Raw genomic sequence first — 57671 nt, forward strand, 5'->3', positions numbered from 1 at the left:
TTCGCTGATTCAGGATTCGACCGGCAAGCCCGAGCGCGTGCTCGAGCAGGGCTACAGCATCCGCGAAGCCGAGCCGGAAGAAGCCGCGCCGCTGCCGGGGCTGGAGATGCCTAAGCGCGTGGCGTGAGGGGGCGTTAGAAAGTGGAAACTAAGTCTCGCTACAGAAGTCGGGAGCTTATTTCTTCTACCAGCTTGGTGATCTTTTCTTGGCTTTGAGGGCTAAGCTTTTTCAGTTTTAGTGTTCCATCAGAAACCTTGATCCAGAACTGATAGGCTAGCATGGTTTTGGATTTTTGTGCGTCCTTTACGTATTGCGAGTTCTCACATTTGTAAGAAAGCGTAGTGTCATTGAGGACGATACTTTTGAAGTCCGATATATCAAGGATATCTTCAATTCCCTTTCCGCCTATCTTCAGTAGTTTGGATTGTGCAAGAGATTCGTCATCTGCGAACATGTGCCGCTTGATGCTATTATACACTGCACGTCCCGTTGGATCGTCATCAACCGCGACAATAAAATCGAGCCCCCATCCCACAAACATGTTTGCAAGGCTCTCGACGTTGTTCGCTCCTGTCGCAGCAATGAAATGAGCTTCTTTTTCCTCAGAAAGAAGTTTCCAAAACGCCTTCAGGTAGTAGAAGCCGCTCATCTCCTCTAATATGACGTTGTTGTGTTTCTTTATAACGGTTTGCTGTGAAAAGTCGGCACCCATGGCAGTTAGTACTGGCGACAAGGTATCTCTAGAGGCGCCGCCTATTCGGTGTGCGTGAATGATTACTGTTGGCGTATCATCTAAGTCCCCCTCGCGCTGAACTGCGAGTACGCGATACAGTTTGTCATATTCGATCATGTGGGCGCTGTGGGTCGAATACATAATTTGCTTCTTGTCACTCAATCTATTGATTAGTTTTAGGACATCGTCCTGCGCCTTCGCGTGCAAATTAGCGCCTGGTTCGTCCAGCAAAAAAAGCGTTCCGCTGGAATATTCGTCAGAGGATTTAAGCTGTAGATAGAATGAAACAAACCACCGAACACCCGAACTGCGTTGTTTGGGGTAAAGGTGGTTCTGTCCATCAGAAATCCAGAAAACCAGATATGGTTTGCCCGATTTTCCAGAAGCATCTTGTCCGTAAAAGCGTAGATCGCATTTTAAAAGGAGTCTGTCCTTCTTTCCGATGGTCTGACTCCAGAATGTGGTGAAATCTGATGTAACTTTCTGATTGCCGCGATGAAGGATACTTTCGCGGGCTCGTGCATCGCCGTCTATAAGTTCTTGCAGGTTGATGCCGGCTATTTCCAAGTAATTCTCGGCGGCGGTCTCTCCTTCGCCTGAGAGTGTGTAAGAACCGTCCTTGACGACGACATCAATACTGTTCGGAAGCAATCCGGTCTTTTCGTCAAACAGAACAGTTAGAGGGGCTTCAGTATACACGGCATTAGCCACTAACTCAGCTGTTAGCTGAATGATCTTACCTGAATCGTCACCTTCCTCGTCGGAGGTTTTCTCTTCTTCCTCCTCTTCTGGTTTTTCTTTTCTCGGTACTGGTTTACTGGCGGGCCAATTTTTGTTGAGCATTTCCGCCAGCAAGGGATCTTCAATTGAGTCTATATCTTCATAACGCTGATCTTTGTTTGTTGTACTGCGGACCCAGGATTTTGAGAATTCGAGTCGCCCCTTCGTCTTAGTGAGATACTTTTCGAGAGCGTCCAATTGTTCTTTCGGGGAATTTGAGAAAGAGTTCTCTAGTTCATTGAAGCTCGTAATCAATCGGATGATCACGCGGGGCAATGGCTCTCCCGCCCGAACGTCGTCGTCCTCAAGGTTGATGCCGTTGAAGCTCTTTTCGAGCGCAGCCAAAATGGAAGTCTTTCCGCTTTCGTTCTGACCTATGAGGACGGTTGTTCCGTCAGCTGAAAAAGAACACCACCCGCTGTCTTTGATGGAACGGAAATTCAGTATTCGAAAATCTGTAAGCTTCATCTAACGTACCATTTTCCTATGAATAGGATCATTATCCACCCTTTGAGTTCCCAATCCAAGTTCCCCTAGTTTTTTGTTGACTCTTTTCTGTACTGGGCTTATATTCCTATTCATCCCGCCTCACTTGAGGGGCGTGTCCTAGGACGCTTCGATGCGCGGGGCGGGATGCGGCGCCTGCGTGCGCGAGAAGGGACGTCCTTCTCCGCTCCCGGGAGGCCTCGGGTCACCGTCCGGGCTCACTATGGGGCTCTGCCGTTCGCGGCTGGACGTCGGTGAGGACGAAGGCGGCGAAAGCCGGCCGGATCAGGGGTCGATACTTCCCCCATCCTCACCCGGAAGTACGGTCCCGAGGACAGAAATCGCCGCGGCGGAGCGCTGAAAGGCGTTTCGCGGCCAGCCTCTCGTGGCGACACGAAGCCGGCCGCGCACTTAACTACCAAGGCGCGTCTTTCGGCGCTCCTCCTCCCTCTCTTCACTGAGAGGCGGCACACGGTTTGAAGACATCGCTGATTGGGCATCCGCGTTTTTCACGCGGGAAAGCGATCACGCACGGCAAAAATCAGGAAAGGAGACAGGCGTGGGCAAGACAACAAAAGAGGCGGCACAACAGACGACGAAAAACACCGATGACACGCAAGACGAACTCATCGAAATCTCCGACGAGACGCGGGATTATCTTCTGTCCGACGCCGGCATCGCACGCATCATGCGCGGGTTGTCGGACGGTTACGAGAACTGGCGCGATTGTCCGGTGAAGCGTTGTCGCCGTGCGCGCCGTTGCCTGGGACCAGACATGGTGTGTCAGCTCAAAGAGCCGCGGCTCAATGCGCCACGTGAGGAAATCGCGGACGTCAACGATCGCATGCGACAGATCGCCCTGCGGCGGCTGGAACGGCTCGGTGTCTGGTGACGGGCTGCATGACCATGGGCGCGCTGTGGCGCGCCTCAACGGATGTCGAGAATTTCAAGTTCGTGCTCGCCGGCGCGCACGGTGTCGCCGACGCTCTTGCCGAACAGCGCGCGCGCCAAGGGCGCCACATGGGACAGCGTGCCCTTGGCGGGATCGGCTTCGTCCTCGCCGACGATGCGGAATATCTGCTCGCGGCCGTCGTCGCGCTTAAGCTTCACCGTGTGGCCAAAGCGAATCTGCGAAGTGTCCTCATTGGGCGCGACCACATGCGCGGTCCCGCGCCGCGCGTCCCAGTAGCGCATATCGCGCGAGGCGCTGGCGATGGCGTCGCGGTCGTGCGCCGCCTGTGCCGCCGCAAGCGCTTCCTGCGCGCGCGCCAACTCGGCCTCGATCATCGCGAGCCCTTGCGCCGTCACGTCGTTCGGGTGCTCCGGGATCACGCGGGCCGGCAGGTCGATGACGCTGTCGGCATCCTGGTCCTTGACGAAAGCTCTGCTCATGGGACCTCATATATGGCCAGTGGTTGCGATTTTAAGCCGCGCCACCTTGACGCAACTTGCGGACGGCCTGCTCGTTCCTATGTAGGGGAGCTTGCGCGAAACAATTTCCTGCGCAAAGGGACAATGGAGCCGACGCCACCATGACGAGCGCCAAAATGACCGACGACATCTTCGACCGCACGGCGAGCCGTCGCAGCGGTACCAAGCGGCCGCCGATCATCGATCAGGACGGCAACGAGGTGCATCCCGGCGGCTTCGGCGGGCGCGGGCCGTTCGACGCTGGCGCCCGCACGTCCGGCTTCGAGTTTCAGGGCGCGGATTTCCAGAGCGCGCTCGGCGGGATCTCGTTCGGCCCCAATTCTTTCTTTGGTGTCATGACGCGCGAGCAGCGCTTCGCGCGGATCGATGCGCTGTCGAAGCTGCTCGACGTCGCCTTCGTCGTGCCGGGCACCAAGATTCGCTACGGCATCGACGGCCTGATCGGCCTCGTGCCGATCTTCGGCGATATTCTAACCACGGCGATCTCGCTGTGGATCGTGCGCGAGGCGAGGGCGCTCGGCGCGCCGAAGTATCTGGTGGCGCGGATGCTGGGCAATGTCGCGGTGGACGGCGTGGTAGGGCTGGTGCCGTTCGCCGGCGACGCCTTCGACGTCATGTTCCGCGCCAATGTGCGCAACATGCGGATGCTCAAGCGCTGGATGGACAAGCAGCCAAGGAGTGCTTGAGACGTGAGAACCGGCGCGATGAAAAGATCAGCCGGTTCGCGATCAGCCCGTCGCAGTCTGCTTTTCTTCCTCGGGCGCAGCCACAGGCTCCGGCCGGTTGCGTTCGAGCGGAAACGCTTCGCTTTCATACAGCGTGCGGATGCCGCTCTGGTCGAAGCGGGCCTCGTCCACCTGGAGGTACGCGCCGTTCAGACTGTCGGCGGGAAGTTGCTCGATGGCGAACTGCACGGCCTCGGCTGCGGTCGGGAACCGGCGGTACGCAAAGCCGGCGCGCTTTTTCTTGCGGATCGCCGCAGGAAAGAGTTCGGCTTCGGTGTTGTAATTGAACGCAGCCATGATCTCGGCCTTCTTGATTTGGGATTCGATGGAAACAACGCCGGAGTGCGGCCTCCCGGGGAGCGCCGCTCGGCACGTGTCATTCATTCCAGAACAGACTCTAATATAGGCCTTTTTTCGCCAATTGCGACCTGTCATACGCCCTATGATGAATGGCATGACGCAATCGCATGCGGACCGAATAAGTGCTTGAATTTCAATGCACTAGCGGGTGCTCAAAGTTGCGCCGCAGGGTCCGCCGGTTCGCGCGGCGACCGATTGGTTTTGCGGGGGCGGATTTTACCGGATTTTGTCCGGCAAACGCACGACCACGAATACCCTCAGAACTGCGCGCCGGACGCGCTACTGGATCGCTTCGGTCATGATTTCGTCGGCGATCGACACGACCTTGAGCGGCGAGAGATAAGACTCGATGTGGGTGGCGGGATCGGCGGCGATCTCGATCTTGCGCACCGGGGCCTGCTCCATCACGCCGCTGACGCCGCGGCGGACGCCGTACTGCCAGACCTGGAGCGCGCCGGCGCTGCGCAGCGCCTTTTCCACGGCATCGGGGGTCTTGCCCGGCATTTGCGCCAGTTCGGCCTTGGTGAGGCCGATCACGATTTCGTTTTGCGGCGAGACGACTTTGAACAGGGTCACTCTGCCGACGGCGAAGGCGGGGTGCGACACCACGGCCTCGACAAGAAGGCCTGCAAGGCCGAGAGCCAGCACGGTCTGGCGCGATCTGGTGGACATCACGAATTCCTTGGCGGGAAAGTTGTCTGGAAGCGTTTTTTGTTGGCCGTTTCGTGTCGTTCGTATGCGAACGAGAAGCGACAGATAGGGTCCGCGTGGCCTTTGACAAGCCGCACGGATCTAAATTTTCTGGAAAGAAAGACGAGTTTACTCGGGCAGAAGTTTCAATGCCGCGGAATTGATGCAGTAACGCAATCCCGTCGGCCCCGGACCGTCCGGGAAGACGTGGCCGAGGTGGCCCTGGCATTTCGAGCACAGCACTTCGGTGCGCACCATGCCGTGGGTCACGTCGCGCTCCTCGGCGATGCTGCCCTCTGTGGCGGGCGCAGAGAATGCCGGCCAGCCGCAGCCGGAATCGAACTTGTCATCCGACGTAAACAGCGATTGACCGCACCCGGCGCAGACATAGGTGCCCGGATCGAACGAATGATCGTACTCGCCGCTGAATGGCCGCTCCGTCGCCTTCTCGCGCAGCACGGCGTACTGCATCGGCGTCAATTCCTTGCGCCACTCGCTGTCGGACTTCTCGATGGCGCCGGAGCCGGTCTTCGTTTTGATGTCGGTCACTCGCTAGCTCTTTCGCTGGTTCTCACATCAAAGCGGCGAACCTGTTTCCGGTCCGCCGCCTTGAGTCTGGGTCGTCAACGCCGTGTGACAGGCGTTCAGTTGCTCGCTTTGGCCGCGCGCACCAGCGCGGGCTTCTCGCGATAGTTCTCGGCGAAGATCTTCTTCAGGCTCTCGATCTTCGGCAAATCGTTGAACACAATATAGGGCTGGTTGGGGTGCCGCGTCAGGTAGTCCTGATGATAATCTTCCGCCGCATAGAAGCCCTGCAACGGTTCGAGCGTGGTGGCGATCGACTTCTTGTAGACCTTCGCGCCGTTGAGCTGCGCGATGTAGTCCTGAACCAGCTTGCGCTCGGCCGGGTCCGACGTGAAGATCGTGGAACGATACTGCGTGCCGGTGTCCGGGCCCTGGCGGTTGAGCTGGGTCGGATCGTGCACCACCGAGAAGTAGATCTGCAGCAGCCTGCCGAGCGTCACCTGCTTCGGATCGTAGGTGATCTGCACGGCTTCGGCGTGGCCGGTGGTGCCGCGCCCGATCGCTTCGTAGTTCGCTGTCGAGGCCTTGCCGCCCGCATAACCCGACACCGCGTTGGTGACGCCCTTGGTGTGCTGGTAGACGCCCTGCACGCCCCAGAAACAGCCGCCCGCGAGTACGAAAGTCTTCAGGCCCTCGGCGGGCGCGATGTCGGCGGCCGGCGGCGGAATGATGAAGGCTTCCTCGGAGGCGCGGGAGGGCGCGGTGAACCAGCCGAGCGCCAGCACGCCGGCGGCGGTCAGGGCAAGAGCGATGCGGCGGAACTGGGTGCGATCCATGATGGTCCTCTTCGTCGGCAGGGCGTTTCCGCCAGTGCCCTAGATACGCGGATAAGACCCCGCCGTTACGGCAAAATTCCACACAAAAATGTGAACCTGACGCCTGATTTTCCGCGCCCGCCCGGCGATGGAACGCGCGCCATCGGGGCGCGTTGGCTCTGACGTTACGCAATGCATTGCCAGGCCAGACATTTCCATCGGGGTCTTTCCAATGGCCGACATCGACATTCGCAAAGGCATGCCGTCGGCGCAGATATCGAAAGACGAATTCGCCAGACGCTACCGCGCGCGCTTTGCCGATCCGGCGTTCGCACCGCTGGAGCGGGAAATCTCGGCGATCATCGACGCGGCATGGGATGGCTATGACCATTCGCGTAAAGCACCGGGCACGCGGAAAGCCGGTCCGGGCTTTTCCGATCCCGATTACGATCTCTCGCTCGACTGGCTCGCGGCGCGTGACGAAATCCATGCCGCGCAGCGCCGCCACGACGATCCGAACGAGACCCCGCGCATTCTCCTCATCAACGGCTCCTCGCGCAGCGAGCATACCTGTCCCGGCGAGATGTCGAAGACCTGGCGTCTGGTGAAATTCGCGCAACCGGAATTCGAGGAGCGGGGGCTCGCGGTCGATATCCTCGACCTGTCGCGGCTGACGTCCGAATTCGGCCGCGCGATTCATCCGTGCAAGGCCTGCGTCTCGACCGCAATGCCGCTGTGTCATTGGCCATGCAGTTGCTACCCGAACTATGCGCTGGGCCAGACCGGCGACTGGATGAACGAGATCTATCCGCTGTGGGTCGCGGCGCACGGCATCATGATCGTGACGCCGGTGAACTGGTATCACGCGCCGGCCGGCCTGAAGGCGATGATCGACCGGCTGGTCTGCGCCGACGGCGGCAATCCCGATCCGACCACGACGCACGGCAAGAAGCCGGCGGAAGCCAAGGCGCTCGAGTTGAAGGGCTGGCATTATCCACGGCATCTCGACGGCCGTCACTTCGCGGTGGTGGTGCATGGCGACACCGTCGGCGCCGAAACGCTGCGGCGCACGCTGTGCGACTGGCTGACCGACATGTCGCTGGTGTCCGCGAGCCGCACCGCCGAGCACGACGGCTACATCGGCTACTTCGAGCCTTACGCGACATCGCATCAGGCGCTCGACAAGAACGAGGACTTTCAGGAGGAAACCCGCAATGCCGCCCGCGCGCTGGCGAACGCCGTGAAGCTCGCCCGCGCCGGAGAATATCAGCGGCCGGACGACGATCTGGAAGACCCCAATCCGAAGTGAGGCGAGGAGAACCGTTCAGGCCTCCGCGCGTTATCCCGCGCATGCGCCGGGTGACAACCGGCCGCAACGGGGATGATGGACGCAGCTGATTTTGCCGGTTTCTGGCTGCGGCACCAACGCATCGGTACGCGTTTTGTCTAACCCGTTCCCGGCGTGTGCGCTTCCTCTCCGATTCGATTTTCAAACAGCCACGTTCAATAGCCGCGCAGGAAGGCTTCCCCTCGCACACTTCTCCGGGTCGTCCCCGCGAAGGCGGGGACCCATACTCCCTGAGTTGTCGATTTGAGGGAGATGTCGGAGCAGTGTTCTCGCCACCATTATGATGTTCGGTGGTTATGGGTCCCCGCCTGCGCGGGGACGACATTGAGTGTGATGCGACAGCGTGGGTCACTTCGACTTCATTCAAATTTCAAACAGCCACACACATCCGTTCCCGCGCGCCGAATTGCGCGGGTTGGGCTTTGGCTCACCCCTCGAAAGCGCGCGCGAGGCCTGCCTCGTTCGCGCCCTCATAAAATGAGGGGAGATGGAGCGCCGCCAGGCGCAACATCGTTGTCGTCGCTCGATCGTTCGCCGCTTGCGACGGCGGCAAACAAAAGAGCGCATCGCCTTGCGGCGCTCCATCGACGCTGCGTGCGGACGCCTCCGAAGAGGCCGCGAACCGCAGCGCGCGGATTCTCGCCACAGCGAACGCTGCGGCAACCATCCGCTGCGGCGTCTCAGGCGTAGGGACCGTACTTCCGGGTGAGGATGGGGGAGCAACTCGACCCCTGATCCGGACGGCTTTCGCCGCCTTCGTCCTCACCGCGTCCAGCCGCGAACGGCAGAGCCACGTAGTTGGCCCGGACGGTGACCCTCAGCCTCCCGGACGTGTGGGTGCGAACCACGCGCGCGGGCGCCGCGCTTCATTCCACTTCAAGAACGCCTCTAGAAGCGCCCCTCATGAATGGAGCAATAGGAATATAGGCCTATGATGGGGATATGTCAATCAGCTAACTTCAGTTGTGATTTTACTTTTGATTCGAGGCCCGCCATTGGAAACTGAACGACCGAACCTGCCTGTTCGAAGATAGCGTGACGGAAAACAGCTTTTAGTTCTGGACTAGGATTTTCCCTAACCGCTTTAACTGCGAAAAAAAGATCGGTTGTTCTAACAAGGCGCGCACCGTTTCGCTGTGCCGCCGTAGCGACCTTAGCAGTAAAAAAATCCCCTCTTTCTTCTAACGGCTTCAGCCTGAAAGCGTTTCCAAAGAGCACGCCTAAAGCGTGTTCCGATACTTCATCTCTTTCAAAATCCTCGCTGATGTTTCGCTCCAATTGCGACATCTTATCTATGTTAATCGCTTTGCCATCCTTGCCTTCAATCTCGCCAAGGAACCGGTTTCCGTCCGCTGTGAAAATGACGTCGAATTCGCTTTCGCCATCGCTCAAGGCGCTGACTTCAAATCCCAATTCGGTCAATGCGGCGCGAACTATTGCTTCCAGCGATTTTCCTTGGTCATAAAGAAGGGATTTTAGTTCTTTGTACTGATCTAATTCATCCAGTTGTTTGTCATGTTCTGTTTGTAGGTTTGCGATCTCGTTTGAGATTTCGCTTATCCGTTTTTCGAGTGCGTCCTCTGCAGGCAATCGGAAAACATCGGAAGTAACCCAATCAGGTTCAGAGGTTTTCTCGCTTGTATTTCTGCATTCGTTATCAATTTGAACTAACGCAGCTTCAAATTTCGCCGCGAACGAGCGAGCTACTTTTGTCCAGTCTTCCTCTCCGTCGGTATCGCTTTCTGCTTCGCCTTCATCGTCGAATCCGTCCGGATAAATAAAATCGGGTATGAAGATGAAGTTACCCTTCGTTTGAACTGAAGCCGCGATGGTCGTGTTGTTGTCTGAGGTTGTCAGTAATGGTGTCGTTTTTCCTGCCTCAAACGTAACGACGTACTGAGAGTGCGCCTCCATAGATTGCCAATAGCTTTCAATAGGTTTGATTTGCTTCTCGCGCCGAAACTTAGAGCCAGTAGCATTCCGTATGTTTGTGAGCTGATAGAATAGTCTTTTTGACCTGTCGCGATGTAAAAGTCTTCCCGCTCTACAAGTATGACAATGATTGTCTTACCAGCGTTAAAGGCGGCCGTAATTTGGTTTTTCCAGTGCTGAGCAAGCTCTCTTATCGCAAACGAGTCAGAGTCATTGTAGGAAGGTTTGCCGTGATACTGATCATAAGTGTAAAATTGGCCACTCAGCACAGGATGGACGACGATAATGTCGCCATCTAAGAGGCTGCGTCGCGAGTTTAGCTGCACGTATTCAGCATTCGGCCACGGCATATCTAGGCCAACCATCATAATTGTGCGCTTGCTCATAAAATTCCCCTGAATATAAATCTGGCAATTTTTTATCCTATCCAATCACGAGCTTTCTGACCGCCATTTTATTGCAACTAGCTGAGGCACCTAGGCGTCAGTACGCGTTTCGTCTAACGCGTCTCCGGCAGGCGCTGACAAAATGTGATGCAAATGCACGTCATGGCCGGGCTTGTCCCGGCCATCCACGTCTCTTTTAAGATTGCGAAGCGAAGTCGTGGATCACCGGGTCAAGCCCGGTGATGACAATCGAGGGTGGTGTGCGCTCAGCGGCCTGCCCGACAAGGGTAGCGGAGAACCATCAACGTCATTGCGAGCGTAGCGAAGCAATCCACTCTTGAGAAAAGCTGGATTGCTTCGTCGCTACGCTCCTCGCAATGACGGAGTGGTATCCCTCAAATATACTTCTTCATTTCCATGAGTAGGTCGCTGCGCAGGTCCTCGCGGTCCATCGCATAGGCAATGTTCGCGGCCAAAAATCCGGACTTCGAGCCGCAGTCGTAGCTCTTGCCCTTGAACTTGAAGCCGTAGAACGGCTGTGACTTGGCAAGGCCGAGCATCGCGTCGGTGAGCTGGATCTCGCCGCCCGCGCCCTTCGGCTGGGTCTCCAGCACCTTGAAGATTTCCGGCTGCAAAATGTAACGCCCGGTGATCGAGAGGTTCGAGGGCGCTGATTCCTTCTTCGGCTTCTCGACCATGCCGTCGAGTTCGAACAGGTCGCCCTTGGCCGGGCCTACGCCGACCACGCCGTACATGTGGACCTGATCCATCGGCACTTCTTCCACCGCGATGATGTTGGCCTTGTCCGCGCCTGCCGCGTTGGCGGCGTCGATCATCTGCTTCAGCCCGCTGGGTTTGTTTTTCACCAGCACGTCCGGCAGCAGAACCGCGAACGGCTCGTTGCCAATGATGTCGCGCGCACACCACACCGCATGGCCGAGGCCGAGCGGCGCCTGCTGCCGCGTGAACGAGGTCGCGCCGGCGTCCGGCTGGTCGCGCTCGAGGATGTCCATTTCCTTCAGTTTGTTGCGCTCGCGCAGCGTGTCCTCAAGCTCATAGGGCCGGTCGAAATGGTCTTCGATCACGCCCTTGTTGCGGCCGGTGACGAACACGAGATGCTCGATGCCGGCTTCCAGCGCCTCGTCCACCACATGCTGGATCAGCGGGCGGTCGACTACGGTGAGCATTTCCTTCGGCATGGCCTTGGTGGCCGGGAGAAAGCGGGTGCCAAGACCGGCGACGGGAAACACAGCTTTACGGATTTTCATGAGGCTCTTTGCAGGCTGAGGGAGAGTTGAGGGGTGTTAGCAGGTTTTATCGGGCTGAAAAACGGCGGGGCGGGCCCAGAATAGACATGAGTTCCGTAAAGGTTATCGGATGAACGGAAGCTGAGCGGGCTGGGGAAATTTTGTGGCGGGGTGTTGCTTCATCCCTCCCCCTTGTGGGGAGGGTGGCGCGTTGCGAGCGCTAGCGAGCAACAAGCCGGGTGGGGGTGATTTCGCAGACCCCCACCCCGGTCTCGCTGTCGCTCGACCGACCCTCCCCACAAGGGGGAGGGAGAAGAGGGCTTCGCGCGAAACGATAAGCCGCGTCATCTCGCCGCCGAAAAATGCTGCGTTGTTAATCGGGTGGAAACCCTGTCCGGGCCTCCTGTATCCGGGATAGTCTTGAGCGGGTGTGGAGTACAATGACACGGATCGAACGTGAAGAAAGCGCGTGGCTGATGGTCGCGGGCGCGGCGCTGACCATGTCGGTGGTCGCGGTGGTCTCGCTGATGGCCGGTCCGGCCCATGGTCAGACCGCGTCCGGCCGCGGCGGCCTGGTCCAGCGCGGCGATGTCACCGGCTCGATTCAGCAGCAGCTGCAGGCTCCGCGTCAGGTTCGGCCCGCGCCGCGCCGCATGGCGCAGGCGGCGCCGCCGAAGGAATGGAGCGGCGAGGACGGCGCGTCCGGTCACCCCTTGATGACAGCGGACGCGATCCGCCGTTCGGCTGCGAATTTCGACCGCTGCGTCGCCGGGTTCTGGCCGGAGGCTCATCGGCGCGGCATCTCGCAGCAGAGCTTTACGCGCTTCACCGCGGATCTGTCGCCCGACCTGCGCATCATGGACCTGATGGACTCGCAGCCCGAGTTCACCAAGGCGGTGTGGGATTATCTCGACATTCTCGTCACCGACGCGCGGCTCACGCGCGGCCGCGAGGTGCTGGCGCAACACGCGGCGACCTTTGCCGCGGTCGAAAAAGCCTACGGCGTCGACCGCTACATTATCGCTGCGATCTGGGGCATCGAGTCGAACTACTCGACGCAGGGCGGCGATCGCAGTGTGCTCAATTCGACCGCGACGCTGGCCTGCATCGGCCGCCGTCAGGGTTACTTCAAGGACGAGTTTCTCGCAGCACTTGAAATCCTGCATCACGGCGATCTGACCCCGCAGCAGTTGCGCGGCTCATGGGCCGGTGCATTCGGCGCGACGCAGTTCATGCCGACCGCGTTCAAGCGCTTCGCGGTGGACTTCGACCGCGACGGCAAGCGCAACGTGGTCGACGACGTGCCGGACATCATCGCCTCCACGGCGGCGAAGTTCAAAAAGGACAACTGGCAGCCGGGGCAGACCTGGGGCTATGAGGTCGAGGTGCCGCAGGGCTTCAACTACCTGCATGCCGACCGCGCCAAGAGCTACACCATCGCGCAGTGGGAGCAACTCGGCGTGAAGCGCGCCGGCGGCAAGCCGTTTCCGCGCAACACCGACAAGGCGTTCCTGCTGGCGCCTGCCGGCGCGGACGGGCCGGGTTTCCTGATGCTGGGGAATTTCCGCTCGATCATGCGCTACAATCCGTCGGAGGCTTATGCGCTCGCCATCGGCCATTTCGCCGACCGGCTGCGCGGCGGCGGGCCGTTCCTGCAGGAATGGCCGCGGCAGGAGCGGGTACTGTCCCGCACCGAGCGGCTCGAGTTGCAGCAGCTTCTGGCCCAGCGCGGGTTCTATCGCGGCGAGCCGGACGGCAATCTCGGCGGCGAAACCAGGAAGGCGCTGCGCAGCTTCCAGGCCTCGATCGGGGCTCCGGCCGACGGGTTCGCCTCGTCCGGCGTGCTGGACCGGCTGCGCCGGCGGTAAAACATGTGATTTAAGAAGGGGTTCCCGGCCTGTCGGGCCGGACTGGTCACCTTCAAGTTGACATTTTCCGGGCGCACTTGACGGATGCGGCCGGACCCCGGTTTATGGGCCGATTGCCGGAGTTTTTGGGCGGATGATTTTGCGTCCCGCATGCAAACCGTGGCCACCGGGCGAGCGACCAAGATCCATGTCGAACAGGCCGAAACCGAAATCTTTCCTGAGCGTGTTCACCGATCGTGGGCCGCTGACGGTACTCGCCGTCGCGGGCGCGATGCTGTTCGGGATCGTCGCTCCGGCCTCGGCGCAGTTCTTCGATTTTGGCTTCGGCCGTCCGCAGCGGCCCGCGCCACCGCCGCAGCGCGGCGGCGGATTCTTCGCGCCGTTCTCGGACAGCTTCGGTCCCGCGCAACAGGCGCCGCGACCGGTGGATTCCTCGCGCGCCCCGGCCGCCGCCAAGCGCGAGGCCCCCGCCGACCGCAATGTGCTGGTGCTCGGCGACGCGATGGCGGACTGGCTCGCCTATGGCCTTGAAGATGCGTTGTCGGAAACGCCGGATCTCGGCGTGATCCGCAAGCACAAGACCGTGTCGGGTCTTTTGAAGTATCAGCCCAAGGGCGATCCGGCGGACTGGGCCGCGGCGGCAAAGGGAATTCTCGCCACCGAGAAGCCCGACGTCATCGTGGTGATGCTCGGCCTGCACGACCGTATTCCGATCCGCGAGCCCGTGGTCGAAAAGAAGGCCGACGCCAAGCCGGGCGAGAAGCCCGGCGACAAGGCCGACAAGAAAAACACCAAGAAGGATTCCCGCGCCAAGCCGAACGAACCGGATGCAGCGGCGAAGCCGGGGGACAAGCCTGCCGATACCAGCGCCGACAACAAGACCGCGGACAACAAGCCTGCGGAAGCGGATGCTGCTGCGGACGACGACGATCAGCCACAAATCATGGCACCAGACAAAGCGCAGCGCTCCGGCGGCATGCACGATTTCCGCGAGGAGCGCTGGGTAGAACTGTACGCGAAGAAAATCGAGGAGATGATCGCCGTCCTGAAGTCCAAGGGCGTGCCGGTGCTCTGGGTCGGTCTGCCTGCGGTGCGCGGCGCCAAGGCCACGTCGGACATGCTGTTCCTCGATGCGCTGTATCGCGACGGCGCCGGCAAGGCCGGCATCACCTATGTCGATGTCTGGGACGGCTTCGTCGATGACGCCGGGCGCTTCGCGCAGCAGGGCCCGGACTTCGAGGGCCAGATCCGCCGCCTGCGCTCAAGCGATGGCGTGTTCTTCACCAAGGCCGGCGCGCGCAAGCTCGCGCATTACACCGAGCGTGAAATCCGCCGCGTGCTCGCAGCCCATACCGGCCCGCTGGCCGTGCCGAGCGAGACCTTCGCGCCGGATTCCAACATCCGCCCGGGCGAAGCCGGCCCGCGTCCGTTGATGGGGCCGGTGATGCCGCTGGTGGCGTCGCAGGTCGGCACCGATGAACTGCTCGGCGGTGTCGGCACGCGGCCTGCATCGGTGGATGCGCTTGCCGCGCGGACGCTGGTGAAGGGTGAGCCGCTCGCCGCGCCCGCCGGCCGCGCCGATGATTTTGCATGGCCGCGCCGCGAAGTGGGCGCTCTCAGCGCTCCGCCCAGCGATCCGGTGGTGGCCGCTGCGCCGTCCGACGGGACCGCCGCGCCGCCGAAGCCGAAGCCGAAGAAGCAGCAGGTCGTGGTGCAGGGACTGTTCAATCCCTCCGCGCCGCCCCAGCAGCAGCGTCAGCGCGCCGGCCCCGGCCCGCGTGACGGGTACCAGCGGCCGCCGGGCTTTTTTGGGCAGTCGCCGTTCTCGGGCCTTTTCTCGCGCTGGTAACCAGCGCCATCACCGCGTCTGGATCGCATCAGGTCGATGCAGTAGGGTCCGCGCGGCTGCTCCAGAAATTTCCGTCAGGTCGAGATCGTGAACAGAAAACAACGCCGGGCTGATGAAAAGACCGGCAAGGCCGCTGCTCGGCCGTCAAGTCTTCTCGAAGAAACCCTGTTCCGGCAGGCCATGGCGCATCATCAGGCCGGACGGCTGCGCGATGCCGAGGCGAACTATCGCGACGTGCTGGCCGCCAATCCGCGCCACACCGGCGCCCTGGGTTATCTCGGTCTGCTCGCGCATCAAGCGGGTCACAGCGACGCGGCGATCGATCTGCTGCGCAAGGCGATCGCATCTGACAAGCTTAATCCCGAACCGCATTACAATCTGGCGCGCATCCTGTCCGACTGCGGACGCGACGACGACGCCATCATGCACAACCGCAAGGCGCTGGAGATCGATCCGGACTTTCCGGGCGCGCACAACAATCTCGGTGCGTTGCTGCTGCTTCACGGCCGGCCTGCCGAGGCTTTGGCTGCTGCGATCGCAGGATTGCGGATGGACGACGCTGCCGGTCTCAAGTCGACATTCGTGATGGCGCTCCGCTCGCTCGATCCGGCGGCCATCAAGCTCGACCCGAATGTCATCCAGCTTCTGGTGCGCGCCTTGCGCGAACCGTGGTGCCGTCCGCGCGATCTGTCGGCAGCCGCAGGCACGATCCTGCTGCGCGCGCCGGCGATGGCGCGCTGCGTCGAGCGGGTGTCGCAGGCAGGCCCGGCCCTGCTGAATGAGATGTTCGCGGCAACCGATCTGGCGGCGCTCGGCAGCGATGGTTTGCTTGAGGCATCGTTGAGCACGTCGCCGGTTACGACCGTTGCAGTCGAGCGGGTGTTGACGGCGGTGCGCCGCGCGGCGCTGAACGATATCGCGACCGATACGCTTGAGGCCGATGAGGCGTGGCTGCCGCTGGTGGCAGCGCTCGGACAACAGAGTTTTATCAACGAATACGTTTTCGACATCACCGAAGACGAGACTGCTCAGCTTGGCCAGCTTCGGGAGACTGTGACCGAGGCCATCGCGCGGAACGAGGCAATTGCGCCGATCAAGGTTGCGATCCTTGCGAGCTACCTGCCGCTGCATTCTCTCGCCGGAGCGGACAAACTCGCTTCGCAGTCATGGCCCGGCGCAGTCGCGTCGCTGGTCGCGCAGCAGGTCGGCGATCATCGCGACGAACTGGCGATCTGCCCCGCCATCGAGCGGCTGACAGCGATCGAAGATGACGTCTCGGAAAAGGTGCGCGCGCAGTACGAGGAAAATCCGTATCCTCGCTGGAGCAGGGTGTTCGCCGAAACCCAGGCGCTGCCGGTCGATGCCTATATCGGGATGCGGTTTCCCGGCGCAGCGTACACGCCGCTCGGCCATCGTGCGCTCGATGTTCTGGTGGCGGGATGCGGCACCGGACAGCATGCGATCCAGCGCGCGCAGCAATTGCAATCAGCCAACGTGCTGGCGATCGATCTCAGTCTCAGCAGTCTTAGTTACGCGATCAGGAAAACCAGGCAACTCGGGCTGACCAACCTGCGTTATGCGCAAGCAGACATACTGGCGCTCGAAGGCGACACCACGTTCGATGTCATCGACTCCAGCGGCGTGCTGCATCATCTGAAGGAGCCGCTGACGGGATGGCGCAGGCTCGCCGGTCTGCTGCGCCCGGGCGGGCTGATGCATATCGGGCTCTACAGTTCGACAGCGCGGCGCGACATCAACACCGCGCGCGCCTATCTCGCGCAGCAGGGGCGGGGCTTTTCAGTTCCGGAGGTGCGACGGTTGCGGGCGGAGTTTGCCGGCCGCGCGCCGGGCGATGAACTGCACAACATCACGCAGTTCAGCGACTTCTTCAGCATAAGCGAATGCCGCGACCTGCTGTTTCATGTTCAGGAACATCAGTTCTCGATTCCGCAGATCGCGGATTTTCTTCGCGAGAGCGGCTTCACGTTCCTCGGCTTCGAGACCCCGGCGCGGACGGGTTACCTGCGGCGGTTTCCCGGCGACAGGGCGGCGACCAATCTTGCCAACTGGGCAACATTTGAGGCCGAGAACCCGTCGACCTTCGCGCAGATGTATCAGTTCTGGATCCAGAAGAGCTGATTTCAGAGTGCGGACTCTCCCCGCTCATTCCCGCGCAAGCGGGAATCCAGATATTCAGAAGAGTGGGTCCCCGCTTCCGCGGGGACGAACGGAATTGTCTGACGCCTTGGCGTGTTGCGCAGTTCCAGTTCCCAGCAAAAAATCTACGCAGTTCCCTCGGCTAGTTCCGGAACGCTCGCGCGCCTTCGCCGTTGGTCACCCTCTTAACGGATGGAGGATGACATGAAGATTCGTAAGGCAATGGCAGTTGCGGTGATCGCACTGACGCCGGGCATCGCGCTTGCGCAGAGCGCCACGGTGGAAGGCGCGCGCGACGGCGCAGCCGCGGGTCATGCCATCGGCGGTCCTGTGGGCGGAGCGGTCGGCGGTACGGTTGGCGCCGCGGTCGGCACCGCCATCGATATTCCGGCGGCCGTGATTTCGTCGGTCACCGGTTTGCCGGGACCTTCGGTGGTCGTGAAGGAGCGCGTGGTGGTCGGTGAGCCGCTGCCGAGCTATGTCGAAGTGCGTCCGGTGCCGAGTCACGTCGAATATCACTATGCGGTCGTGAACGACCGTCGTGTGATCGTCGAACCGCGGACACGCCGCGTCATTCGCGTCATCGAGTAACGGTGTCCTGAGCAGCAGCACCGGATGATGCGACGAAAAGGCCCCGTCACCGGACGGGGCCTTTTTGTAAGAAGATTTTCTTATCCCTCCCCCTTGTGGGGAGGGTCGGCGCGAAGCGCCGGGGTGGGGGTACGCAACGTAGAAAGAACTGTCTCCATCACTCCACTCAAATTCTGATCGATGTCTGAGTTCCAGAACCGAAGAACCCTGAATCCTTGTGAAGCCAGAAAAGCATCGCGCGCTTGATCGGACTTACGGCCCGGATGAATTCCATGCTGGCCGCCGTCCGGTTCGATAATCAGGCGATTACGGAAGGAAGCGAAATCAACGATGTATCGCCCGATGGGGGATTGTTTACGAAAATGGAAGCCGAGTGTTTTCAATTCACGTAACTTCACCCACAGTTTAACTTCCTGCGGTGTGAGCTGTTTGCGAAGTGCGCGGGCATTTTCGTTTGGCCCGATAACCCCCACCCGGCTGACCTGCGGTCAGCCACCCTCCCCACAAGGGGGAGGGATAGTAGGCCGAACGCTCTCCCAAATCCGCTCAGCGCGGCAGCGTGGTCGTGCCCATCAGATGCTGATCGATCGCGGCGGCGCACTGGCGACCTTCGCGGATCGCCCAGACGACGAGCGACTGCCCGCGGCGCATGTCGCCGGACGAGAACACCTTCGGCACCGAGGTCTGGTAGTTGTTGGTCGAGGCGCGCACGTTGCCGCGCGGATCGAGTTCGACGCCGAGCTTCTTCAGCAGACCTTCATGCACCGGATGCACGAAGCCCATCGCCAGCAGAACCAGTTCGGCCTTCAGTTCGAATTCGCTGCCGGGTACCGGCTGGAATTTGTCGTCGACGTGAACGCAATGCAGCTTCGCGACCTTGCCGTCACCGCCGGAGAACTTCTGGGTCAGCACGGCGTATTCGCGGATCGCGCCTTCGGCCTGGCTCGACGAGGTGCGCATCTTCAGCGGCCAGTTCGGCCAGCTCAGTGCCTTGTTCTCGCGCTCGGGCGGCGCCGGCATGATTTCAAGCTGCGTCACCGATTTCGCGCCCTGACGAATCGACGTGCCGATGCAGTCGGAGCCGGTGTCGCCGCCGCCGATCACCACCACGTCCTTGCCGGTGGCGAGGATCTCGCGGACGTCGCCGAGCGGCTCGTTGCCGACCCGGCGGTTCTGCTGCGGCAGGAAATCCATCGCGAAATGAATGCCGTCGAGCTCGCGGCCCGGGATCGGCAGATCGCGCGACGCTTCCGCGCCGCCGGTCAGCGCGACCGCGTCGTAGACCTTGAGCAGATCCTGCGGCTCGATCGCACCGGCATAGGAGCCGCCGACCGGCGTATTATAGTGGAAGGTGACGCCTTCGGCTTCCATCTGCGCCACGCGGCGGTCGATGATGCCCTTTTCCATTTTGAAGTCGGGAATGCCGTAGCGCAGAAGTCCGCCGGCCTTGGCGAACTTCTCGAACACATGGACATCGTGACCAACGCGTGCGAGCTGCTGCGCGGCGGCGAGGCCTGCGGGACCGGAACCGACCACGGCGACTTTCTTGCCGGTCTTTTGCGGGGCGATCTCAGGCTTGAGCCAGCCGCTGTCCCATGCGCGGTCGACGATGGCGCATTCGATGGTCTTGATGGTCACCGGGTTGTCGTCGATGTTCAGCGTGCAGGAGGCTTCGCACGGCGCCGGGCAGATGCGGCCGGTGAACTCGGGGAAGTTGTTGGTCGAGTGCAGGTTGCGCGACGCTTCTTCCCAGTTGCCGTTGTAGACGAGATCGTTGAAGTCCGGGATCTGGTTATTGACCGGGCAGCCGGGCGTGCCCGGCTGCACCGAGCCTGTGCCATGGCAATAGGGAATGCCGCAATTCATGCAGCGCGCGGCCTGATCGCGCGTGTCCCTCTCGCTCAGTGGAATGACGAATTCCTTGAAATCCTTCACCCGTTCCGAGACCGGCGTGTACTTGCGGTCGTGACGCTCGATCTCAAGAAAACCTGTAGGCTTACCCATTTACCCCGACGCCTCTGAATTGTCCGGTTGTCGTTTCGGGGCGCGCGCCTGGCGCAACCCCGGAGTCATGTTTGCCGCTTACGCCCCGATCGCAATCAGGGGCTCGTCGGGCTCGCGCGATTTCATTTCTTTCAATGCGCGGCGGTATTCGACCGGCATGATCTTGCGGAACATCGGCAGATACTGCTTCCAGTTCGCAAGGATGTGCTGCGCCCGCGCCGAGTTGGTGAGCTTGGCGTGCCGCGTGATCAGGATGTGCAGCCGTTCGACGTCCTCGCCGAGCAGGTTGGAGAACACATCGACCCGGCCATGCGCCTCGAGATCGCCCGACGAATGGAACGCGTTCGCGTTGACCATTTCCTCGGACAGGATCGGCTCAAGCTCGACCATCGCCATGTTGCAGCGTTTTTCGAACGTGTTGTCTTCGTCGATGACGTAGGCCACGCCGCCGGACATGCCGGCCGCGAAGTTGCGTCCCGTCTTGCCGAGCACCACGACGATGCCGCCGGTCATGTATTCGCAGCAGTGATCGCCCGCGCCCTCGACCACGGCGATTGCGCCGGAGTTGCGAACCGCGAAGCGCTCGCCAGCGACGCCCTGGAAGTAGCATTCGCCTTCGATGGCGCCGTACATCACGGTGTTGCCGACGATGATCGACTCTTCCGGCACGATGCCTGAGTTCTTCGGCGGCCGGACGATGATGCGTCCGCCCGACAGACCCTTGCCGACATAGTCGTTGCCTTCACCTTCGAGATCGAGGGTGACGCCGCGCGCCAGCCACGCGCCGAACGCCTGACCTGCCGTGCCCTTGAGGCTGACATGGATGGTGTCGAGCGGCAGGCCGGTGTGGCCGTAGGTCTTGGCCACGAGGCCGGACAGCATCGCGCCCGCACTGCGGTCGGTGTTGTGGATTTCCGCCTCGATCTTCACCGGTGCGCCGCGGTCGATCGCCGCCTGCGCTTCCTTGATCAGGGTGCGGTCGAGCACGTTGTCCAGATGATGGTCCTGCGCCTCGGCGTGATAGATCTTCTGGCCGGGCAGGGCCTTCTGCTTGAAGAACAGCTTCGAGAAGTCGAGGCCCTTGGCCTTCCAGTGCGCCACCAGCGTCGTCTGATCGAGCATCTGGCTCTGGCCGACCATCTCCTGGAAGGTGCGGTAGCCGAGCGAAGCCATGATCTCGCGGACTTCCTCGGCGACGAAGAAGAAGTAGTTGATGACGTGCTCGGGCTGACCGGTGAAGCGCTTGCGCAGCACCGGGTCCTGGGTGGCGACGCCGACCGGGCAGGTGTTGAGATGGCACTTGCGCATCATGATGCAGCCCGCCGCGATCAGCGGCGCGGTGGCGAAGCCCATTTCGTCCGCGCCCAAGAGAGCGCCGATCACGACGTCGCGTCCGGTGCGGAAGCCGCCGTCGACCTGCACGACGATGCGGCTACGCAGCCGTTCGCGCACGAGGGTCTGGTGGGTTTCGGCGAGGCCGATTTCCCACGGCGAACCGGCGTGCTTGATCGAGGTGAGCGGCGACGCGCCCGTGCCGCCTTCGAAGCCGGCGATGGTGACGTGGTCCGCGCGCGCCTTCGCGACGCCGGCGGCAACGGTGCCAACGCCGATTTCGGAGACGAGCTTGACCGAGACCGCGCCGTCCGGATTGACGTTCTTCAGGTCGTAGATGAGCTGCGCGAGATCTTCGATCGAGTAGATGTCGTGATGCGGCGGCGGCGAGATCAGGCCGACGCCCGGCGTCGAGTGACGCACCTTGGCGATGGTCGCGTCGACCTTGTGGCCGGGCAATTGTCCGCCTTCGCCGGGCTTCGCGCCCTGCGCCATCTTGATCTGCATCATGTCGGAGTTGACGAGATACTCCGTCGTCACGCCGAAACGTCCCGACGCAACCTGCTTGATGGCCGAGCGCATCGAATCGCCGTTCGCCATCGGCTTGAAGCGATCCGCTTCCTCGCCGCCCTCGCCGGTGTTGGACTTGCCGCCGATGCGGTTCATCGCGATCGCCAGCGTGGTGTGGGCCTCGCGCGAAATCGAGCCGAACGACATCGCGCCGGTGGCGAAGCGCTTGACGATCTCCTTGGCCGGCTCGACTTCATCGAGCGGCACCGGCTTGCGCTTGTCGTCCTCGGCGGTCTTGATCCTGAACAGGCCACGCAGCGTCAGCAGCTTCTCGGCCTGCTCGTTCAGCACCTTCGCGAAGGCACGATAACGATCCTCCGAGTTGCCGCGCACCGCATGCTGGAGCAGCGACACGGTTTCGGCATTCCAGGCATGGTCCTCACCGCGCGAGCGGTAAGCGTACTCACCGCCGACATCGAGCGCGGTCTTGTAGACCTGCGCGTCGCTGAACGCGTCGGTGTGGCGGCGCACGGTTTCCTCGGCGATTTCGGCCAGACCGACGCCTTCGATGCGGGTGTGGGTGCCGGCGAAATACTTCGCGACGAAATCCGCCTTCAGGCCAACGGCGTCGAAGATCTGCGCGCCACAATAGGACTGATAGGTCGAGATGCCCATCTTCGACATGACCTTGAGCAGGCCCTTGCCGATCGACTTGATGTAGCGCTTGACGATTTCCTTGTCGTCGAGCTTGGCGGGCAACTGGTCCTTCATCGCGATGATGGACTCGAACGCCAGATAGGGATTGATCGCTTCGGCGCCGTAGCCTGCAAGGCAGGCGAAGTGATGTACTTCGCGCGGCTCGCCGGATTCGACAACGAGGCCGACCGACGTGCGCAGGCCGACGCGGATCAGGTGGTGATGCACGGCGGCGGTCGCGAGCAGCGACGGAATCGGGATCCGGTCCGAGCCCGCGGCGCGGTCCGACAGGATGATGATGTTGACGCCTTCGCGCACCGCAGCTTCGGCGCGGCCGCACAGTTCTTCCAGAACCTGCTCCATGCCCGCAGCGCCGAGGCCGGCGTGGAACGTGGTGTCGAGCGCGCGCGACTTGAAGTGATTGTCCGCGACGTCGGAAATCGAGCGGATCTTTTCGAGATCCGCGTCGGTCAGGATCGGCTGACGCACTTCGAGGCGCTTGGTCTTGGACAGACCTTCGATGTCGAACAGGTTCGGGCGCGGGCCGATGATCGAGACGAGGCTCATCACCAGCTCTTCGCGGATCGGATCGATCGGCGGGTTGGTCACCTGCGCGAAGTTCTGCTTGAAATAGGTGAACAGCGACTTCGGCTTGCTGGACAGCGCCGACAGCGGCGTGTCGGTGCCCATCGATCCCGCGGCTTCCTCGCCGGTGGAGGCCATCGGTGTCATCAGGACGGCGAGGTCTTCCTGACTATAGCCGAACGCCTGCTGGCGATCGAGCAGCGACAGGTTCGATCGCGCCGCCTTGGCGGGCGCGTCCTTCATGTCCTCGAGCACGATCTGGGTGCGGTCGAGCCATTCGCGATAGGGGTGACTCTTGGCCAGTTCCGCCTTGATCTCGTCGTCGGGAATGAGCCGGCCTTCCTCGAGATCGACCAGCAGCATCTTGCCGGGCTGCAGGCGCCACTTGGTGATGATCTGGTCTTCCGGAATCGGCAGCACGCCCATTTCCGACGCCATCAGGATGCGGTCATCCTTGGTGACGAGATAGCGCGCCGGACGCAGGCCGTTGCGGTCGAGCGTCGCGCCGATCTGGCGACCGTCGGTGAAAGCGATCGCGGCGGGACCGTCCCACGGCTCCATCAGGGCGGCGTGATATTCGTAGAACGAGCGGCGTTCTTCGCTCATCAGGGGATTGCCGGACCACGCCTCGGGAACGAGCATCATCATCGCGTGCGACAGCGAGTAGCCGCCCTGCACAAGGAATTCGAGCGCGTTGTCGAAGCAGGCGGTGTCCGACTGTCCCTCGTAGGAAATCGGCCACAGCTTCTCGATGTCCTCGCCGTACTTCTCGGACGACACCGAGGCCTGACGCGCGGCCATCCAGTTGACGTTGCCGCGCAGGGTGTTGATTTCGCCGTTGTGCGCGACCATGCGGTAGGGATGCGCCAGCGACCACGCCGGGAAGGTGTTGGTCGAGAAGCGCTGATGCACCAGAGCCAAAGCGGATTCGAAATCCGGCTCGTGCAGGTCGGGATAATACTTGCCGAGCTGGTCGGCGAGGAACATGCCCTTGTAGACCACGGTGCGGCACGAGATCGACACCGGATAGTAACCGGCGAGCGCGCGTTCGCGGCGCTGATAGATCGCGTTCGAGATGGCCTTGCGCAGGATATAGAGGCGGCGTTCGAAATCTTCTTCGTCCGCGCAGTCGCCGCAGCCGATGAACACCTGCATGCAGTTCGGTTCGGTCGGCTTCACGGTTTCGCCGAGCGAGGAGTTGTCGGTCGGCACGTCGCGCCAGCCGAGCAGCAGCAGGCCTTCGGACTTAATCTTGTCGGCGACGATGCTCTTGATCACTTCGCGCCAGGGCTTCTCGCGCGGCATGAACAGCGCGCCGACGGCGTACTGGCCGGGGGCAGGGAGCGTGAAGCCGGCTTCCTTCGCCTTGCGCGAAAAGAATGCGTGCGGAATTTGTACGAGGATGCCTGCGCCGTCGCCAGCGCGCGGATCGGCGCCTACAGCGCCACGATGTTCCAGATTGCAAAGAATGTTGATCGCGTCGGACACGATCTGGTGCGATTTCTTGCCCTTGATGTTGGCGATGAAGCCGACGCCGCACGAGTCTTTCTCAAGGGTGGGATCGTATAGACCTTCAGCAGCTGGACGCCAGTTATGCTCGCGGTTGGTCGAGCCCGGATCAACTGCCGGGATGCCATCTTTGATTGCGTCACGCTCGAAGTCTGACCCGCTCATTCTCATCCTCACGCCTCTTTAGAGGCAGTCTATTTTAACCCATTTTGGCCGCAGCTTCGGCGTTCGCGGTACCCTTGGGAATCTCCCTGGGCCACCGCTCGCGCTGTCACGAGCCTCGCTTTAGAAATTGCAGCTCGCGCGCGCCGTTTCCAGCTGCCGTGCGGCCTGCCTGCATTCCGGGCGCTGCAAACGCCATGCCGAACATACCCGGAAAATGGGACAGCAGTCCTGTCCTACCGCCGAGATTGCCAAACTTTTTCCTATCACACAAGCGCGTGAGAGTCCCCGCTACCATGCCGGACTTGCGCCCGGTCCGGAGACCGCCCCGATTTCGGATTTGCAAACCAAAATCGGATACTTCTGGTCTTTTCGGACGCCAGAGCCTGATTCATGAACGTGGAGTTGAAGCAAAAGACCGGCACGGCTTCACCTTCGCCACAGGCGCAGAATCCCGATCGGAACGGGGTGCAGGCCGGGTTCGTCGTGACCGCGCTCGGCGTTCTGTATTTGATCTATCTGGCGATCTACCTGCCCTTCCTGCCAATGGCGGGCGGCACGGTCGGTCATGATTACGGGCTGCATTTCCCGAACCTGCTCACCGGTTTCTATTGGCACTTGCAGAACGGCCTGTTCGCCATTCCGTGGTTCTCGCCCAGCCAATGCGGCGGCTTTCCCTATTTTCCCGATCCGAACGTGGCCTATGTCTCGGTCCCCCAGTTTCTGGTCTTTGTCGTATCGCCCATGCCGGCGGTCCAGCTCACGTTCCTGCTTTTCTCGCTGATCGGTCTCGTGGGTTGCTACATCCTGATGCGCTGTGGATTTCGCTCGTCCCGTGTCGCCGGCGTGCTGGCGGCGGGATTGTTCCTTTTCAACGGCTTCTTCGCCGCCCGGATGCTGGTCGGGCATCTGACGTTCCACGCTTTCGCACTGACGCCGCTGATGATCGCGGCTCTGCTGCCCGGCCTTCCGGATCGCCATGAATCGGCTCAGTCGCGCTTCAGGCTTGCACGCGCTGGATTTGCTGTACGCGCATGCATCGCCGGGCTCTGCCTTGCCTATATGTTCCAGTCAGGAATGGTGCATGGCATCCCACCGGTCCTGTTGGCGACGGTCATCATCATCCTGATTCATGCCTTGTGCTTTGGCTGGAATTGGCAGCCGTGGCTTTTGCTCGCGGCGGCGGGCCTGTTGTCCCTGGCGCTTTGCGCGGGCAAGCTGGTTTCCGAACTGGCCCTGTTGTCGAACTTCCCGCGCGACGACTATCCGCTTCCCGGCATTGTCAGTCTCTGGACGGCACTTCGGGCCATCCTGCAGGCGCTTTTTCTGTCGCCGCCCGGAGATGCCGCCGAGATCATAACAAACTCGATGTGGCTGCTTGAGCGGCACGAGTGGGAGTATGGGGTCTCAATCGGGGCGGCGCTCGTGCTCCTCGCGATCGCTGCGGTCTTTGTCTCCCGCAGGCGCCACCTTGCGCCTCTCGCAACTGATCGCATGTTGGTTCTCTGTGGCATCCTGCTCCTGTTGCTGCTGCCGATTGCGATCAACTGGTATCAGCCGGCATGGAACGGGCTGCTGAAGTCGCTTCCGTATTTCGGCAACAGCAGCAACCTGCTGCGTTTTTTCAGCACCTATATTCCGGTCGTGATCGTGGTTGTGGGTCTGGCACTGGATCGGCTGCCGATCGGCGATCCGTCCGGGCGGTCCATCCGGCTGCTGCTTGCCGGAGGCGGCCTGTGCGCGATGGTGCTGCAGAGTATCGGAACGGACCGGAGCTACTACGCCGAGAAGACGTATCCCATTGCTCCGGTCGAAGCGGCATACGCCCGCGCCAGCGCCACGCGGACTATCCCGAGCATCAAGGCCATCGGCGGTAACGGCGACCGCCCCTCGATGACGTCGAATGACGCCATGATCGATGGCAGCTCGCAGCGCTATTGTTACCAGCCGTTGTTCGGATATCAGCTCGAGAAGTTTCCAGTCGCGCCGTTGCGGTCGGGACCCGTGATCGATCCTGCCCGTCAGGACATCAACTTGAAAAATCCTGCATGCTATGTGTTTCCAGCTCAGAACAACTGCAAACCCGGCGATCATTTCAAGCTCGCAGAGCTGGATAAAGCCGTGGCGTTTTTAGCCTACCGCCCCTTTGCCTTCGAACAGCCGCTCAGACAAAAATTGGCGACCTGGCTCAGCCTGATTGCGATGATCGGGGTGATCGCGACGCTTTTCGCGGCCTCGGCTGTTGCCCTCATGAAGCGAACCTCAGGACGTTAGAACGACTGATGGCGGCCATGCTGCCCCTGTCGCCCTCATGACCGCCTCAGGATTGAGGCAATCCTGCCGCCGTCCGGTCCAAGCTCTGCCGAATTCGGAAACGACTTTTAACCTCTGATTGTGGGGAGCCCGGGCGGGTCCGGGACACTGGATGGGAGGCCATGGGCGATGACATTGTTTTCGAGGGGACCGTCGACCGGGCGGGCCGTCGCGGCCGGCGCGTTTTTTGCTGCCATTGCGGCTTTCAGCTCGCCGATGCTTGCCGCAGACGACTTTCCGGTGGTGGGCGACATCCGGATCGAAATGCCGCGAATCCTGGAGGATGATGGCCCAACGCCGCCGCCCGAGGGCCGTTACGTCGGGCGCTATGACGAACAGCCTTATCCACAGCGGCCCTATGCAGGTTCTTATCGTCCCGGGCCTTATGGGTCGGGGTCCCATGCGGCAATCCCCTCGGCGCGCAACCTGCGTTCCGCACCGGCGGCGCGGCCAATGCTGCCGCCCGAACAGGTCGTGACCGTTCTGCGCTCAAGCGGCTACTCGCCGCTCGGCCGGGTTACCCAGCGCGGCTGGATCTACACCGTTGCCGCGTTCGATCGGTATGGTGACGACGGCCGCCTGATCATCGACGCCCGCACCGGGCAGATCATACGCTTCATCCCGGCTCAGGCCGTCGATGAGCGGATCATGGGGGTCTACGGCCCGCCGCCGACAGTTTACGCCGGCTATGAAAACCGGCGCGGATCGCTGCTGGATCTGCGAAATGCTCCGCGCCCGCCGAACGCTGTGCCGAAGTCGGCGCGGCGTTCTCCAAAGGCGGCCACCCAGACCGCACAGCCGTCACCGGGTGGAACCGCCCCCGCACCACAGGCGGCGGCTCCTGCGCCGGCGGCCGCGCCCTCGGCGGAACCTGCGGCGAAGCCAGCGGTGGCCGAGGCCAAGCCGGCAGCGGCGACGGTCGGGGCGGCAGGGCCGTCCGCGGCTGCGCCGTCCACGCTGAAACTGTGGCCGACGCAGGCGATGCCGGACGTTCAGCCGCTGCAGTAAGGGCTGCGCTCCACACAAAAAAACGCCCCGGGGCACCGGGGCGTTGGTAGTTTCAGGAGGTTCGATAAGCCGATGGCTTAGGCCGCGGCCTGCTCGGTCACCTGCGGCGCAGAGGTGGTGATCGGAATCTGGCGCGGCTTTTTCGCTTCGGGAATCTCGCGAACGAGATCGACGTGGAGCAGGCCGTTCTCGAGCGAGGCGTTCTTCACCTGCACGAAGTCGGCAAGCTGGAACTGGCGCTCGAAGGCGCGCGACGCGATGCCGCGATAAAGCACTTCGCCGGACTGGCCGTTCTCGTTGGCGGCTTTTTCGCCCTTGATCGTCAGGGTGTTTTCCTTGGCGACGATCGAGATTTCATTCTGGGAGAAGCCGGAGACGGCGACTGAAATCCGGAAATTGTTCTCGCCGGTGCGCTCGATGTTGTAGGGCGGATAGCCCGACGAGCCGTCGCCGTTCGCTTGATCGAGCAGCGAAAACAGGCGGTCGAAACCGACGGTGGAACGGTAGAAGGGGGTCAGGTCAAACGTACGCATGTTAGTCCTCCAAGTGAGCGACCGGCGCGTTTTCAGGCGGGACGGACTTGATCCGGGCCATGCTCGCGTGAGCAACGTCCCCTTAAGACCGTCTCGCATGCACAACGCGCCACTCTTTTGCAAAGAGCAGACAACCCGCCATTGGGCCGGGTTTTCGTTCTGCGTGCAGCCTTAACTGGCCTGCACGAAACTGATATGGGAGGGGCCTCGTGACGTTCAAGAGGGTTCCCGACCCCTCTTTTTGTCCGCAATATCCCTCCCGAATTTGATGTTTCCTTTTGGCTGATCGGCCCCCTAATGACGCTCGTCTCCATTCCTGCCAATCCCGTTCCCGACAATGTTGTCTCCGGCACCATCAAGACGCCCGATGGCGCGGAGTTGCGCTTCGCGCGCTGGCAGCCGCCGGCCAACCGCAAGGGCACGGTCTGCGTCTTCACCGGGCGCGGCGAGAGCATCGAGAAATATTTCGAGACCGTGCGCGAACTGCGCGAGCGCGGCTTCGCTGTGGCGATGATCGACTGGCGCGGGCAGGGACATTCCTCGCGGCAACTGCGCGATCCCCGCAAGGGCTATGTCCACAGGTTCTCCGACTTCGAGGTCGATGTCGAAACCTTCGTGCAGCAGGTGATGCTGCCGGACTGTCCGCCGCCATATTACGCGCTGGCGCATTCGATGGGCGGCGCTGTGCTGCTGCGGGTCGCGCATTCCGGCAAGCGCTGGTTCGACCGCATCGTGCTGTCCGCGCCGATGATCGACCTGCCGGGCTACGCCACCAAATTGCCGACGCGCATCCTGGTGCGCACGCTGCGCTGGATGGGGATGGGCGGCAAGTATGTTCCGGGCGGCAATGGCGAACTCACCGGCACCGCGAGCTTCGCCAACAATCCGCTGACGTCGGATCCGGTGCGCTATGCGCGCAACGCGGCGATCTACGAGGAAGACCCGACGCTCGGCATCGCGTCGCCGACGGTGGCGTGGGCCGACAGCGCATTCCGGGCGATCGTTGAATTCCGCGAGGCGCGTTATCCGTCGCAGATCAGGCAGCCTATCCTGATGATGGCCGCGAGCAGCGACACCATCGTCTCGACAGCCGCCATCGAGGAATTCGCCTACCACCTGCGCGCCGGATCGCATCTGGTGATCGCGGGCTCCAAGCACGAAATTCTGCAGGAACAGGATCGCTACCGGCAGCAGTTCTGGGCGGCGTTCGACGCCTTCGTGCCCGGCACGCCGCTGTTCAAGTAGCGGCCAGCGGAACATCATACGCGCTCGTTCGTGAACGCGAGGAACGGGAACATTTTCCTGCTCGTCGCGATCTTCTTTTTCGGGCGTGCGGTGCTAAGGTGCCCGCCGGCGGGCCGGCTGCTCGCCAAGCGCTCAACAGGTCATTCTCTTTCTGCACTTTCTGCAAACTCGCTTCCGCATGCCGTGTGGCATTGCGGGTCGACACAGGGAGGTAGTGCGATGACGATGAGGCCCGATCCGACCTTTCACGCATCACCGAAGCTTGCGATGGAAGCTCCCCCCGAAAACTTTGCCTATACGCTGCTGCTCAGTCCTGATTTCTCGAAGCCCGATGCGCTCGCTGTGATCGACGTGAAGCCGGGCTCGCCCAGCTACAGTCAGGTCGTCCATACGGTGACGATGCCGAACAAGGGCGACGAGTTTCATCATTTCGGTTGGAACGCCTGCTCGTCCGCTTTATCGCCGCTCACGGGTCATGCGTTCGTCGAGCGGCGCTATCTGATTATCCCCGGAATCCGGTCCTCGCGCATTTACATCGTGGATACCAAGCCTGATCCGACCAAGGCGAAGATTCACAAGATCATCGAGCCCGAAGAGATTTTCAAAAAGACAGGTTACTCGCGGCCTCACACCGTTCACTGCGGGCCGGAAGGCATTTACGTCAGCACGCTGGGCGGTGGCGGCAAGGACGGCACCAATGGGCCGCCCGGCGTTTTCATCATGGACTGCGAGACCTTTGATGTTCTCGGGCGCTGGGAGATCGATCGCGGACCCCAGACGCTGCACTATGATTTCTGGTGGAATCTGCCGCGCGATTACATGGTCACCAGCGAGTGGGGACTGCCGCCGCAGTTCGAAAATGGAATCGTGGCCGAGGACCTGTTGTCCAACAAGTATGGCCATCGAATCCACTTCTGGGATCTTCGGGCCCGGCGCAACGTTCAGACCATCGATCTTGGCGCCAACCATCAAATGGCGCTCGAAGTCCGGCCTGCGCATGATCCCGTTCGCGAGTACGGTTTCCTTGGCGTCGTGGTCGATACCACCAATCTCGAAGGTTCGATCTGGACCTGGTGGCGCGAGGGCGGACAATTTCACATCGAAAAGACGGCGACGATTCCGGCTGAACCAGCGCCCAAGGAAAAGCTTCCGCCGCTGCTGCAGGGCTTTGGCGCAGTGCCGCCGCTGGTCTCGGACATCGACCTCTCCATGGACGACAGGTTTCTCTATGTGTCGTGCTGGGGAACGGGCGAGATGCGTCAGTACGATGTCAGCGACCCAAGGAAGCCGAAGCTTGCGGGCTCCGTGCATATCGGCGGCATCGCGCGCCGCGCGCCGCATCCCAACGGCAAGGTGTATGCCGGCGGCCCGCAGATGGTCGAGATCAGCCGCGACGGCAAGCGCGTGTACTGGACCAACTCGCTCTATTCGACTTGGGATGATCAATTCTATCCCGACGGTATTCCGGGTGCCGAGGTGATGGCCAATGTGAAACCGGGCGGCGGTCTCGAACTCGCAAAGGATTACTGGCTGAGCTTCCCCGACGGCTACCGCGCGCATCAGATCCGGCTTGATGGCGGCGACTGTTCGACGGATTCATTCTGCTATCCGTCGGTCTAGTGTGATGCGAACTTCGGATTCAGGACACCAGCTTTGAGTGCTGCTGACTGGACACCTGCTGGACTTTGGCTGGCTGTTGTCGTGAGCGGCATCTATCACGGCGTGAATCCCGGCATGGGCTGGCCATTGGCCGTCTCTGCCGGGCTCATGGACAAAAGCCCCCGCGCCCTGATCGCGGCGCTATGGCCGCTTTCGATCGGCCATCTGTTGGCTGTGCTGTTGATCGTTCTTCCGTTTGCACTGCTTGCTGCTTTGATCACATGGCAACGTCAGATCCAGATCGGCGCAAGTCTCCTGGTAATTGCGTTCGGTATTTTCCGGCTCGTCAACCGGCGTCATCCACGGACGCTGGCGCGGATACGGCCGACGCAACTCGGGCTCTGGTCCTTCGTCGTCGCGATTGCGCACGGCGCGGGGCTGATGCTGGTTCCGATCTATCTCGGGCTCTGCCGCGTCACTGAGACCGACAGCGGCCACACAGCGACAAGCGTTCTGATCGGCGCCAATCTCGGCACGGCGGTGCTGGTCACCCTTGTCCACACGGCTGCGATGATTGCGGCCGGCGGATTGTGTGCATGGCTTGTCTATCGCTATCTGGGACTCAGATTCGTATCACGGAGCTGGTTCAATCTCGATGCGATATGGGCCGCGAGCCTGATTCTGGTGGGCGCTCTGGCGCTCGCGATCAATCTGGCGGAGCATCACTAGCTCCGTCGCAACGTGCTGCGCGCCGATGAGTCGATGGCTAGTTCGCCTTCGGCGCGACGCCGGTTGCCGGTGGCGCCGCCGCCTGTGCTGCGCGGCCGACACTGACACTCAGGAGACCTTGGCCCCAGATCCGCTTGGCGACGCGCTTGGTATCTTCCAGCGTGACCGCATCGACGATGGCGTTACGCTTTTCGATATAGTCGATGCCGAGATCGTCAAGCTGGTACTGCAGCAGCGCGCTGGCGAATTTCGACGAGGTGTCGAGCGCCAGCATCTGCGAGCCCTTGAGATAGGACTTGGCCTCATCCAGTTCTTTCTGCATCGGGCCTTCATTGCCCATGCGCGCGATTTCGCTGGCGATGGTGTCGAGCGTCTCCTTCGCCTTGTCGGCGCGGGTGGCGGTGGAGCCTGCGAACAGCGACGACTTCTTCATCCAGATCAGGGATTCCGACACCGAATAGACCAGCCCGCGCTTTTCGCGGACCTCCTTGTAGAGCCGCGTCGACAGCGTGCCGCCGCCGAGAATGTGATTGACGATGTAGGCGGCCATGAAGTCGGGATCGTTGCGCGCAATGCCCGGCCCGCCGAAGTTAACCGAGGTCTGCGGCACATCCAAGATGGCCGTCGCCTGCTGCGGCGGCTTGGCGGCTTCCACCGCAGGGACCGGCGTGAGATTGCCCTTGGCGGGCAGCACACCGAACGTGTCGTCGAGCAGCTTGCCGAGCGCTTCGGGCGTGATGTCGCCGACAACCGCGATCTTCAGTGCGTCCCTGGCGATCACGCGCTTCGCATAATCCTTCAGGTCGGCGGACTGGATCGCCGGAAGGCTTTCGAGTGTGCCGTTCGGCGGGCGCGCATAGGGATGCGTGCCGTAGGCCTGTTCCCAGAATTTGCGGCCAGCGATGGACACCGGATTGGTGGTCTCGCGGCGCGCGCTCGACAGCATCTGCGCGCGGACGCGCTCCAGCGGCTCGTTGTCGAACCGCGCGGCGGTCAGGGCTAGTTTCAGCAGGCCGAAGGCCTCGCCGCTGTTTTCCTTCAGCATGCGCATCGAGCCGCGCAGGTAGTCGCGGGTCACCGAAAAATTCATCTCGATGGCGCGGCGCTCGAGGCGTTCATGAAACGCCTTCGAATCCAGATCTGCGGCGCCTTCATCGAGCATGTTGGCGGTGAACGATCCGACGCCGGGCTTGTCGGCTGGGTCCTGCGACGAGCCGCCGGCGAAGGCATATTCCATCGCGACCAGCGGGACGGTCGCGTCCTGCACGAACCAGGCTTCGATGCCGCCGGGCGACACCACGCGCTGAACCTTGGCGGCGGCGGACGCCGGGGTCACAGATGCCGCAAGCGACGTGGCGGCAGCGAGAAAAGCGGCGGCGAGAGACGGAAGTTGGCGGCGAGTGACGATCACGAACGTTTCTCCTCGCGCTTCGCGCTTGTCGCCGCCGGTTCCTTGATCAGGTAGCCGGTGGCGGATCGCTTCTTGTCGAGCCATGTCTGCGCTGCCTCGCGCACCCGTTCGGCAGTGACGGCGCGGATGCGGTCGGGCCACGCCCGGACATCGTCGACGCTGAGGCCGACGGTGATCGCCGCGCCGTACCAGCGCGCCAGCGTGGTCTGGCTGTCCTGCGCGTAGATCGCCTGAGCGATCATCTGGGTCTTGACGCGTTCGAGTTCTTCGGCCGGCACTGGGCTCTGCGCCAGCTTGGCGATCACGTCATCGATCGCCTGCTCGACCTGCGGAAATTCCACGCCCGGTTTCGGCGACGCGGAGATTCCGAACTGGGTCGGATCGACGCCCGTGCCCTGGTACCAGGCGCCGGCGCTGACCGCGAGCGGCTTGTCCACCACCAGCGCGCGATACAGCAGCGAATTGCTGCCGGTGCCCATCAATTGCGCCAGCACTTCGAGCGCGGCGCCTTGCGCAGGCGCAGCGGTGACCGAAGACGGTACGAGATAGTAGCGGCGCACGCTCGGCTGTTCGACGCGCGGATCGGCCAGCGTCACCGTACGCGGCCCGGCAGGCGTGGGTTCCTGCGGCCTGATCCGCTGCGGTGGGATCGCGGGCTGCGGCGGGATCTTGCCGTAGGCGGCCTCGACCATCGGGCGAACCTCGTCCACGCTGACATCGCCGGCGATCACAAGGGTTGCGTTGTTGGGCGCGTAGAAGCGCTTGTAGAAGGCGAGCGCGTCCTCGCGGTTCAGCTTCTCGATTTCCTGGCGCCAGCCGATCACCGGACGGCCATAGGGATGGTTGAGGTACAGCGCCGCCATGATCTGCTCGGTCAGCCGCGCATCGGGGCTGTTGCCGACGCGCATGTTGTACTCTTCGAGCACCACGTCGCGCTCCGGCAGCACGTTTTCATCCTTGAGAATGAGGCCGGTCATGCGGTCGGCCTCGAATTCCATCATGGTCGCGAGCTTGTCGCGCGACACGCGCTGGTAATAGGCGGTGTAGTCGTAGGAGGTGAAGGCGTTCTCGTTGCCGCCGATGCGCGAGATGAGTTGAGAGAACTCGCCGGCCGGATGCGCGGCGGTGCCCTTGAACATCAGGTGTTCGAGAAAATGCGCCAAGCCTGACTTGCCCGGCGTCTCGTCGGCCGAGCCGACCTTGTACCACATCATCTGCGTGACCACCGGCGTGCGGCGATCGGGGATGACCACGACGTGAAGGCCGTTGCCGAGCGTGAAGGTCGCCGGCGCCGTCGCGGTTTGCGCCATTGCGGTGTGAGCCGCGGCCGGCGCGAGCAAAAGGCCAAGCGCTGCGGCAGCGCGGACAAGGGAGAGGCGGAAAGCTGTCATGGTGTTCTACCGGATCGCAGATTTATCGCCCGGGAGACATTCAAATCCGCGAGAGGCGACGCTGCGGGACCTGAAACGATCGCCACTTGAGCGATCGTACGATGGCGGATCGCGATTATGGAGCAGCAGCCATCAGCGTGATGGCGCGGCCGGGGCTATCAATCCCAGATCTTTTCGCAACGGCCGCTGGCGGCGTCGCACTTTTCCTTTGGTGCCTTCAACTGGCCGACGCCATAGGCGTAGTTCGACGACGGGGTCTGGTAACCGCTCGGAGGCTGCGTGAGTTCGCTGCGCTCGGGCTCTGAGACGAATTTCTCGGTTTCCGTGGTCTTGCTGCCGAACGGATTGGAGAACAGCCCGCCGACGTATCCGAGCTGCGACGGCATCATCATCAGCGGGGAGTTGGAATTGTTGTTGCCGGGGGACGATGTATCCTGTGCGCCCTTGCTCTTCGGCGTCCGCTGCGCGAGTTCGTTCGGCATCAGCGGCATGCGTTCTTCTTCAGGGGTCTTGCGCTTCTGCTTGGCCCGTTCGCGCGCGGCTGCGCGCTCGGCAATGTCCGGATCCTTCGGCCAGTTCGGCGCCAGCTTCGACTTGCCTGTCTGCGGCGGAGGAAGATCGATCTTGGAGGGCACCACCAGCGGCGAGCGCTCGCGGTACTCGATGGAGCCGTCCTCGAGCTTCTTGCCGCCGAGGCCGCTCATCAGGTTGTCCATCAGCTTTTCTTCGAACGTCTTGCCGTCGTCCTCGTCCGCATCCTGGGCGCGAACCGGGCCTGCGCCCAGCACCAGACCGACGCCAAGCAGAATGGCGGCGACCCGAAGCGCGCGCGTCGCGGGGCGCGATGAAAGGTGCAAACCTGAACCGATGCCGCCCGTCATTGCGTTCATCCTGATCCGTTGTCCAAGGACTTGGCCATATCGCCGCAAACCGTTGCGCCGCAAGCCAGATTGCCGGGAGCCAAATGGCCGAAAACCAGATGGCGAGAGCCAAGCGTATCCCCGGTTATCGGGGCCTTTTTGCGGCATCCGGGGTTACAAAGGAGTCATACAGGAGGGCGGCAACCCCGGCAACGATGGCCACGTCCGCAAGGTTAAACACGTACCAGTTGTAGGTTTTACCGCCGATCTGGACGTGAAACAGCGCGAAATCGACCACCGCGCCGTAGGCCAGCCGGTCGATGGCGTTGCCGATGGCGCCGCCGATGATGAGCCCGAGGCCAATCACCGCAAGGCGGGTGCCGGATTTCGCCATCCAGATGCCCAGCACAATGATTGCGGCGGCCTTGAACGCCAGCAGGATGGCCTGGCCGACCGGGCCGGCATCCTGGAACCAGCCGTAGCTGATGCCGGTATTCCAGGCGAGTACCAGATCGAAGAACGGCGTCACCGGCACGCTGCCGCGCGGGCCGAGTTCGAACACGTTCAGCAGCCAGAGTTTCGACGCCTGATCGAGCACGAGGGCTACGGCGGCGGCGATCAATCCGGAGCGGAGGAGGGGGGACATTGCTAGCCGACCCCCAGCGCCTTCCATTCCCGCAGTGCCTGTGCATCGCGGGGCGACACGTCGGGATAGTCCGGATCGTCGCCGACGGTCGGCAGGATTTTCCACGACCGCGCGCACTTGGTGCCGACGGCCTTTTCGACCACGACCGCGACGCCGGGCACATCGCCGAGCGTGAACGCCCCTGCGGGCGCCTCCTCGTTGGTGACCATGGCATTGGAGGTGATGCAGACTTCCGCCAGATCGATATCGAACAGGGTGGCGAATACCGCCTTGTCGGAGACGTAAACCAGCGGCGAGGCTTCCAGCGACGAGCCGATGCGCTTGGCGGCGCGCTCGACTTCCAGCGCGCCGGTGACCACACGGCGGACGTCGCGGATGGTCTCCCACTTTTTCGCAAGAGCTTCATTACCGAAACGGTCGAGGTCGTCGCGGAAGGTGGTGAGGTGCACCGACGGTTCGGCATCGGGACGATACATCTGCCAAGCCTCATCAGTGGTGAAGCTGATGGCGGGCGCGAGCCATTTCAGGATCGCGTCGCAGAGAATGTCCACGGTGGTCAGCGCGGCCTTGCGGGCGAGCGACGACGGCGGATCGCAGTACAGCGTGTCCTTGCGGATGTCGAAATAGAACGCCGACAGTTCGGTGTTCATGAAATTCGCCAGCGTCGCGATCACCGTCTTGTAGTCGAAGTTCGCATAGGCCGGACGAACGATGGCATCGACCTCGGACAGGCGATGCAGCATCAGCCGCTCAAGCTCCGGCATCTCGCTGTAGGAGACGGCGTCGCTGCGCTTGAAGTGATGCAGCGTGCCGAGCATCCAGCGCAGCGTGTTGCGCAGCTTGCGGTAGGTCTCGATGGTGTTCTTGAGGATTTCCGGTCCGATGCGCTGGTCATCGGCATAGTCGGTGGCGCAGACCCACAGCCGCAGAATATCCGCGCCGGAATCCTTGATGACTTTCTGAGGCTCGGTGGTGTTGCCGAGCGACTTCGACATCTTGCGGCCGTTCTCGTCGAGCGTAAAGCCGTGGGTCAGCACCACGTCGTAGGGCGCGCGGCCGCGAGTGCCGCAGCTCTCCAGCAGCGAAGAATGAAACCAGCCGCGATGCTGGTCGCTTCCTTCGAGATACATGACGGTGTCTTTGCCGCCATCGACCTTGCGCTTGATGCCGGCGAGGCCGGGGAAATGCACCGGGTCGTCGAGCACGAAGGCGTGCGTCGAGCCCGAGTCGAACCAGACGTCGCAGATGTCGTCGACCTTCTTCCATTCCTCGTTGGCGCGCGATCCGAGGAAGCGCTCGCGTGCGCCATCGACGTACCAGGCGTCGGCGCCTTCCTTTTCAAACGCATCGGCGATGCGCTTGTTGACGGCCTCGTCCTGAAGAATTTCAGCCGAGCCGTCGCCCTTTTCGCGCACAAAGACTGTGATCGGCACGCCCCACGCCCGCTGTCGCGAGATCACCCAGTCCGGGCGGCCCGAGATCATGCCGGTGATGCGGTTCTGGCCCTGTTCGGGCACCCAGCGCGTGACGCTGATCGCCTGCAACGCGCGGGCGCGCAGCGTGTCGCCGGGCTTCGCCTTGCCGCTGTCCGAGATGTCCTTGTCCATCGCGATGAACCATTGCGGCGTGTTGCGATAGATCACCGGCTTCTTTGAGCGCCACGAATGCGGGTACTGATGCTTGAGGCGCGAGCGCGCGAGCAGCATGCCGCGCTCGGCCAGCGCCTTGATGACGGTTTCGTTGGCATCGCCCTTTTCGCCCTTGTCATTGAGCACGCGCTTGCCGGTGAAGCCGGGCGCCTGTTCGGTAAACGCGCCGTCGGCGTCGACGGTGTAGGGGATGACCGAGCTGATGCCGCGTGCTTCCAGTTCGCGCGCGTTCGCGGTCCAGATGTCGAAGTCCTCGCGGCCGTGGCCGGGTGCGGTGTGCACAAAGCCGGTGCCGGTATCGTCGGTGACGTGATCGCCGGCGAGCAGCGGCACGGTGAACTCATAACCGCCGGCCGTTCCCTTCAGCGGATGGCTGCACTCGATCGCATCGAGAATGTCGGCCGACACATCGCCGGCTTTTTCATACGACGTGACGCGGGCCTGCTTGAAGACTTCCTCGGCGAGCTTGTCGGCGAGGATTAGCAGATCGCCGGTCTTCGCCCAGTTGTCGGCGGGCGCGTCGGTGATCTTGTAGAGGCCATAGGTAATTTTCGGCGAGAAGCTGATGGCGCGGTTGCCGGGCAGCGTCCATGGCGTGGTGGTCCAGATCACCACCGAGGCCTTGGCGAGACGGCCGTGTGCCGCGTTCACCGGAAACTTCACCCAGACCATGTCCGAGGTGTAGTCCTCGTACTCGATTTCGGCTTCGGCGAGCGCGGTCTTTTCGACCACGCTCCACATCACGGGCTTGGAGCCGCGATACAGCGTGCCGTTGGCGGCGAACTTCATCAGCTCGCGCGCGATCTGCGCCTCGGCCGGGAAGCTCATCGTGGTGTAGGGATGTGACCAGTCGCCGACCACGCCGAGGCGCTTGAATTCCTCGCGCTGGATGTCGACCCACTTCTGCGCGAACGCCCGGCACTCCTGGCGGAATTCGACGATCGGCACCGCGTCCTTGTTCTTGCCCTTGGCGCGGTACTGTTCCTCGATCTTCCATTCGATCGGCAGGCCGTGGCAGTCCCAGCCCGGCACGTAATTGGAATCGAAGCCGAGCATCTGCTGGCTGCGGGTCACCACGTCCTTGAGGATCTTGTTGAGCGCGTGGCCGATATGGATGTTGCCGTTGGCGTAGGGCGGGCCGTCGTGCAGCACGAATTTCGCGCGGTCCTTGGCGGTCTCGCGCAGCTTCCCGTACAGGTCGATGGCGTTCCAGCGCGCCAGAATTTCCGGTTCGCGCTGGGGCAGGCCCGCGCGCATCGGGAAGTCCGTCTGCGGCAAATAGAGGGTGCTGGAGTAATCGTTGCCGTCGGCTTTGGGGGCAACGGACTTTTGGGGCTTGTCGGACATGAATGCTCTGGCTTGGCTCGAATGGCGCTGGCTTGCACGACGAAATGTGCAGCGATGAAATCGATCCCGGTCTTGCGCCGAGCATGGTGCTCAGACGGAAGCCGGGCCGCTAATGCCTATTGTGGTGCGCTGCGCCAACATGGGGCCTAGATAGCAGGCATGGGTGGCATCGGAAAGGCCCGCAAGCCGCTCAATCCGTGACAATTCCGAGCTTCGGGAAAGCATCCGGCGCCGCCGCCAGCATGGCGCGGGCTTTTGCGCTGTCGTCGTCCATCTGGCGCACCAGCGCGTCGATGCCGTCGAATTTCAGCTCGTCGCGGATGAAGCCGATGAATGCGACATCCGGCCGCTGGCCGTAAAGGTCGCCCTTGAAGTCGAACAGGAACACTTCCAGCAGCGGCGCGCCGTTGTCGAAGGTCGGGCGGCGGCCGAACGAGGCGACGCCATCGATCCGCACTCTATCTTTTCCTTGGCCGATGCCGGCCCGCACCGCATAGATGCCGTGCTTGAGGCCGCAATGCTTGTCGAGGCGGATGTTGGCGGTGGGATAGCCGAGATCGCGGCCGCGCTTCTCGCCGTGGATCACCTTGCTGGAAATGAACCACGGTTCGCCCAGCATGGCGGTCGCCTCGGTCACCTGGCCCTCGGCCAGCGCCATGCGGATCGCGCTGGAGGACACCGGGCGATCCAGAATGTCGACGTGCGACTGGATGTGGACCTCGATGCCGAGCCGTGGCGCTTCGGAGGCGAGCAGCGACGGCGATCCGGCGCGGCCCTTGCCGAAATGAAAATCGTATCCGACCGAGATGCCGCTGATTCCGAGCCGGCCGATGAGATCGTGGTTAATGAAATCCTGAGCGCTGGTGCCGGCGCGGGTGCCGTCGAACGTCATCACCACCGCGCCGTCGAGGCCGGTCCCGGCGAGCAATCGCAGTTTCTCGGCTTCGTCGCTCAGCCTGAACTGCGGGGTGTTGGGGCTGAAAAAACTGCGCGGATGCGGCTCGAACGTCACCGCGTAAGCCGGCTTGCCGTGCTTGCGGGCCATGTCGATGGCCGCGGAAATCACCACCCGATGGCCAAGATGGACGCCATCGAAGTTGCCCATCGCCACCACCGCGCCCTTGGTGATTGCGCTGGCGGGCGTGGTGTCGCGAATGACGGAAAAGCGTGTCGTCATGAGGTCCGGCAGGAAGTCATTGGAGAAATCGGCCCGGACCTGACCCCGGCCCGGGAGCGAAGTCAAGCCGCCGGCCCGGGCCCTTTGGGCGCAACTTGAAGGTATTCCCCGCCCGCCGGATTAACGGGCTGTTTAAGCAGCCGATGCTAGGTTCGCCCCGACTGCGATGTCAGAAGACATCCGCAAAGTGGTTGATAACGCACGCCGGTTGCTGCGTTCGAGGGAGAAAATCAGCGATGGCCATGGATTTGTCGATGCCGGTTCTGGTTGTGGATGACTACAACACGATGATCCGAATTATCCGCAATCTGCTCAAGCAACTTGGTTTCGAGAATATCGATGACGCCAGCGACGGCTCCGCAGCTTTGAACAAGATGCGCGGCAAGAAGTACGGCCTCGTGATCTCCGACTGGAATATGGAGCCGATGACCGGATACGATCTGCTCAAGGAAGTGCGCAGCGACCCGAACCTCGCCACCACGCCCTTCATCATGATCACGGCTGAATCGAAGACGGAGAATGTGATCGCCGCCAAGAAGGCCGGCGTGAACAATTACATCGTCAAGCCGTTCAACGCCGCGACGCTCAAGACCAAGATCGAGGCGGTGTTCCCGGACAACGTGCCGGCGTAACCGCCGCGTCGCATCCGCAGAATTTCAATGCCCGGCCTCGCGCCGGGCATTTTGCGTTTGGGAGCTTTGGTGGTCCGGAGACGTGAAGCGCGCCTGAAAACACGATGTCGTCCCCGCGAAGGCGGGGACCCATACTTCCTGAGTTGGATTTTTAGAGTTCTATCTAACCACCTCGCTAAAAACGAGGAGCCGGTGGTTATGGGTCCCCGCCTTCGCGGGGACGACGTGATGAGAAATCGCGCGCGACCACTTAAGCGCGGATCGCGTCTAGCGCCCTACCACTTCAAATCCTGCATCAGCGCGAGCGGTGGCTTTGCATCACCGAACAGCCGGCGCACCGAGAATTCGTCGGCCACGTCGAGACCTTCGAAGTCGACCGCGTGGATACCCCGGGTCAGGAACAGGCAATCCAGTCCCATCAGGTTTGCGCCGGTGAGATCGGTGCGCACGGAATCCCCGATCGCGAGAATGCGATTGGCTGGCGTCGTGCCGCCGCGCTTTTCCGCGGCGAGTTCAAGCGCGCGGTCGTAGATCGGCCGGTGCGGCTTGCCGTAGAAGATCACCTCGCCGCCGAGGCTGCGATAGAGCTCGGCGATGGCGCCCGCGCAGGTGATCAGGCGATGTCCGCGTTCGACCACCATGTCCGGGTTGGCGCAGACGAAGGTGAGATTGCGCTTGAGCGCCTCTTCCATCATGCCGCGATAATTTTCCTCGGTCTCGACCTCGTCGTCGTAAGGACCGGTGCAGACAATGTACTCGGCGTTCTCGAGTGTCGTGAACTTGACGTCGAGACCGCGGAACATCGGGTTGTCGCGCTCCGGTCCGATTTGCAGCAACGGCTGTTCGAGACGCGACGCCACGAAGCTGCGTGTCAGGTCACCCGACGACACGATGGCGTCGTAGGTTTCGTCTGAAATCTCCATCTTGCGCAACTGGCGCTGCACGGAGTCGGCCGGGCGCGGCGCGTTGGTGATCATGATGACCGTGCCGCCCTGCGCGCGGAACGATTGCAGCGCCTTGCAGGCCTCGGGAAATCCATGAACGCCGTCGTGGATCACGCCCCAGACGTCGCTGAGAATGACGTCCACCCCGGTGGTGAGGTCGCGCAAACGATCGGCGAAACGCAAGGCAGTAACGTCAGGCAGAGTCATGGAAACGGATCACTTCTGTGCGGAGGCTATTTCTGCGCGGACGCTCGGCGCGCCAGCGCGGCATTGCCGGTGACGCGGGGAGCCTCGGCTCTCGCGTCGAATTTGGCGTCGGCTTTTTCTTCTTTTCGGGCCGGTGCGTCAACCGTCGAAGCCGCCGATGTGGCGGGTTCCGTGGGGGTGGTTGCGCCCTCCGGCCGCAGCGGGCGCGGCGGCGCGAACAGGAAGCCCTGGCCGAAGCGCACATCATAGTCCAGCAGGTCGACCACGGCGCGTTCGCCTTCGATCCGCTCCGCCACGAGATCGATCCCGAAGCGCCCGAGCAGATCGGACAGGTCGGCAGCGTGAATGTCGGCGGTCGAGAGTTGCTTCTGGTCGAGCAGCATCGCCGCCGGGACCTTGATGAACTTGACGCCGCGGTCGGCGAGTTCGCGCGGATCGAGCCGCAGATCGGTGACGTTGTCGATCGAGAAGCCGTAGCCGAGCCTCTGCAGCGCCGCGAGATGCTCGCTCTCCACCGGGCCGAGATGGCGGAACGTGCCTTGCTTGAATTCGAGAACCAGCGACGGCGCCAGGATTCTGTTGGCTTCGAGAAAATCGAGGCACTGGCCGAACACCGACGGATTGCTCAGCGTCGCGCCAGAGACGTTGCAGAATACGCCGACGTCCTTCGAGCGCACCATCAGCCGCCGCAGCACCTGCACACAACGAAGCATCACCGTGTGGTCGATCTGACCCATCAGGCCGGCGGCTTCCGCCGTGCCGACGAAATCATTCGCGGTCAGCAACTGCTCCTTGTCGTCGCGCAGCCGGGCCACGGCCTCGTAGAACCGCACCTTGCGCTGGGGCAGCGTCACCATCGGCTGCAGGAACAGATCGATGCGGTTGGCTTCGATGGCGTTTCTCACCGCGACGAGAAGCTGGGCATTGGTGTGATGCGCAGGCGGCAGCGGTGCTTCGGCCGCAGGTGCGTCGGCGTTTGCCGCAGGGGTATCGAGCGGAGTGTTCGCAGCAGGCGCGGACGCCGGCGGTGTTTCGTTCGCCACGGCGGCCGGTTCGGCAACTTGCCGGACAGTGCTGGCGGCGTTCGCGAGAATCTCGTCATGGGCTGCGACGGACGAAGCGAGGTGCTTGACCAGCGATCCGAGTTCGCTGATTTCGCTGGCCACGGTCTGGATGCGTTCCTGTCCGTTGGCGTCGGTCGCCGAGAGGCGCGTCTCGATGGCGCTCATGCGGCGTCCGAACTCGGCGACTTGCCGCGCGAGGTCCGCGGTGCCGCGCGACAGGTCGGCGATCTGGCTGCCGACGTCGGTGCGGTCGCGCAGCCGCATCGACACTGCGTTGTAGAGGATCAGGAAGGTCAGCGCCGTTAGCGCGACGATGGCGGATTCGGAGACGCTGAGTCCCGCCAGCGAATACAGCATCAGGCCCAGCGACGCTGCGATCAGCACCATGCAGATGGCGATGAAAATCGTCGATATGCGGATCATGAAGCCTGCCCAACCCCGAACGGGGCTGAGCTTAGCATCAAGTTTGATTCGGCGCGAAATTGTTAAGGCAGCCTCGAAGGTTGCCTTAATTCAGGGTGCTGCTCGATACGCGAGTCCATCGTCTCAGAAGTCGGGATGGCCGGGATAAACCCGGCCATGACAACAAACCTCACGCGACCGCGCGGATCACCTTGGCGATCTTGTCCATGATCTCGCCGACCTGGCTTTCCGAGATGATCAGGGGCGGGGTCAGACAGAGGGTATCGCCGGCCACCCGGATCATCAGGTCGTGGTCGTGGAACGCCGAGTCGAGCGCCTCGAAGCCGCGCTTGCCGGGGCCGTCCTTGTTGGGCGCAAGGTCAATACCCGCAGTGATGCCGACGGTGCGGATGTCCACCACGTTCGGCTCCTTGCGCAGCTCCATCACCGCGTCCGCCCATTTCGGCTCCAGCGCCTTGGCGCGTTCGAACAGGCCTTCGTCGCGATAGACGTCGAGGGTGGCAAGACCGGCCGCGCAGGCCAGCGGATGCGCCGAGTAGGTGTAGCCGTGGAACAACTCGATGACGTGGTCCGGGCCCTTCATGAAGGAATCGTAGATCGCGTCGCGGACCAGGACGCCGCCCATCGGCACGGCGCCGTTGGTGACGCCCTTGGCGAAGGTGATCATGTCGGGCAGCACGCCGTAGCGCTCTGCCGCGAAGGCATAGCCGAGGCGGCCATAGCCGGTGATGACCTCATCGAAGATCAGCAGGATGCCGTGTTTGTCGCAGATCTCGCGCAGCCGCTTGAGATAGCCCTTCGGCGTGGCCAGCACGCCGGTCGATCCGGCCATCGGCTCGACGATGACGGCGGCGATGGTGCCGGGGCCGTGGATGCCGGCGATGCGCTCAAGCTCGTCGGCGAAATGCGCGCCATACTCCGGCTCGCCCTTGGTGAAGGCCTGCTTTTCGCGGTCATAAGTGCTCGGCAGATGATCGACGCCGGTCAGCAGCGTGCCGAACATCTTGCGGTTGTTGACCATGCCGCCGACGGAAATGCCGCCGAAGCCGACGCCGTGATAGCCGCGCTCGCGGCCGATCAGCCGGGTGCGGCCGGCTTCACCGCGGCCGTTGTGATAGGCGAGCGCCACCTTCAGCGCGGTATCGACCGCTTCCGAACCGGAGTTGCAGAAGAACACATGCTCCAGGCCCTTCGGCGCCAGCGCGGCGATGCGGCTGGCAAGCTCGAAGGCCTGCGGATGGCCGAACTGGAACGGCGGCGCATAGTCGAGGGTCGCGGCCTGCTTCTGGATCGCGCTCACGATCGGATCGCGGCTGTGGCCCGCGTTGCTGCACCACATGCCCGCCGCGCCGTCGAGAATGTTGCGGCCGTCGGTGGTGAAATAATGCATGTCCTTGGCGCCGGCGAGCATGCGCGGCCGGGCCTTGAACGCCCGGTTGGCCGTAAACGGCATCCAGAAAGCATCGAGATCGTTCGGTGTCGCGACATTCGGGCGAGGGCGTTGAATATTCAAGGGACGTTCCTTCCGGCAAGGAGCAAGTTTCTTTGTTAGGAGCAGAGCCTATCAGCTTCCGGCCTCGTTCGGAACGCATCGCGACGCATGGTCGCCGGTACGCGATTTCACATGGCGCGGCCGGAACATAATACACCTGATAGTTGTTTTGTGAATTATCATGCTCTTAAAAGTTGTGTGCGCAAATGCCTGTCATGAAACGGGCCCGCAAAACCACTGCCGGAAAATTTCTCGCCGCGCGCGACGGCGCCATCGCGGTCGAATTCGCGATGATCGCGCCGGTGTTCCTGATGATCGTGTTCGGGATCATCATGTACGGCTCGTATCTCGCGGTCATTCACGGCGTGCAGCAACTGGCGGCCGAAGCCGCGCGGTCTTCGGTCGCCGGACTGAATGAAAGCGAGCGCAGCACGCTCGCCAACAGCTACATCACCGGCAACGTCAATTCGTATCCGCTGATCAATCCGGCGCATCTGACCGTCAACGCCGCGACATCGGGCTCCGATGCAAATGTGTTCGTCGTCACGGTCAACTACGACGCCTCCAGCATGTTCATCTATTCGCTGCCGACATTCGTTCCGGCACCGTCCCCGACCATCGTGCGCTCGGCCGCGATCCCGCGCGGAGGGTACTGAAGATGTTGCGCGGTATTAGAGCGCGCTGCTTCACTTCTCCCCAGCGGGGAGAGGTCGCGAGCGAATGCGAGCGGGTGAGGGGGTTCGGAAGTCTTCTTGAGACATCCATTGCCCCTCACCCCACCCCTCTCCCCAGCGGGGTGAGGGGGCAGATTGTCATCGCGGAGGGACTTCGTCCTCACCATGAGTTTCAGGGTTTTGAACCTAGGCTGCTCCGCCGCTTCGCCGCCGACGAACGCGGCAACATCGCGATCATGGGCGCGGCAAGCCTTCTGATGATCATCGCCTGTACGGCACTGGGCGTCGATGTCGGCACCATCTTCGCCGACAAGCGCCGGACCCAGAGCGCTGCCGATCTTGCGGCCATTGTCGCTGCAAGCGACCTCCCCAATGCGTCCCGCGCTGCTGCGGCGACCGTCGCCAAAAACAACTATCCCCCGGAGTCGCTCGTGGCTGTCGAACCCGGTGTTTACACGGCGAAGGCGTCTCTCGCGCCGCAGCAGCGCTTCGTCGCGGGCGCGACACCCGCCAATGCGGTGCGTGTTTCGCTGAAAACCAAAACGCCGCTGTATTTCGGCAAGGTGTTGACCGGCGACAGCCAATGGAATCTCAAGGCCACCGCCATCGCCAGCACCACGCAGCTTGCGACCTTCGCCATCGGCTCGCGGCTGGTCTCGCTCAATGGCGGGCTGCTGAACGCGCTGCTCGGCGGCATGCTCGGCACCACGCTCTCGCTCTCGGCGATGGACTACAACGCGCTGCTCAACGCGAACATCGATGCGTTCGATTTCCTCCCCGCGCTGGCGACGCGCGCGAACCTGACCGGCGTCACCTACGAGGCGCTGCTGAGCAGCAACCTGAAGGTGACCGACATCGTGGCGGCGCTGCAGACTGCAGCCGCTGGCAACAGCGGCGCGATCACGGCGCTCTCCAGCATCTCATCGTCGCTATCGGGTCTGACCACGCGGATTACGCCGGCCTCGCTGATCAACGTCGGGCCGTATTCGAGTCTCACCGTCGGGCAGAAGCCAAAGGTCGGCGCGAGCGTGTCGGCGCTCGATCTGCTCTCGGCCGCGGCGGCGCTCGCCAACGGCACCAACCAGATCGCGGCGAATGTGAACCTGTCGCTGCCCGGCATCGCGGGCGTGACCTTGCTGGCGACGGTGGGCGAGCGCCCGGTGGGCACGAGCTGGATCACCGTGGGCGCCGCGGGCGCCAGCGTCCACACCGCGCAGACGCGTATCCTGCTCAAGATCCAACTGGTCGGCTCGGGCGCAGTGTCGGTGGTCAACCTTCCGGTCTATGTCGAGATCGCAGCGGGCACCGCGACGCTCAACGCGGTGTCGTGCGGCTATCCCAACGTCAATACGTCAACGGTGACGCTCGGCGTCTCGCCCGGCATTGTGGACGCGTGGATCGGCGACGTGACGCCGGCCATGATGACGAATTTCTCCACCAAGCCGAATCCGCCGCCAGCCAATATCGTCAACCTCGGGATCATCCAGGTATCAGGCCGGGCGCATGCCACCATGGCCAACACATCGCCGACCAGCGTGAACTTCAGCTACGCGGACATTCAGGCGCGCACCAAGAAGACGGTGAACACCACGTCGTTCACCGCATCGCTGACGTCGAGCCTTCTGGGTGATCTGCAACTCGGCGTGCAGCTCGGGCCGCTCGGCCTGCCGATCCCCGGCATCGGCGCGCTGGTGGCCAGCATTATCGGCGGCGCGACCGGCTCGATCGACACGCTGCTCAACTCGGTGTTGCAGACCCTCGGTGTCGGCCTCGGACAGGCGGATGTCTGGGTCAACGGCATCCGCTGCGACGGCGCGGTGCTGGTGAATTAGTTCCTTCCCTCTCCCCTTGTGGGAGAGGGTGCCTGAGCGAAGCGAAGGCGGGTGAGGGGTGAACTCTCGACTGATAGGAGCCCCCTCACCCGGCTCGCATCTGACGATGCTCGCCACCCTCTCCCACAAGGGGAGAGGGGGACACGCCCGTTGCGCTTGCCCCTCTTTAGTTCGGCTGATAACCCGTGGCCTGATATGTATGCAGACATTCTGCATACCGGATCACACGGATTCCATGACCGACAAGAAACCCAAAAAACCGCAGAAACTGCGCGCGCGCTTGCCGCGCGGGCTGGTGGATCGCACGCCCGCCGAAATCGCCGCCACGCGGCAGATGGTCGAGACCATCCGCGAGGTCTATGAGCGCTACGGGTTCGAGCCGGTGGAAACCCCGGCGATGGAATACACCGACGCGCTCGGAAAGTTTCTCCCCGATCAGGATCGCCCCAACGAGGGCGTGTTCTCGTTTCAGGACGACGACGAGCAGTGGATTTCGCTGCGCTACGACCTGACCGCGCCGCTGGCGCGCTACGTCGCGGAAAATTTCGACACGCTGCCAAAGCCGTATCGCTCCTATCGCAACGGCTATGTCTACCGCAACGAGAAGCCGGGCCCCGGCCGCTTCCGCCAGTTCATGCAGTTCGACGCCGACACGGTGGGCTCCGCTTCGCCCGCCGCCGACGCCGAGATGTGCATGATGGCCGCGGACACCATGGAAGCGCTCGGCATTCCGCGCGGCTCCTATGTGGTGAAGGTCAATAACCGCAAGGTGCTCGACGGCGTGATGGAAAGCATCGGCCTTGGCGGTGATGAGAATGCTGGCAAGCGGCTCACGGTGCTGCGCGCGATTGATAAGCTGGATAAATTTCCGGTCGAAGAAGTTCGCAAATTACTCGGTGAAGGTCGAAAGGATGAAAGCGGCGACTTTACCAAGGGAGCCGGGCTGAATAGCGCGCAAGCTGACAAAGTTCTCGTTCTGTTTGAGATTGCTTCGATGAGCGCGGCTGCAAGGTTAAGCAATGTTGAATTTCAGCAAGGCGTCGCGTCGGGTGAAATCACAACCAGAAAAGCTGAAGATATTCGGGCGCAAGGAATTTTTGGCGGCATTGCGCACAACCTTCTTGGGTCATCTGTAGAAGGGCTGGCGGAGCTTCAGGAAATTTGGAAGTTGCTGCGTGCAGGTGGATACGACGATGGTCGTGTTCGCATCGATCCCTCCGTCGTCCGCGGTCTCGAATATTACACCGGCCCGGTCTACGAAGTTGAACTGCTGCTCGACACCAAGGACGAGAAGGGACGCCCGGTGCGTTTCGGTTCGGTCGGCGGTGGCGGACGCTATGACGGGCTCGTGTCGCGCTTTCGCGGTGAACCGGTCCCGGCGACGGGATTCTCCATCGGCGTGTCACGGCTTCAAGCTGCGCTGACGATGCTCGGCAAGATCGACACCACGCCCGAGTTTGGTCCCGTCGTTGTTGTGGTGATGGATCGCAACGAGATCGCGCAGTACCAGAAATTCGTTGCGACGCTGCGCAATTCGGGCATCCGCGCCGAACTCTATCTCGGCAATCCGAAGAACAATCTCGGCGTGCAATTCAAGTATGCCGACCGGCGCAATTCGCCGTGCGTCGTCATTCAGGGCGGCGACGAAAAGGCAAAGGGCGAGGTGCAGATCAAGGATCTGATCATCGGCGCGGAAATTGCCGGAGACACCGGCAATCGCGACGACTATCTGCAGAAGCAAGCCGAGGCGCAGTTTGCCGCGAAGGAAAGCGAACTGGTCGAAGCCGTGCGCAAGGTGCTCGCGCGGCATAATGTGGTTTGGAAGTGAATTTCACCCTCTCCCCTTGTGGGAGAGGGTGGCGAGATCGAGTGAAACGAGATCGAGCCGGGTGAGGGGGCGGAATTCATCACCCCCTCACCCGCCCTCGCTTCTCTCGGGCACCCTCTCCCACAAGGGGAGAGGGAAAGAGAAAGCAGACGAACGCCACTTAGGCGTCACAAACAAAAGGAAGCAACAATGCCTGAGGTTATCGTGAACATGGCCGCCGGACGCACCGACGATCAGAAGAAGGGCATGATGTTCGACATCACCCAGGCGCTGGTGAAGAACCTCGGTGTCGATGCGGAAGTCGTGACGGTGCAGATCAATGAAGCGCCGCTGACCCACAAGATGAAGGGCGGCAAGACCTTCCTCGAGCGCAAGGCCGCAGCGAAGTAAGCCTCAGGACGCCAGCATGAACGTGCTTGAGAAAGTCGCCGTCGGCATTCCCGGTGAAACGGTTGTGACCGTTGCGCACGACATGACGGTGCAGCATTTCCTGTCGACCATGCCGGCTGTCTATGCGACCCCGGTCATGATCCTGCACATGGAAAAGGCCAGCACCGCCTCCATCGCCGACCTGTTGCCGGAGGGCTATGTCAGCGTCGGCATGGAGGTGAATGTCCGGCATCTGGCGGCGACGCCAGTCGGGCGCACGGTGCGCGTGACGTCGCGCGTGCGCCAGATCGACGCCAAGAGCGTGCTGTTCGATGTCGAAGCCTGGGACGGGTCCCGCAAGATCGGCGACGGCACCCATCGGCGCGGCGTGATCAATATCGCGGCGTTCGAAAAGCGGTTCGGCGTCAGTTGATGCGGCCCGCGCCGGTCCCTTTCGAGCATTTCTGATTGTTCCGGAGCCTCGAACGAGGCTAGGTTTCCGGCCGTTCGCCAACGGAGACGTCCGATGAGACTCGTGCTGATTGCCGCCGCGGCCGTGATGCTGTTTTCCGGACAGGTTCATGCGCAGGGCAGGGGGCGTCCCGGCGGCGATACGGGTGCTTCGCAGCCCCAGGGCGAGGACCGGCAGAAGCGCATGGCCCGGGAAGAGGCCGCCGCCAGGGCCGCCATGAAGAATGTCCCGGATTCGAAAGAGAAGTACGATCCCTGGAAGATCGGGAAGTAGTGAACCGACACAACCTCGGTCGTCATCCCCGCGAAAGCGGGGATCCATAACCACCGGGCGACCCGGTTGGATGCGGACGGGGCAGCAACTTCATAAAGTTCAATGACAGGGAATATGGGTCCCCGCCTTCGCGGGGACGACCGCGGTTTCACGTCGCAGAAATGGTGTCGTCAGTAGCCGACCCGCAGCGGCCGATCGAGATGGCCCGGATGGACCCAGACGCAGGCAAAGGAAATATAGCCGCCGTACTGGGCATCGGTGCCGGTCAGTTTCACGGCCTTGCCGTAGCGGGCGCAATGATCGACCGCCATCGCCTTGATGTCCGCGCCTTCCTTGTAGAGCGAATAGGCGATGATGCCGCCGGTGTCGTTGCCCTTGAAGGGTGGCACCGTGTCGACAAACGCGTTTGCGGGCGTCAGCGCAAGGGTCCCCAAAACTGCTGTCAGGATCACCGTTCCAGTCGCTCGCATCATGCTCTCCGTTCGATTCCACCCTCACCATAAGGCGGTCGGGCTGCCATGGAAAGAACGCCGGCGCGATTCGATGGGGGTTGGTGGCCGAGTGTTGCCGCGCTGCACTTGACCGGCTGACGGCTTCGCGGCACCTTCCGACGCAACGACCATTCGGTGGACCGCCTTCATGCGCGACCTTTTCTCGACAATCCGGAAACTGACTCTTGCCTTGGCGCTTGGCGCCATGGCCGGCCTGACGGCATTCAGCCCTGCGGCCGAGGCCGCCGGTGTCCTGGAGCGCGGCATCTGGCTGTCCGGCCCGCGCTACGACGGCGCCATACGCCCCTGCAGCGAAGCGCTCGGGACCATTTCCCAGCAGTTCGCGGAAAAAGAGAGCAAGTTCTGGAATTCGGCGCTTGTAATTACAGGCTACGCCAACGTCCACGAGGTGGCTTTCCGCGCCTGGGCCAATGACAGCATTCCACGTCGCTTCTGCACCGCCAGCGCCATGCTGAACGATGGCCGCGCGCGTCAGGTGCATTTTTCGGTCATCGAGGACGGCGGCTTCGCCGGATTCGATTCGGGCGTCGAATGGTGTGTGGTCGGCCTCGACCGCAACTGGGCCTACAACCCGTCCTGCAAGGCCGCGCGGCCTTAAAGCTTCGCAAAATCGATTCGTGATTCGGGTCGCCCCGTCCGCGTTGCGGTGGACGAGGCGATTTTGTTCTTGAAATGTTCTTTTGGCCTGACTAGGCTTTAAGCATTGCGTAGTCCGCACGAGCGACCCGGCGCTGACCGGAGGATGCGGAGAGGGGTGGGGGCGTCGCCATGTTCGGTTTCAGGTCTGGTTCGTCGGCCGCTGTTTTTTCATTTGGGTTTTTACGCACTGAGTCGTTGTTCCGCCGGTTCGCCGCCCCGCTGCTCGGCCTCGTGATGGCCGGCGTCGTCGCGGGCTCCGCATCGGCGCAGGATCATCGCCAGAATGCGCCCGGCGAGTTCGACTTCTACGTACTCGCACTGTCGTGGTCGCCGTCGTTCTGTCAGGCCGCGAGTGAGCGCGGCAATTCCGGCCGCGGCATCCAGACCCAATGCGCCGGCCGGCCGTTTTCTTTCGTCGTGCACGGGCTGTGGCCGCAATACGATCGCGGCTTTCCGAACTACTGCCAGCGGCCGTCGCCGCGACTCGACCGCAAGGTCATGACCTCGATGCTCGATCTGATGCCGGCGCCGGGCCTGATCTACAATGAATGGGACAAGCACGGCACCTGCTCGGGGCTGGGTGCCCGCGCCTATTTCGAAACCACCCGCAAGGCTCGCGCAGCGGTGAAGATTCCGGCCGAATATCTCGAACTGGCCGACACCAGACTCGTTGCGCCCGCTGACATCGAGGATGCCTTCATCAAAGCCAATCCCGGCCTCTCAAGTTCGGCCATTGCGGTGACCTGCGACAGCAAGCGTCTCAGTGAGGTGCGCATCTGCATGAGCAAGGACCTGCAGTTCCGTGCCTGCGAGGAGATCGACCGCCGCGCCTGCCGCCGCGACAAGGTGGTGATGCCGCCGGTGCGCGGGGGGTGAGTTTGCGCCGTCACCCTGAGGTGCCGTAGCGTAGCGGAGGCCTCGAAGGGCGACGGCAAAACATCCGCCTTCTGAATCGTTATCCTTCGAGGCTCGCAAGAGCTCGCACCTCAGGATGACGGATTTCACCTGCGTTACGTGCGTTACTTTCCTCGCGCGATGTCGTAACTGTCGCGCCATGAACTACCGTCACGCATTCCACGCCGGAAACTTCGCCGATGTCATCAAGCACATCGTGCTGGTGCGCATCCTCACCTATCTGCACGAGAAGCCGGCCGCGTTCCGCGTGATCGATACCCATGCCGGCGCCGGGCTGTACGATCTGACCAGCAGCGAGGCAGAGCGCGGCGGCGAATGGCGCACCGGCATCGCGCGGCTGATGCAGGCGCGTTTGTCCGAACCGGTCATGGCGCTGGTCGCGCCCTATCTCGACATCGTGCGCGCGTTCAATCCGCAGCGCGATCTCACCGCCTATCCGGGATCGCCGTTGGTCGCGCGCGCGCTGCTGCGGCCGCAGGACAGTCTGGTCGCCTGCGAACTGGAGCCGAACGCACGCAAGCAACTGATTTCCGCATTGCGCCGCGACACGCAGGCGCGCGTGGTCGATCTCGATGGCTGGACCGGGTTGCCGGCATTCGTGCCGCCGAACGAGCGGCGCGGGCTGGTGCTGATCGATCCGCCGTTCGAGAGCCGCGACGAGTTCAAGCGGCTGGCGGATGGCTTCAGCGCGGCGCACGCCAAATGGCCGACCGGCATCTACATGCTCTGGTATCCGGTGAAAGAACGCCGCGCCACCGACACCCTGGCGGATCAAGTGGCGCGCGTGGCGAACGCCGGCGGCGACACAAAATGCCTGCGCGTCGAATTCAGCGTCGCGCCGCAGACGCAGGACTCAGGATTGGTGTCCGCCGGTCTGTTGATCGTCAATCCGCCGTGGACGTTGGCTGCGGAGTTGAAGGCGATCCTGCACGAGCTTGAGAAGCCGCTCGGTCTCGGAGGCGCCGGCCGCTTCCGGGTGGAAGCCGTCAGAGCCTGACGCACTGCACGCGCAGCGCTTGATGCGTGCCTGGATTCCATGCGCACGAATACCCCAAATGCGGCATGGCCAATTTGCCGGGAACCGTATTATGCTACAGCCGTGAAGGTCGGCTTTTACGTCCCGCGCCCGCGAATGGCCGCGGCGGAATGACGAGAGGCCCCGGGCGCTCCCTGTTTTTGGAGGCGTTCTCCAAGGCCGCCGCTTTCCGGCAGTGAATGCCGGGCCTGGCCGACGCGCGTTGCGCGCCGGAGGTGCAATGCGGGGAGGGGTTCCCGATGGCCATGACAGGTGTCGTCAAGTTCTTCAATGCCGAACGCGGATACGGATTCATCAAGCCGGACGACGGCGGACGCGATGTGTTCGTACATATCACCGCAGTCGAGCGTGCTGGATTGAAGGATTTGATCGAAGGACAGCGTATTACTTTTGAAGTCGAGCCTGACAAGAAGGGCAAGGGACCGAAGGCGGTCGATCTCGTCGTTTCGCCCTGACGCATCCTCGGGATTAAACCCCGCAAATGAAAATCCCGGGCGCGGGGCCCGGGATTGATGGAGTGTGACCGCGCAGCGCCGGTCAGAAGCGGTAGTTGACGCCGAGGCGGACCGTGCTGAAGTGATAGCCGTTCGGCAGACCGGTCATCAGGAAGTTCTTCTCGCTGAGATCGACGTAAAGATATTCGACCTTGGCCGACCAGTTCTGGTTGATCGCGAATTCCGCACCGGCGCCGATCGTCCAGCCAGCCGAGGTGTTGCTCTCCGAGAAGCCGCCGGGCCGCTCGACTTTCAGCGCGCCGAAAGCGAGACCGCCGGTGCCGTAGAGCAGCACGTTGTTGAAAGCGTAACCCACGCGGCCGCGCACGGTGCCGAACCAGGGGTTGGAGAATTTCCACGCAGCGAACGTATCGTCCGACGAATTGAGCTGCAGATCGCCCTCGATGCCGGCCACCCACGCGCCGGACTGCCAGTTGTAACCGACCTGAAGACCGCCGAGCACGCCCGACGGCTTCGCTCCGCTGTTGGAAACGTCGCCCCAGCCGTAGCCGAGATTGCCGCCGATATACGGCCCGATCCAGCTGTTGGCGAGCGGTTGATTGACCGTGTAGGGCTGCGCATAGGGGCGGCGGCCGTAGATGTCGGCGGCGTGCGCCGATGCGGTCATACATGTCGCGGCGACAATCGCGCCGGAAATCGTCTTCTTCATCTTACTCTCCTCACGCGCGCGCCGGCGTGGCCGTTGTTTGACCAACGTGGCGCGGCGGACCCCGCGTGGTTACGAAAGCCCACCTTTTCTTCGTAAAATTTATCGATAGTTTTACGTTAAACACTCGTTAAGGCGGCCCGCAGCCCCCTTCACATCCTTAAGAAAGTGTTACAAATCGGGCCGCAGCGTTGCCGGACCAAAACCCGTTCGGGTTCCTCCGTGCGTGTGGGCCATGCTGGATGAATTCATTCGCAGCTCTTAAGTACTGGTCATGATTCACGACACCTCCGATCCCGCACAGCCGCCCGAACAGCCGGCATCGACGCCGCTTCCGCAGGAACCGTCGCCGCGGAACCTGCGCGGACAGGATGTCGATCCGGCATCGATCGCCGTCGCCGAGGACGATGAGGAAGCACGGCTTCCGGAACAGGACGATGAGTCCGCCGAATTCGCAGGCGAAGCCACACTCGCCATCGGCCGCGCCGCCATCGAGCGTGCGGTAAAACTCGCTCCGACCTCGCCCGGCGTCTATCGCATGCTCAATGCGGCCAACGATGTGCTCTATGTCGGCAAGGCCAAGAGCGTGAAGAAGCGGCTCGCGTCCTATGCGCGTCCCACAGGCCAGGTGGCGCGCATCGCGCGGATGATCGCGGCGACGGTCAATGTGGAGATGGTCTCCACGGCGACCGAGACCGAAGCGCTGCTGCTGGAAGCCAACCTCATCAAGCAGCTTCGTCCGCGCTTCAACGTGCAACTGCGCGACGACAAGTCGTTTCCCTATATTCTGATCACCGGCGACCACTGGGCGCCGCAGATCGTCAAGCATCGCGGTGCGCAGGCCCGGCCGGGTCGCTACTTCGGGCCGTTCGCGTCGGTCGGCGCGGTCAACCGCACCATCACAGCACTTCAGCGCGCGTTCCTGGTGCGCTCCTGCACGGATTCGTTTTTCGAAAGCCGGACGCGTCCGTGTCTGCTTTATCAAATCAAACGCTGCTCCGGCCCCTGTACCGGCGAGATCGATTTTCCCGGCTATACCGAACTGGTGCGCGAGGCGAATGAGTTTCTCTCCGGCCGCTCGCGGCTGGTGAAGCAGGAACTCGCGGGCGAGATGGAGAAGGCGTCGCACGAACTCGAGTTCGAGCGCGCGGCGCTGTACCGTGATCGTCTCGCTGCGCTCTCCGCGATCCAGTCGCAGCAGGGCATCAATCCACGCACCGTCGAGGAAGCCGACGTGTTCGCGATCTATCAGGAGGGCGGCTACTCCTGCGTCGAGGTGTTCTTCTTTCGCACCGGACAGAACTGGGGCAACCGCGCCTACTTCCCGCGCGCCGACAAGACGATGCCGCCGGAGGAAGTGCTTGGTTCGTTCCTCGCGCAATTCTACGACGACAAGCCGCCGCCGAAGCTGATCCTGCTCTCCCACCGGATCGAGGATCAGCAGTTGCTCTCGGATGCGCTGTGCGTGAAGGCGGGATACAAGGTCGAGGTGTCGACGCCCCAGCGCGGCGAAAAGAAGGAGCTGGTCGCGCATGCGCTGACCAATGCGCGCGAAGCGCTGGGTCGCAAGCTCGCCGACACCGCGACGCAGACCCGCCTGCTGCAGGGACTGTCGACCGCGCTCGGCCTGCCGCGCGTGCCGAAGCGGATCGAGGTCTACGACAACAGCCACATCCAGGGCACCAATGCGGTCGGTGCGATGATCGTTGCGGGACCGGAAGGCTTCCTCAAGAATCAATACCGCAAGTTTAACATCAAGTCGGAAGGGCTCGCGCCGGGCGACGACTACGGCATGATGCGTGAAGTGCTCAAGCGCCGCTTCAAGCGGCTGATCAACAGTGCATCCGACAGCAAGAAGCCGGACAAGGAGAGCGACGACACGGTGCCGCAATGGCCCGATCTCGTCATCATCGACGGCGGTCAGGGCCAGCTCAACGCGGTACGCGAAATCTTCACCGCCCTGAATCTGACGGACGTGTCGTTGATCGCGGTGGCCAAGGGGCCGGACCGCGACGCCGGACGCGAAACCCTGTTCATGCCGGACCGGCCGTCCATCAAGCTGGAGCCGCGCGATCCGGTGCTGTATTTCATCCAGCGGCTGCGCGACGAGGCGCATCGTTTCGTGATCGGGTCGCATCGCAAGCTGCGCAAGAAGGACATCCGCGAGGCGGGTCTGCAGGAAATCCCCGGTATCGGCCCTTCACGCAAGCGTGCGCTGCTCCATCATTTCGGCACCCTGAAAGAGATCGAGCGGGCCTCGGTCGCCGATCTCGGCAAGGTTCCGGGCGTCAGTGCTGAAAGTGCTCGTAAAATCTTCGATTTCTTCCATCCCGGCAGCGGGTAAACCTCTCGCCACTGCCCGCATTTAGACTTGGCCGAAATGCGTTCGCTGGGCTGTTGACGCGGGCACTTTCGCAGTATTGGTAAAGCCATGACCAGTGTCGCCGCTCCGAAGCCAGCGAAACGCTCGCTGTCTTTGCCCAATATCCTGACCTACTCCCGGATCGCCGCCATCCCGGTGGTGATCGGCTGCATGTATGCGCAGTCCATCATGGGCGCGCCGCTGTG

The 57671-nt window shown here is 62.3% G+C and carries 50 protein-coding genes (2 of these 50 only partly in view); 26 read left to right on the top strand and 24 right to left on the bottom strand.

The window, feature by feature from the left end; genetic code table 11:
- Positions 1-127, top strand: the 3' portion of a protein-coding gene (locus YH63_RS10905) for a hypothetical protein (RefSeq protein WP_046829591.1). 101 nt of this gene lie to the left of the window's left edge; 127 of the gene's 228 nt are visible here — the last part of the coding sequence; the start codon falls outside the window, past its left edge; its stop codon occupies positions 125-127.
- A gap of 31 nt (positions 128-158) precedes the next feature.
- On the opposite strand, the gene YH63_RS10910 is transcribed toward YH63_RS10905, so the two are convergent.
- Positions 159-1982 (bottom strand): ATP-dependent nuclease, encoded by a 1824-nt coding sequence (locus YH63_RS10910; protein WP_046827588.1) that lies wholly within the window; start codon positions 1980-1982, stop codon positions 159-161.
- A gap of 577 nt (positions 1983-2559) precedes the next feature.
- Here YH63_RS10910 and YH63_RS10915 point away from each other — a divergent pair.
- On the top strand, positions 2560-2892 hold the full coding sequence (locus tag YH63_RS10915; RefSeq protein ID WP_046827587.1) for a hypothetical protein: 333 nt from the start codon (positions 2560-2562) through the stop codon (positions 2890-2892).
- Between the two features lie 35 nt (positions 2893-2927).
- Here the strand turns inward: YH63_RS10915 and greA are convergent, their stop codons facing one another.
- Complete coding sequence (gene greA, locus YH63_RS10920) at positions 2928-3392, bottom strand: transcription elongation factor GreA (RefSeq protein ID WP_046827586.1); 465 nt, start codon at positions 3390-3392, stop codon at positions 2928-2930.
- 140 nt (positions 3393-3532) lie between these two features.
- On the opposite strand from greA, the gene YH63_RS10925 reads away from it, so the two are divergent.
- Positions 3533-4117 carry a DUF4112 domain-containing protein gene (locus YH63_RS10925; protein ID WP_046827585.1) on the top strand — a complete coding sequence of 195 codons (585 nt, stop codon included), beginning with the start codon at positions 3533-3535 and terminating at the stop codon, positions 4115-4117.
- 42 nt (positions 4118-4159) lie between these two features.
- Here YH63_RS10925 and YH63_RS10930 read toward each other — a convergent pair whose 3' ends face one another.
- The 4 genes from YH63_RS10930 to msrA form a co-directional block, all read right to left on the bottom strand.
- Positions 4160-4453: a hypothetical protein gene (locus YH63_RS10930; protein WP_019195654.1), complete on the bottom strand. Its 294-nt coding sequence runs from the start codon at positions 4451-4453 to the stop codon at positions 4160-4162.
- A gap of 342 nt (positions 4454-4795) precedes the next feature.
- Positions 4796-5188 (bottom strand): hypothetical protein, encoded by a 393-nt coding sequence (locus YH63_RS10935; protein WP_046827584.1) that lies wholly within the window; start codon positions 5186-5188, stop codon positions 4796-4798.
- Between the two features lie 147 nt (positions 5189-5335).
- Positions 5336-5755, bottom strand: a complete 420-nt coding sequence (gene msrB / locus YH63_RS10940) for a peptide-methionine (R)-S-oxide reductase MsrB (protein ID WP_046827583.1) — start codon at positions 5753-5755, stop codon at positions 5336-5338.
- Between the two features lie 95 nt (positions 5756-5850).
- Positions 5851-6567 (bottom strand): peptide-methionine (S)-S-oxide reductase MsrA, encoded by a 717-nt coding sequence (gene msrA, locus YH63_RS10945; RefSeq protein WP_046827582.1) that lies wholly within the window; start codon positions 6565-6567, stop codon positions 5851-5853.
- A 211-nt stretch (positions 6568-6778) separates the two neighbouring features.
- Here msrA and YH63_RS10950 point away from each other — a divergent pair, with 211 nt between their 5' ends.
- Positions 6779-7855, top strand: coding sequence for a flavodoxin family protein (locus YH63_RS10950; RefSeq protein ID WP_046827581.1), 1077 nt, complete (start codon positions 6779-6781; stop codon positions 7853-7855).
- 984 nt (positions 7856-8839) lie between these two features.
- Here YH63_RS10950 and YH63_RS10955 read toward each other — a convergent pair.
- From YH63_RS10955 to galU, 3 genes are all read right to left on the bottom strand, one after another.
- Positions 8840-9808: a hypothetical protein gene (locus YH63_RS10955; RefSeq protein ID WP_046827579.1), complete on the bottom strand. Its 969-nt coding sequence runs from the start codon at positions 9806-9808 to the stop codon at positions 8840-8842.
- Entirely contained in the window at positions 9748-10212 is a 465-nt protein-coding gene (locus tag YH63_RS21620) for a hypothetical protein (RefSeq protein ID WP_170978681.1), read from the bottom strand. The genes YH63_RS10955 and YH63_RS21620 overlap by 61 nt, the downstream gene beginning before the upstream one ends.
- Positions 10213-10607: 395 nt before the next feature.
- Positions 10608-11480 (bottom strand): UTP--glucose-1-phosphate uridylyltransferase GalU, encoded by an 873-nt coding sequence (gene galU, locus YH63_RS10960; RefSeq protein ID WP_046827578.1) that lies wholly within the window; start codon positions 11478-11480, stop codon positions 10608-10610.
- Positions 11481-11899: 419 nt separating this feature from the next.
- Here galU and YH63_RS10965 point away from each other — a divergent pair, with 419 nt between their 5' ends.
- The 4 genes from YH63_RS10965 (at position 11900) to YH63_RS10980 (ending at position 17924) form a co-directional block, all read left to right on the top strand.
- Positions 11900-13327, top strand: coding sequence for a lytic murein transglycosylase (locus tag YH63_RS10965; protein ID WP_137325177.1), 1428 nt, complete (start codon positions 11900-11902; stop codon positions 13325-13327).
- Between the two features lie 187 nt (positions 13328-13514).
- On the top strand, positions 13515-15176 hold the full coding sequence (locus YH63_RS10970; protein ID WP_046827576.1) for an SGNH/GDSL hydrolase family protein: 1662 nt from the start codon (positions 13515-13517) through the stop codon (positions 15174-15176).
- Positions 15177-15263: 87 nt separating this feature from the next.
- The gene (locus YH63_RS10975; protein ID WP_046827575.1) at positions 15264-17315 is read left to right on the top strand and encodes a class I SAM-dependent methyltransferase; all 2052 of its coding nucleotides are present in this window, start codon (positions 15264-15266) and stop codon (positions 17313-17315) included.
- Positions 17316-17537: 222 nt separating this feature from the next.
- Entirely contained in the window at positions 17538-17924 is a 387-nt protein-coding gene (locus YH63_RS10980; protein WP_046829590.1) for a DUF1236 domain-containing protein, read from the top strand.
- 80 nt (positions 17925-18004) lie between these two features.
- Here YH63_RS10980 and YH63_RS10985 read toward each other — a convergent pair whose 3' ends face one another.
- The 3 genes from YH63_RS10985 to gltB form a co-directional block, all read right to left on the bottom strand.
- Positions 18005-18397, bottom strand: coding sequence for an endonuclease domain-containing protein (locus YH63_RS10985; protein WP_246658042.1), 393 nt, complete (start codon positions 18395-18397; stop codon positions 18005-18007).
- Between the two features lie 73 nt (positions 18398-18470).
- Positions 18471-19928 carry a glutamate synthase subunit beta gene (locus tag YH63_RS10990; RefSeq protein WP_046827574.1) on the bottom strand — a complete coding sequence of 486 codons (1458 nt, stop codon included), beginning with the start codon at positions 19926-19928 and terminating at the stop codon, positions 18471-18473.
- A gap of 78 nt (positions 19929-20006) precedes the next feature.
- Entirely contained in the window at positions 20007-24725 is a 4719-nt protein-coding gene (gene gltB / locus YH63_RS10995; RefSeq protein ID WP_046827573.1) for a glutamate synthase large subunit, read from the bottom strand.
- Positions 24726-25208: 483 nt separating this feature from the next.
- Here gltB and YH63_RS11000 point away from each other — a divergent pair, with 483 nt between their 5' ends.
- Both YH63_RS11000 and YH63_RS11005 read left to right on the top strand, forming a co-directional pair.
- The gene (locus YH63_RS11000; RefSeq protein ID WP_137325178.1) at positions 25209-26996 is read left to right on the top strand and encodes a hypothetical protein; all 1788 of its coding nucleotides are present in this window, start codon (positions 25209-25211) and stop codon (positions 26994-26996) included.
- A 168-nt stretch (positions 26997-27164) separates the two neighbouring features.
- Complete coding sequence (locus YH63_RS11005) at positions 27165-28043, top strand: hypothetical protein (protein WP_046827570.1); 879 nt, start codon at positions 27165-27167, stop codon at positions 28041-28043.
- 77 nt (positions 28044-28120) lie between these two features.
- Here YH63_RS11005 and YH63_RS11010 read toward each other — a convergent pair whose 3' ends face one another.
- Positions 28121-28576, bottom strand: a complete 456-nt coding sequence (locus YH63_RS11010) for an Hsp20 family protein (protein ID WP_046827569.1) — start codon at positions 28574-28576, stop codon at positions 28121-28123.
- A 297-nt stretch (positions 28577-28873) separates the two neighbouring features.
- Between YH63_RS11010 and YH63_RS11015 the strand changes: the two genes are divergently transcribed.
- From YH63_RS11015 to YH63_RS11025, 3 genes are all read left to right on the top strand, one after another.
- Positions 28874-29821 carry an alpha/beta fold hydrolase gene (locus YH63_RS11015; protein WP_046827568.1) on the top strand — a complete coding sequence of 316 codons (948 nt, stop codon included), beginning with the start codon at positions 28874-28876 and terminating at the stop codon, positions 29819-29821.
- A gap of 219 nt (positions 29822-30040) precedes the next feature.
- Positions 30041-31441, top strand: coding sequence for a selenium-binding protein SBP56-related protein (locus YH63_RS11020; RefSeq protein ID WP_046827567.1), 1401 nt, complete (start codon positions 30041-30043; stop codon positions 31439-31441).
- 33 nt (positions 31442-31474) lie between these two features.
- Entirely contained in the window at positions 31475-32149 is a 675-nt protein-coding gene (locus YH63_RS11025) for a hypothetical protein (RefSeq protein WP_046827566.1), read from the top strand.
- A gap of 37 nt (positions 32150-32186) precedes the next feature.
- On the opposite strand, the gene YH63_RS11030 is transcribed toward YH63_RS11025, so the two are convergent.
- From YH63_RS11030 to YH63_RS11055, 6 genes are all read right to left on the bottom strand, one after another.
- Positions 32187-33560 carry a M16 family metallopeptidase gene (locus YH63_RS11030; protein WP_046827565.1) on the bottom strand — a complete coding sequence of 458 codons (1374 nt, stop codon included), beginning with the start codon at positions 33558-33560 and terminating at the stop codon, positions 32187-32189.
- Positions 33557-34951: a M16 family metallopeptidase gene (locus tag YH63_RS11035; RefSeq protein WP_046827564.1), complete on the bottom strand. Its 1395-nt coding sequence runs from the start codon at positions 34949-34951 to the stop codon at positions 33557-33559. Before YH63_RS11035 ends, YH63_RS11030 begins: the two co-directional genes overlap by 4 nt.
- A 158-nt stretch (positions 34952-35109) precedes the next feature.
- Positions 35110-35832, bottom strand: coding sequence for a hypothetical protein (locus tag YH63_RS11040; protein ID WP_046829589.1), 723 nt, complete (start codon positions 35830-35832; stop codon positions 35110-35112).
- A 124-nt stretch (positions 35833-35956) separates the two neighbouring features.
- Positions 35957-36457, bottom strand: coding sequence for a signal peptidase II (gene lspA, locus YH63_RS11045; protein ID WP_046827563.1), 501 nt, complete (start codon positions 36455-36457; stop codon positions 35957-35959).
- A gap of 2 nt (positions 36458-36459) precedes the next feature.
- Positions 36460-39453: an isoleucine--tRNA ligase gene (gene ileS, locus YH63_RS11050; RefSeq protein ID WP_046827562.1), complete on the bottom strand. Its 2994-nt coding sequence runs from the start codon at positions 39451-39453 to the stop codon at positions 36460-36462.
- A gap of 190 nt (positions 39454-39643) precedes the next feature.
- Entirely contained in the window at positions 39644-40630 is a 987-nt protein-coding gene (locus tag YH63_RS11055) for a bifunctional riboflavin kinase/FAD synthetase (protein WP_046827561.1), read from the bottom strand.
- Between the two features lie 236 nt (positions 40631-40866).
- On the opposite strand from YH63_RS11055, the gene YH63_RS11060 reads away from it, so the two are divergent.
- Entirely contained in the window at positions 40867-41262 is a 396-nt protein-coding gene (locus YH63_RS11060) for a response regulator (protein ID WP_002713246.1), read from the top strand.
- 275 nt (positions 41263-41537) lie between these two features.
- On the opposite strand, the gene YH63_RS11065 is transcribed toward YH63_RS11060, so the two are convergent.
- The 3 genes from YH63_RS11065 to YH63_RS11075 all read right to left on the bottom strand — a co-directional run bounded on the left by YH63_RS11065 (position 41538) and on the right by YH63_RS11075 (position 45353).
- On the bottom strand, positions 41538-42413 hold the full coding sequence (locus tag YH63_RS11065; RefSeq protein ID WP_046827560.1) for a TIGR01459 family HAD-type hydrolase: 876 nt from the start codon (positions 42411-42413) through the stop codon (positions 41538-41540).
- 26 nt (positions 42414-42439) lie between these two features.
- Positions 42440-43900 carry an EAL domain-containing protein gene (locus YH63_RS11070; protein WP_046827559.1) on the bottom strand — a complete coding sequence of 487 codons (1461 nt, stop codon included), beginning with the start codon at positions 43898-43900 and terminating at the stop codon, positions 42440-42442.
- A 169-nt stretch (positions 43901-44069) separates the two neighbouring features.
- Positions 44070-45353, bottom strand: a complete 1284-nt coding sequence (locus tag YH63_RS11075; RefSeq protein WP_433995116.1) for an aspartate aminotransferase family protein — start codon at positions 45351-45353, stop codon at positions 44070-44072.
- 254 nt (positions 45354-45607) lie between these two features.
- Here YH63_RS11075 and YH63_RS11080 point away from each other — a divergent pair, with 254 nt between their 5' ends.
- The 6 genes from YH63_RS11080 (at position 45608) to YH63_RS11105 (ending at position 50840) form a co-directional block, all read left to right on the top strand.
- Complete coding sequence (locus YH63_RS11080) at positions 45608-46048, top strand: TadE/TadG family type IV pilus assembly protein (protein ID WP_046827557.1); 441 nt, start codon at positions 45608-45610, stop codon at positions 46046-46048.
- A 2-nt stretch (positions 46049-46050) separates the two neighbouring features.
- A complete protein-coding gene (locus YH63_RS11085) occupies positions 46051-47898 on the top strand; it encodes a TadG family pilus assembly protein (RefSeq protein ID WP_349642968.1) in 1848 nt (615 codons plus the stop codon).
- A gap of 235 nt (positions 47899-48133) precedes the next feature.
- Positions 48134-49726: a histidine--tRNA ligase gene (gene hisS, locus YH63_RS11090; protein ID WP_083992581.1), complete on the top strand. Its 1593-nt coding sequence runs from the start codon at positions 48134-48136 to the stop codon at positions 49724-49726.
- Between the two features lie 189 nt (positions 49727-49915).
- Complete coding sequence (locus YH63_RS11095; RefSeq protein WP_046827554.1) at positions 49916-50116, top strand: tautomerase family protein; 201 nt, start codon at positions 49916-49918, stop codon at positions 50114-50116.
- 16 nt (positions 50117-50132) lie between these two features.
- Positions 50133-50528 (top strand): thioesterase family protein, encoded by a 396-nt coding sequence (locus tag YH63_RS11100; protein ID WP_046827553.1) that lies wholly within the window; start codon positions 50133-50135, stop codon positions 50526-50528.
- Positions 50529-50621: 93 nt separating this feature from the next.
- Positions 50622-50840 carry a hypothetical protein gene (locus YH63_RS11105; RefSeq protein WP_046827552.1) on the top strand — a complete coding sequence of 73 codons (219 nt, stop codon included), beginning with the start codon at positions 50622-50624 and terminating at the stop codon, positions 50838-50840.
- Positions 50841-51010: 170 nt separating this feature from the next.
- Here the strand turns inward: YH63_RS11105 and YH63_RS11110 are convergent, their stop codons facing one another.
- Positions 51011-51310: a hypothetical protein gene (locus tag YH63_RS11110; RefSeq protein ID WP_046829588.1), complete on the bottom strand. Its 300-nt coding sequence runs from the start codon at positions 51308-51310 to the stop codon at positions 51011-51013.
- A 169-nt stretch (positions 51311-51479) separates the two neighbouring features.
- Here YH63_RS11110 and YH63_RS11115 point away from each other — a divergent pair, with 169 nt between their 5' ends.
- The 4 genes from YH63_RS11115 (at position 51480) to YH63_RS11130 (ending at position 54397) form a co-directional block, all read left to right on the top strand.
- Positions 51480-51950, top strand: coding sequence for a hypothetical protein (locus YH63_RS11115; protein WP_046827551.1), 471 nt, complete (start codon positions 51480-51482; stop codon positions 51948-51950).
- A gap of 170 nt (positions 51951-52120) precedes the next feature.
- Positions 52121-52867: a ribonuclease T2 gene (locus tag YH63_RS11120; protein ID WP_170978682.1), complete on the top strand. Its 747-nt coding sequence runs from the start codon at positions 52121-52123 to the stop codon at positions 52865-52867.
- Between the two features lie 178 nt (positions 52868-53045).
- The gene (locus YH63_RS11125) at positions 53046-53903 is read left to right on the top strand and encodes a 23S rRNA (adenine(2030)-N(6))-methyltransferase RlmJ (RefSeq protein WP_046827550.1); all 858 of its coding nucleotides are present in this window, start codon (positions 53046-53048) and stop codon (positions 53901-53903) included.
- 278 nt (positions 53904-54181) lie between these two features.
- Complete coding sequence (locus tag YH63_RS11130) at positions 54182-54397, top strand: cold-shock protein (RefSeq protein ID WP_046829586.1); 216 nt, start codon at positions 54182-54184, stop codon at positions 54395-54397.
- Between the two features lie 82 nt (positions 54398-54479).
- On the opposite strand, the gene YH63_RS11135 is transcribed toward YH63_RS11130, so the two are convergent.
- Entirely contained in the window at positions 54480-55106 is a 627-nt protein-coding gene (locus YH63_RS11135) for an outer membrane protein (RefSeq protein ID WP_046827549.1), read from the bottom strand.
- A 271-nt stretch (positions 55107-55377) separates the two neighbouring features.
- Between YH63_RS11135 and uvrC the strand changes: the two genes are divergently transcribed.
- Positions 55378-57447 carry an excinuclease ABC subunit UvrC gene (uvrC, locus tag YH63_RS11140; RefSeq protein ID WP_046827548.1) on the top strand — a complete coding sequence of 690 codons (2070 nt, stop codon included), beginning with the start codon at positions 55378-55380 and terminating at the stop codon, positions 57445-57447.
- An 87-nt stretch (positions 57448-57534) separates the two neighbouring features.
- Positions 57535-57671, top strand: the 5' portion of a protein-coding gene (gene pgsA, locus YH63_RS11145) for a CDP-diacylglycerol--glycerol-3-phosphate 3-phosphatidyltransferase (RefSeq protein WP_137325179.1). It continues 478 nt past the right edge of the window; only the first 137 of its 615 coding nucleotides appear in the window; the start codon lies at positions 57535-57537; the stop codon falls past the right edge of the window.

The organism is Afipia massiliensis (genome assembly GCF_001006325.2).
GTDB lineage: Bacteria > Pseudomonadota > Alphaproteobacteria > Rhizobiales > Xanthobacteraceae > Afipia > Afipia massiliensis_A.

Coding starts and splice junctions, on each gene's coding strand:
- YH63_RS10910 (WP_046827588.1), bottom strand. CDS start 1,982: ATGAAGCTTACAGATTTTCGAATACTGAATTTCCGTTCCATCAAAGAC.
- greA (WP_046827586.1), bottom strand. CDS start 3,392: ATGAGCAGAGCTTTCGTCAAGGACCAGGATGCCGACAGCGTCATCGAC.
- YH63_RS10925 (WP_046827585.1), top strand. CDS start 3,533: ATGACGAGCGCCAAAATGACCGACGACATCTTCGACCGCACGGCGAGC.
- YH63_RS10930 (WP_019195654.1), bottom strand. CDS start 4,453: ATGGCTGCGTTCAATTACAACACCGAAGCCGAACTCTTTCCTGCGGCG.
- YH63_RS10935 (WP_046827584.1), bottom strand. CDS start 5,188: ATGTCCACCAGATCGCGCCAGACCGTGCTGGCTCTCGGCCTTGCAGGC.
- msrA (WP_046827582.1), bottom strand. CDS start 6,567: ATGGATCGCACCCAGTTCCGCCGCATCGCTCTTGCCCTGACCGCCGCC.
- YH63_RS10950 (WP_046827581.1), top strand. CDS start 6,779: ATGGCCGACATCGACATTCGCAAAGGCATGCCGTCGGCGCAGATATCG.
- YH63_RS10955 (WP_046827579.1), bottom strand. CDS start 9,808: ATGGAGGCGCACTCTCAGTACGTCGTTACGTTTGAGGCAGGAAAAACG.
- YH63_RS21620 (WP_170978681.1), bottom strand. CDS start 10,212: ATGAGCAAGCGCACAATTATGATGGTTGGCCTAGATATGCCGTGGCCG.
- galU (WP_046827578.1), bottom strand. CDS start 11,480: ATGAAAATCCGTAAAGCTGTGTTTCCCGTCGCCGGTCTTGGCACCCGC.
- YH63_RS10965 (WP_137325177.1), top strand. CDS start 11,900: ATGACACGGATCGAACGTGAAGAAAGCGCGTGGCTGATGGTCGCGGGC.
- YH63_RS10970 (WP_046827576.1), top strand. CDS start 13,515: ATGTCGAACAGGCCGAAACCGAAATCTTTCCTGAGCGTGTTCACCGAT.
- YH63_RS10980 (WP_046829590.1), top strand. CDS start 17,538: ATGAAGATTCGTAAGGCAATGGCAGTTGCGGTGATCGCACTGACGCCG.
- YH63_RS10990 (WP_046827574.1), bottom strand. CDS start 19,928: ATGGGTAAGCCTACAGGTTTTCTTGAGATCGAGCGTCACGACCGCAAG.
- gltB (WP_046827573.1), bottom strand. CDS start 24,725: ATGAGCGGGTCAGACTTCGAGCGTGACGCAATCAAAGATGGCATCCCG.
- YH63_RS11005 (WP_046827570.1), top strand. CDS start 27,165: ATGACATTGTTTTCGAGGGGACCGTCGACCGGGCGGGCCGTCGCGGCC.
- YH63_RS11010 (WP_046827569.1), bottom strand. CDS start 28,576: ATGCGTACGTTTGACCTGACCCCCTTCTACCGTTCCACCGTCGGTTTC.
- YH63_RS11015 (WP_046827568.1), top strand. CDS start 28,874: ATGACGCTCGTCTCCATTCCTGCCAATCCCGTTCCCGACAATGTTGTC.
- YH63_RS11020 (WP_046827567.1), top strand. CDS start 30,041: ATGACGATGAGGCCCGATCCGACCTTTCACGCATCACCGAAGCTTGCG.
- YH63_RS11035 (WP_046827564.1), bottom strand. CDS start 34,951: ATGACAGCTTTCCGCCTCTCCCTTGTCCGCGCTGCCGCAGCGCTTGGC.
- YH63_RS11040 (WP_046829589.1), bottom strand. CDS start 35,832: ATGACGGGCGGCATCGGTTCAGGTTTGCACCTTTCATCGCGCCCCGCG.
- lspA (WP_046827563.1), bottom strand. CDS start 36,457: ATGTCCCCCCTCCTCCGCTCCGGATTGATCGCCGCCGCCGTAGCCCTC.
- ileS (WP_046827562.1), bottom strand. CDS start 39,453: ATGTCCGACAAGCCCCAAAAGTCCGTTGCCCCCAAAGCCGACGGCAAC.
- YH63_RS11055 (WP_046827561.1), bottom strand. CDS start 40,630: ATGACGACACGCTTTTCCGTCATTCGCGACACCACGCCCGCCAGCGCA.
- YH63_RS11060 (WP_002713246.1), top strand. CDS start 40,867: ATGGCCATGGATTTGTCGATGCCGGTTCTGGTTGTGGATGACTACAAC.
- YH63_RS11065 (WP_046827560.1), bottom strand. CDS start 42,413: ATGACTCTGCCTGACGTTACTGCCTTGCGTTTCGCCGATCGTTTGCGC.
- YH63_RS11070 (WP_046827559.1), bottom strand. CDS start 43,900: ATGATCCGCATATCGACGATTTTCATCGCCATCTGCATGGTGCTGATC.
- YH63_RS11075 (WP_433995116.1), bottom strand. CDS start 45,353: ATGCCGTTTACGGCCAACCGGGCGTTCAAGGCCCGGCCGCGCATGCTC.
- YH63_RS11080 (WP_046827557.1), top strand. CDS start 45,608: ATGAAACGGGCCCGCAAAACCACTGCCGGAAAATTTCTCGCCGCGCGC.
- YH63_RS11085 (WP_349642968.1), top strand. CDS start 46,051: ATGTTGCGCGGTATTAGAGCGCGCTGCTTCACTTCTCCCCAGCGGGGA.
- hisS (WP_083992581.1), top strand. CDS start 48,134: ATGACCGACAAGAAACCCAAAAAACCGCAGAAACTGCGCGCGCGCTTG.
- YH63_RS11095 (WP_046827554.1), top strand. CDS start 49,916: ATGCCTGAGGTTATCGTGAACATGGCCGCCGGACGCACCGACGATCAG.
- YH63_RS11100 (WP_046827553.1), top strand. CDS start 50,133: ATGAACGTGCTTGAGAAAGTCGCCGTCGGCATTCCCGGTGAAACGGTT.
- YH63_RS11105 (WP_046827552.1), top strand. CDS start 50,622: ATGAGACTCGTGCTGATTGCCGCCGCGGCCGTGATGCTGTTTTCCGGA.
- YH63_RS11110 (WP_046829588.1), bottom strand. CDS start 51,310: ATGCGAGCGACTGGAACGGTGATCCTGACAGCAGTTTTGGGGACCCTT.
- YH63_RS11115 (WP_046827551.1), top strand. CDS start 51,480: ATGCGCGACCTTTTCTCGACAATCCGGAAACTGACTCTTGCCTTGGCG.
- YH63_RS11120 (WP_170978682.1), top strand. CDS start 52,121: ATGTTCGGTTTCAGGTCTGGTTCGTCGGCCGCTGTTTTTTCATTTGGG.
- YH63_RS11125 (WP_046827550.1), top strand. CDS start 53,046: ATGAACTACCGTCACGCATTCCACGCCGGAAACTTCGCCGATGTCATC.
- YH63_RS11130 (WP_046829586.1), top strand. CDS start 54,182: ATGGCCATGACAGGTGTCGTCAAGTTCTTCAATGCCGAACGCGGATAC.
- YH63_RS11135 (WP_046827549.1), bottom strand. CDS start 55,106: ATGAAGAAGACGATTTCCGGCGCGATTGTCGCCGCGACATGTATGACC.
- uvrC (WP_046827548.1), top strand. CDS start 55,378: ATGATTCACGACACCTCCGATCCCGCACAGCCGCCCGAACAGCCGGCA.